The organism is Streptomyces araujoniae (assembly GCF_050871195.1).
Taxonomy (GTDB): domain Bacteria; phylum Actinomycetota; class Actinomycetes; order Streptomycetales; family Streptomycetaceae; genus Streptomyces; species Streptomyces bacillaris.
This window is the reverse complement of sequence record NZ_CP194070.1, coordinates 5,688,108-5,745,778: the sequence shown is the minus strand read 5'-3', so window position 1 is coordinate 5,745,778 and position 57,671 is coordinate 5,688,108. Positions and strand designations below refer to the sequence as shown.

At 72.2% G+C, this 57,671-nt stretch carries 42 protein-coding genes and 1 pseudogene (1 of these 43 only partly in view); 6 read left to right on the top strand and 37 right to left on the bottom strand.

The window, feature by feature from the left end:
* From ACQ9ZG_RS24855 to ACQ9ZG_RS24785, 15 genes and pseudogenes are all read right to left on the bottom strand, one after another.
* Positions 1 to 1,375 carry the 5' portion of a glycoside hydrolase family 3 N-terminal domain-containing protein gene (locus ACQ9ZG_RS24855; protein ID WP_109917001.1) on the bottom strand. It extends 1,727 nt beyond the left edge of the window, so only the first 1,375 of its 3,102 coding nucleotides appear in the window; it begins with the start codon at positions 1,373 to 1,375; its stop codon lies off the left edge, out of view.
* 149 nt (positions 1,376 to 1,524) lie between these two features.
* Positions 1,525 to 2,937, bottom strand: a complete 1,413-nt coding sequence (locus ACQ9ZG_RS24850) for a GH1 family beta-glucosidase (RefSeq protein WP_109917000.1) — start codon at positions 2,935 to 2,937, stop codon at positions 1,525 to 1,527.
* 33 nt (positions 2,938 to 2,970) lie between these two features.
* Positions 2,971 to 4,053 carry an ABC transporter ATP-binding protein gene (locus ACQ9ZG_RS24845; protein ID WP_032754925.1) on the bottom strand — a complete coding sequence of 361 codons (1,083 nt, stop codon included), beginning with the start codon at positions 4,051 to 4,053 and terminating at the stop codon, positions 2,971 to 2,973.
* Positions 4,050 to 5,057, bottom strand: a complete 1,008-nt coding sequence (locus ACQ9ZG_RS24840; protein WP_028416520.1) for an ABC transporter permease — start codon at positions 5,055 to 5,057, stop codon at positions 4,050 to 4,052. Before ACQ9ZG_RS24840 ends, ACQ9ZG_RS24845 begins: the two co-directional genes overlap by 4 nt.
* An 8-nt stretch (positions 5,058 to 5,065) precedes the next feature.
* Entirely contained in the window at positions 5,066 to 6,046 is a 981-nt protein-coding gene (locus tag ACQ9ZG_RS24835) for an ABC transporter permease (RefSeq protein WP_018492362.1), read from the bottom strand.
* Positions 6,043 to 7,158 (bottom strand): ABC transporter ATP-binding protein, encoded by a 1,116-nt coding sequence (locus ACQ9ZG_RS24830; protein WP_109914579.1) that lies wholly within the window; start codon positions 7,156 to 7,158, stop codon positions 6,043 to 6,045. The genes ACQ9ZG_RS24835 and ACQ9ZG_RS24830 overlap by 4 nt, the downstream gene beginning before the upstream one ends.
* Positions 7,159 to 7,176: 18 nt before the next feature.
* On the bottom strand, positions 7,177 to 8,856 hold the full coding sequence (locus ACQ9ZG_RS24825; RefSeq protein ID WP_109914578.1) for an ABC transporter substrate-binding protein: 1,680 nt from the start codon (positions 8,854 to 8,856) through the stop codon (positions 7,177 to 7,179).
* A gap of 86 nt (positions 8,857 to 8,942) precedes the next feature.
* Positions 8,943 to 9,917 (bottom strand): LacI family DNA-binding transcriptional regulator, encoded by a 975-nt coding sequence (locus tag ACQ9ZG_RS24820; protein ID WP_018492359.1) that lies wholly within the window; start codon positions 9,915 to 9,917, stop codon positions 8,943 to 8,945.
* Between the two features lie 253 nt (positions 9,918 to 10,170).
* Entirely contained in the window at positions 10,171 to 11,778 is a 1,608-nt protein-coding gene (gene cimA, locus ACQ9ZG_RS24815; RefSeq protein ID WP_018492358.1) for a citramalate synthase, read from the bottom strand.
* A 276-nt stretch (positions 11,779 to 12,054) separates the two neighbouring features.
* On the bottom strand, positions 12,055 to 12,702 hold the full coding sequence (locus tag ACQ9ZG_RS24810) for a TetR/AcrR family transcriptional regulator (protein WP_028416518.1): 648 nt from the start codon (positions 12,700 to 12,702) through the stop codon (positions 12,055 to 12,057).
* Positions 12,703 to 12,725: 23 nt separating this feature from the next.
* Positions 12,726 to 13,757 carry an agmatine deiminase family protein gene (locus tag ACQ9ZG_RS24805; RefSeq protein WP_499281245.1) on the bottom strand — a complete coding sequence of 344 codons (1,032 nt, stop codon included), beginning with the start codon at positions 13,755 to 13,757 and terminating at the stop codon, positions 12,726 to 12,728.
* Positions 13,758 to 13,954: 197 nt separating this feature from the next.
* Entirely contained in the window at positions 13,955 to 15,058 is a 1,104-nt protein-coding gene (locus ACQ9ZG_RS24800) for a branched-chain amino acid aminotransferase (protein WP_028416516.1), read from the bottom strand.
* A 257-nt stretch (positions 15,059 to 15,315) separates the two neighbouring features.
* Entirely contained in the window at positions 15,316 to 16,359 is a 1,044-nt protein-coding gene (locus ACQ9ZG_RS24795) for a 3-isopropylmalate dehydrogenase (RefSeq protein WP_084992000.1), read from the bottom strand.
* Between the two features lie 490 nt (positions 16,360 to 16,849).
* Positions 16,850 to 16,978, bottom strand: a complete 129-nt coding sequence (locus ACQ9ZG_RS24790; protein ID WP_018492353.1) for a hypothetical protein — start codon at positions 16,976 to 16,978, stop codon at positions 16,850 to 16,852.
* 241 nt (positions 16,979 to 17,219) lie between these two features.
* Positions 17,220 to 17,477 (bottom strand): annotated as a pseudogene (locus ACQ9ZG_RS24785) (LysR family transcriptional regulator); the annotation flags it as partial.
* 183 nt (positions 17,478 to 17,660) lie between these two features.
* On the opposite strand from ACQ9ZG_RS24785, the gene ACQ9ZG_RS24780 reads away from it, so the two are divergent.
* Positions 17,661 to 18,866 (top strand): MDR family NADP-dependent oxidoreductase, encoded by a 1,206-nt coding sequence (locus tag ACQ9ZG_RS24780; RefSeq protein WP_109917625.1) that lies wholly within the window; start codon positions 17,661 to 17,663, stop codon positions 18,864 to 18,866.
* Between the two features lie 113 nt (positions 18,867 to 18,979).
* Here ACQ9ZG_RS24780 and ACQ9ZG_RS24775 read toward each other — a convergent pair whose 3' ends face one another.
* The 4 genes from ACQ9ZG_RS24775 to ACQ9ZG_RS24760 all read right to left on the bottom strand — a co-directional run bounded on the left by ACQ9ZG_RS24775 (position 18,980) and on the right by ACQ9ZG_RS24760 (position 23,585).
* Entirely contained in the window at positions 18,980 to 19,531 is a 552-nt protein-coding gene (locus tag ACQ9ZG_RS24775) for a GNAT family N-acetyltransferase (RefSeq protein ID WP_028416513.1), read from the bottom strand.
* A 118-nt stretch (positions 19,532 to 19,649) separates the two neighbouring features.
* Entirely contained in the window at positions 19,650 to 20,723 is a 1,074-nt protein-coding gene (locus ACQ9ZG_RS24770) for a S1 family peptidase (RefSeq protein WP_028416512.1), read from the bottom strand.
* A 250-nt stretch (positions 20,724 to 20,973) separates the two neighbouring features.
* Complete coding sequence (pruA, locus tag ACQ9ZG_RS24765) at positions 20,974 to 22,605, bottom strand: L-glutamate gamma-semialdehyde dehydrogenase (protein WP_109916353.1); 1,632 nt, start codon at positions 22,603 to 22,605, stop codon at positions 20,974 to 20,976.
* Between the two features lie 53 nt (positions 22,606 to 22,658).
* Positions 22,659 to 23,585, bottom strand: coding sequence for a proline dehydrogenase family protein (locus tag ACQ9ZG_RS24760; RefSeq protein ID WP_109916352.1), 927 nt, complete (start codon positions 23,583 to 23,585; stop codon positions 22,659 to 22,661).
* A gap of 211 nt (positions 23,586 to 23,796) precedes the next feature.
* On the opposite strand from ACQ9ZG_RS24760, the gene ACQ9ZG_RS24755 reads away from it, so the two are divergent.
* Both ACQ9ZG_RS24755 and ACQ9ZG_RS24750 read left to right on the top strand, forming a co-directional pair.
* Positions 23,797 to 24,975: a PucR family transcriptional regulator gene (locus tag ACQ9ZG_RS24755; protein ID WP_499281244.1), complete on the top strand. Its 1,179-nt coding sequence runs from the start codon at positions 23,797 to 23,799 to the stop codon at positions 24,973 to 24,975.
* Positions 24,976 to 25,042: 67 nt separating this feature from the next.
* The gene (locus ACQ9ZG_RS24750) at positions 25,043 to 26,857 is read left to right on the top strand and encodes an ATP-binding SpoIIE family protein phosphatase (RefSeq protein WP_109917559.1); all 1,815 of its coding nucleotides are present in this window, start codon (positions 25,043 to 25,045) and stop codon (positions 26,855 to 26,857) included.
* 399 nt (positions 26,858 to 27,256) lie between these two features.
* Here the strand turns inward: ACQ9ZG_RS24750 and ACQ9ZG_RS24745 are convergent, their stop codons facing one another.
* The 7 genes from ACQ9ZG_RS24745 to ACQ9ZG_RS24715 all read right to left on the bottom strand — a co-directional run bounded on the left by ACQ9ZG_RS24745 (position 27,257) and on the right by ACQ9ZG_RS24715 (position 38,457).
* Complete coding sequence (locus ACQ9ZG_RS24745; RefSeq protein ID WP_109914834.1) at positions 27,257 to 27,955, bottom strand: serine/threonine-protein kinase; 699 nt, start codon at positions 27,953 to 27,955, stop codon at positions 27,257 to 27,259.
* Between the two features lie 463 nt (positions 27,956 to 28,418).
* Entirely contained in the window at positions 28,419 to 30,011 is a 1,593-nt protein-coding gene (gene serA, locus ACQ9ZG_RS24740) for a phosphoglycerate dehydrogenase (protein ID WP_018492342.1), read from the bottom strand.
* Positions 30,012 to 30,360: 349 nt separating this feature from the next.
* Positions 30,361 to 31,362, bottom strand: coding sequence for a ketol-acid reductoisomerase (ilvC, locus tag ACQ9ZG_RS24735; protein ID WP_028416506.1), 1,002 nt, complete (start codon positions 31,360 to 31,362; stop codon positions 30,361 to 30,363).
* A 114-nt stretch (positions 31,363 to 31,476) separates the two neighbouring features.
* The gene (gene ilvN, locus ACQ9ZG_RS24730; RefSeq protein WP_018492340.1) at positions 31,477 to 32,004 is read right to left on the bottom strand and encodes an acetolactate synthase small subunit; all 528 of its coding nucleotides are present in this window, start codon (positions 32,002 to 32,004) and stop codon (positions 31,477 to 31,479) included.
* 23 nt (positions 32,005 to 32,027) lie between these two features.
* Positions 32,028 to 33,884, bottom strand: a complete 1,857-nt coding sequence (locus ACQ9ZG_RS24725; protein WP_078562523.1) for an acetolactate synthase large subunit — start codon at positions 33,882 to 33,884, stop codon at positions 32,028 to 32,030.
* 231 nt (positions 33,885 to 34,115) lie between these two features.
* Entirely contained in the window at positions 34,116 to 36,932 is a 2,817-nt protein-coding gene (locus ACQ9ZG_RS24720; RefSeq protein WP_109914994.1) for a putative bifunctional diguanylate cyclase/phosphodiesterase, read from the bottom strand.
* A gap of 562 nt (positions 36,933 to 37,494) precedes the next feature.
* On the bottom strand, positions 37,495 to 38,457 hold the full coding sequence (locus ACQ9ZG_RS24715) for a 2-hydroxyacid dehydrogenase (RefSeq protein ID WP_028416503.1): 963 nt from the start codon (positions 38,455 to 38,457) through the stop codon (positions 37,495 to 37,497).
* Between the two features lie 164 nt (positions 38,458 to 38,621).
* Here ACQ9ZG_RS24715 and ACQ9ZG_RS24710 point away from each other — a divergent pair, with 164 nt between their 5' ends.
* From ACQ9ZG_RS24710 to ACQ9ZG_RS24700, 3 genes are all read left to right on the top strand, one after another.
* Complete coding sequence (locus ACQ9ZG_RS24710; RefSeq protein WP_018492336.1) at positions 38,622 to 39,578, top strand: aldo/keto reductase; 957 nt, start codon at positions 38,622 to 38,624, stop codon at positions 39,576 to 39,578.
* Between the two features lie 127 nt (positions 39,579 to 39,705).
* Positions 39,706 to 40,944: a PQQ-dependent sugar dehydrogenase gene (locus ACQ9ZG_RS24705; protein WP_109916715.1), complete on the top strand. Its 1,239-nt coding sequence runs from the start codon at positions 39,706 to 39,708 to the stop codon at positions 40,942 to 40,944.
* A gap of 62 nt (positions 40,945 to 41,006) precedes the next feature.
* Positions 41,007 to 41,333, top strand: coding sequence for a DUF6191 domain-containing protein (locus tag ACQ9ZG_RS24700; protein ID WP_084992021.1), 327 nt, complete (start codon positions 41,007 to 41,009; stop codon positions 41,331 to 41,333).
* A gap of 106 nt (positions 41,334 to 41,439) precedes the next feature.
* On the opposite strand, the gene ACQ9ZG_RS24695 is transcribed toward ACQ9ZG_RS24700, so the two are convergent.
* From ACQ9ZG_RS24695 to ACQ9ZG_RS24645, 11 genes are all read right to left on the bottom strand, one after another.
* Entirely contained in the window at positions 41,440 to 41,997 is a 558-nt protein-coding gene (locus tag ACQ9ZG_RS24695; RefSeq protein WP_028416499.1) for a GNAT family N-acetyltransferase, read from the bottom strand.
* Entirely contained in the window at positions 41,975 to 44,251 is a 2,277-nt protein-coding gene (locus ACQ9ZG_RS24690) for an MMPL family transporter (RefSeq protein ID WP_109914859.1), read from the bottom strand. Before ACQ9ZG_RS24690 ends, ACQ9ZG_RS24695 begins: the two co-directional genes overlap by 23 nt.
* A gap of 183 nt (positions 44,252 to 44,434) precedes the next feature.
* Positions 44,435 to 46,543, bottom strand: coding sequence for a phosphocholine-specific phospholipase C (locus ACQ9ZG_RS24685; RefSeq protein ID WP_109914858.1), 2,109 nt, complete (start codon positions 46,541 to 46,543; stop codon positions 44,435 to 44,437).
* A gap of 326 nt (positions 46,544 to 46,869) precedes the next feature.
* A complete protein-coding gene (gatB, locus tag ACQ9ZG_RS24680) occupies positions 46,870 to 48,378 on the bottom strand; it encodes an Asp-tRNA(Asn)/Glu-tRNA(Gln) amidotransferase subunit GatB (protein ID WP_109914857.1) in 1,509 nt (502 codons plus the stop codon).
* A gap of 16 nt (positions 48,379 to 48,394) precedes the next feature.
* Positions 48,395 to 48,628, bottom strand: coding sequence for a hypothetical protein (locus ACQ9ZG_RS24675; protein WP_018492329.1), 234 nt, complete (start codon positions 48,626 to 48,628; stop codon positions 48,395 to 48,397).
* A gap of 5 nt (positions 48,629 to 48,633) precedes the next feature.
* On the bottom strand, positions 48,634 to 50,127 hold the full coding sequence (gene gatA, locus ACQ9ZG_RS24670) for an Asp-tRNA(Asn)/Glu-tRNA(Gln) amidotransferase subunit GatA (RefSeq protein WP_099220369.1): 1,494 nt from the start codon (positions 50,125 to 50,127) through the stop codon (positions 48,634 to 48,636).
* A 5-nt stretch (positions 50,128 to 50,132) separates the two neighbouring features.
* Positions 50,133 to 50,429: an Asp-tRNA(Asn)/Glu-tRNA(Gln) amidotransferase subunit GatC gene (gene gatC / locus ACQ9ZG_RS24665; RefSeq protein WP_015036350.1), complete on the bottom strand. Its 297-nt coding sequence runs from the start codon at positions 50,427 to 50,429 to the stop codon at positions 50,133 to 50,135.
* Positions 50,430 to 50,709: 280 nt separating this feature from the next.
* Positions 50,710 to 52,875, bottom strand: a complete 2,166-nt coding sequence (locus ACQ9ZG_RS24660; RefSeq protein ID WP_018492327.1) for a putative bifunctional diguanylate cyclase/phosphodiesterase — start codon at positions 52,873 to 52,875, stop codon at positions 50,710 to 50,712.
* Between the two features lie 554 nt (positions 52,876 to 53,429).
* A complete protein-coding gene (gene ligA / locus ACQ9ZG_RS24655) occupies positions 53,430 to 55,691 on the bottom strand; it encodes an NAD-dependent DNA ligase LigA (RefSeq protein WP_499281243.1) in 2,262 nt (753 codons plus the stop codon).
* 32 nt (positions 55,692 to 55,723) lie between these two features.
* Positions 55,724 to 56,752: a methionine synthase gene (locus ACQ9ZG_RS24650; protein WP_018492325.1), complete on the bottom strand. Its 1,029-nt coding sequence runs from the start codon at positions 56,750 to 56,752 to the stop codon at positions 55,724 to 55,726.
* A gap of 221 nt (positions 56,753 to 56,973) precedes the next feature.
* The gene (locus ACQ9ZG_RS24645) at positions 56,974 to 57,663 is read right to left on the bottom strand and encodes an SDR family oxidoreductase (protein ID WP_109916233.1); all 690 of its coding nucleotides are present in this window, start codon (positions 57,661 to 57,663) and stop codon (positions 56,974 to 56,976) included.
* Between the last annotated feature and the right edge of the window lie 8 nt (positions 57,664 to 57,671).

The following is a 57,671-nucleotide window of genomic DNA, read 5'->3' as shown; positions in this document are numbered from 1 at the left end:
GCATGATCGTCGCGCCGACCACGTTGTTGTGGCCGTGCACCGCGTCCACGCCGTAGATGAGCGGGATCTGGAAGCGGGTGGCCTGGGCGCGCAGCTGGTAGGCGTCGACCATCTTGGCCCAGGCGGCGGCCGTGTTGGGGGTGGGGACCGAGCCGCCGCCGGAGAGCAGCGAGCCGAGGTCGTACGCGGCGATGTCGCCCGGGGTGCGCAGCGCGTTGCGTTCGGCCTGGGTCATCTGACCGGCCTTCTCCGCGAGGGACATCCGGCCCAGCAGGTCGGCCACCCGCTGTTTCACGGGCAGCTTGGCGTTCTGGTACGGGAGTCCGTGGGCGTCGATGACGACCTGCGGGTGCTCCGCCGGGGCCTTGGCGCCGGTGACGGTCAGCTGCAGCGGGATCGTCTTCGCCTCGGAGGGCTTGGACGCCTTCGCCGTGCGGACGGTCACCTTGTGGCTGGTCCCGGAGGCGGTGCCGGCGGGGAAGGTGTGGGTGCCGCTGACCGGGGTGTAGTCCTTGCCCGCGACCGCCGTGCCGCCCTGGGTGGCGTACGTGACGGTGATCGGCTCCTCGGTGGGGACGGAGCCGGTGGTGACGACGGAGAGGGTCAGGTCCGCGCCGGCGCCGTTCTTCACGGGGCGCACGGCCGCGTCCGTCACCACGCTCGCGGTCAGCGCCGGGTCGGCCTTGCCGTAGAGCTCGACGGCGTCCAGGGCGAAGGCCCCGGGGGCGCCGGGCGGCATGGTGAAGGCGTAGCCCCACATCTCGTCGAGGCCCAGGATCTGGTCGATCCCTCCGACGGGCTGGTAGTCGGCCCGGTAGACGAAGTCCGCGAACGGGATCTCGACGAGCTGCCAGCCCTCCCAGTCGTCGGTGAAGGAGGTGGTCCACAGCTCGGAGGCGCCGCCGTTGGCCCCGCCGTCCTTGATCTCGAAGTGGATGCGCTTGCCCGAACCGGGCGGCAGGGGCGCGGTGTTCTGGCCGTACCACCAGAAGCGGACGCCCTTGTGGGCGGTCCAGTCCTGGGGCGGGGTGTCCACGGCGAACTCGTGGCTGAACCCGCCGTACGCGCTGATGTCGTAGGAGCCTTCGAGGACCTGGGCGCCCTCGGGGGCGTCGGCGCGCTCGGCCAGCTTCAGCTGCGGGTGGTCGGTGGCGTTGCCGCCCCAGGTGAAGATGGCGTCGGCGGGCGGGGTGTTGCCGAGCGGCACCTCGCCCTCGAAGCGGTCGATGAGGACGGGGGCCGGTTCGTCGTCGGGGGCCGCCTGGCTGGGCGCGGCTCCGGCGAGCAGGGTGGCCAGGACCGCGGCGGCGGCCAGGACGGCGGTCGCGGGTCTGCTCCGGCCCTTGCGGGGGCGGAGGCGCGGGGTGCGATACATGATTTTTGGGAGCGCTCTCTTTTTGGGGTCGGATGGGTCGTCGGACGGAAGGTGTGTCGCGGGAAGGGGGCCGTGTCCCGGGCAGGTTCCCTCCCCCGGGCGGGTCCGTCTCCCGGGGGCGGGTCCGTTTCCGGGAAGGGGCCGCGGGGTTACCGCTGTTCGTCCCGGGTGAGCCGGATCGTGTCGCGGTACCACTTGGCGCTGTCCTTGAGCGTGCGGGCCTGCGTGGCGTAGTCGACCCGGACGATGCCGAACCGCTTGTCGTAGCCGTACGCCCACTCGAAGTTGTCCATCAGCGACCAGGCGAAGTACCCCCGGACGTCGGCCCCTTGGGCGCGGGCGGCGACGACGGCGTCGATGTGGTCCGCGAGATAGGCGGTGCGGTCGGCGTCGGGGACGGAGCCGTCCTCGGCGACGGTGTCGTCGAAGGCGGCGCCGTTCTCCGTGATGACGGTCGGGATTCCGTAGTCACGCTCCAACCGTACGAGCAGATCGGTGAGTTCGGTGGGGGTGATCTCCCAGTCCATGGCCGTACGGGGCAGCTCCCGCTCCACCACCCGGACGACGGGCAGTCCGTCGGCGTCGGCCGGTGAGCCGTCCTCGGTGACCCCGGAGAACTGCATGCCCCGGTAGAAGTTGACGCCGAGGACATCGAGCGGGGCGGCGATGGCGGCCAGGTCGCCGTCCCGCACCGGGAGTTCCACGCCCTGGGCGGCCAGGTCCGCGACGACGTCCGCCGGGTAGCGGCCGTGCGCGATCGGGTCAAGGTAGAGGCGGGTGCCCATGCCGTCGGCGCGGCGGCACGCCTCCCGGTCCGCCTCGCTCGGCGTCTCGGGGGTGGCGGTGCCCAGGTTGAGGGTGATGCCCAGCTCCAGCGGGTTGCTCCCCGCCGCCTCCCGCAGCGCCCGGGCCGCCAGTCCGTGGCCGAGCAGCAGATGGTGGACGGCGTGCATCGAGGCGCCGAAGTCCTGGCGGCCGGGGGCGTGGACGCCGTGCGCGTATCCGAGCATCGCCGAGCACCAGGGCTCGTTGAGCGTGGTCCAGTGCTCGACCCGGTCGCCGAGCGCCTCGTAGGCGAGGGAGGCGTACTCCGCGAAGCGCAGGGCCGTGTCCCGTGCGGGCCAGCCGCCCGCGTCCTCCAACTCCTGCGGCAGGTCCCAGTGGTAGAGGGTGATCCACGGGGTGACGCCCCGCCCGTGGAGCTCGTCGACCAGCCGCTTGTAGAAGTCCAGCCCCTTCGTGTTCGCCGGGCCCCGGCCGCCGGGCTGGATGCGGGGCCAGGCGAGCGAGAAGCGGTAGGTGTCGACGCCGAGGCCCGCGATCAGCTCCACGTCCTCGGGCATCCGGTGGTAGTGGTCGCAGGCCGTGTCCCCGTTCTCACCACCCTCGACGGCACCGGGCACCCGGCAGAAGGTGTCCCAGATGGAGGGCGTGCGGCCGTCCTCGGCGGCGGCCCCCTCGATCTGGTACGAGGAGGTGGCGACGCCCCAGCGGAAGCCGGCCGGGAGTCCGCGGACCGCGGTGGGACGGAGGAGTCGCTGCGGGGTGGTGGCGAGGTTCATCCGGTCTCCGTACGTAGGAGGGGAAGGGCCTGGTCAGGGTGCGTGCAGATGGCAGGCGACCGTACGACGGCCGGGGTCGCCGGGCGCTGCGGGCGCCGGGGCGGCGGCCGCGGCCGGGGTGGCGGCCGGGACCGTCGCGGGGGCCGGGGCGCCGGCCGGGACCGCGACCGCCGCCGGGGCCGCCAGCCGCGGGACCCGTACGGCGCACGGCTCGAAGGCCTTGGCACAGCGCGGGTGGAACGCGCAGCCGGTGGGCATCGCGGAGAGGTGCGGGGGCGATCCGGGGATGCCGGTCAGCTCGCGGCGCGGGCCGTGGAGCGCGGGGAAGGAGTGGAGCAGCCCGTCGCTGTAGGGGTGGCGGGGGTCGCGGTAGATCTCCGCCGCGCCCGCCTCCTCCACGATGCGGCCCCCGTACATGATCGCGATCCGGTCCGAGAATTCGATCAGGAGCGAGATGTCATGGGTGATGAACACGACCGAGAAGCTGAGCTGTTCCCTCAACTGGACCAGCCGGCGCAGGATCTGGCGCTGCATCACCACGTCGAGCGCGGTCGTCGGCTCGTCCATGATGACGATCTCGGGCTCCAGGGCGAGCGCCATCGCGATCATCACGCGCTGCCGCATCCCGCCGGAGAGCTGGTGCGGATAGGCGGCGAGCCGGTCGGCGGAGATCCCGACGAGACTCAGCAACTCCTTCGCGCGGTCGGTGCGTTGGGCCTTCCTCAGGTCGGGGCGGTGGGCCTTGAGCACGTCGGTGAGCTGGCTGTGGACCGTGTGCACGGGGTTGAGGGAGTTCATCGCCCCCTGGAAGACGAGGGACAGCTCCTGCCAGCGGAAGGCGCGCAGCTGCTCCGGGGAGAGCGCGAGGATGTCCAGCCGGTCGCCGCCGGGCCGGTGGTAGTGGACCTCTCCCCCGGTGATCACCCCGGGCGGGGCGAGCAGCCGGGTCACGGCGTACGCCAGGGTGGACTTGCCGGACCCCGACTCCCCTGCCAGGCCCAGGACTTCGCCCCGGTGGAGGGTGAGGTCGATGTCCCGCAGGGCGTGTACGGCCCGCTCGTCGGTGCCGTAGTCGACGTTCAGTCCGCTGATGGTGAGGACCGGCTCGGCGCTCATGTGCGGGGCTCCTTGCTGGTGCTGGGCTCGGGTGGGGCACTGCCCAGGGGCTTGCGGGCCACGGGGGTGAAGCCGACGCGCATCTTCACCTTCCGGGAGGAGCCGGTGGCGGTGCGCAGGCGCGGGTTGACGAACTCGTCGATGCCGAAGTTGATGAGGGCGAGCGCGGTGCCCAGCAGGGCGATGCAGAGTCCGGCCGGGACGAACCACCACCAGGCGCCCTGGGCGAGGGCCTGGTTGGACTGGGCCCAGAAGAGGACCGTGCCCCAGTTCCAGTGCGAGATGTCCGCGACCCCGATGAAGGCGAGGGTGATCTCGGTGAGGACGGCGAAGATGACCGTGCCGACGAAGCCGGAGGCGATCACGGCGGTGAGGTTCGGCATGATCTCGAAGAGGATGATCCGCCAGGTCGACTCCCCCGTGGCGCGGGCCGCTTCCACGTAGTCGCGGCGGCGCAGCGACAGGGTCTGGGCGCGCAGGATGCGCGAGCCCCAGGCCCAGGAGGTCAGGGCGATGGCGAAGGCGATGAGCAGATCGCCGGTGTCGGGGACGAAGCTCGCCACGATGATGATCAGCGGGAGGCCGGGCAGCACCAGGAAGATGTTGGCGAGCGCGGAGAGGATCTCGTCGATCGCCCCGCCGAGGAAGCCGGCGGTGACCCCGATCAGGACCGAGAGCACGGTGGCGATGAGGGCCGCGACGAACCCGACGATCAGGACGCCCCGGGTGCCGACGAGGATCTGGGAGAGGACGTCCTGCCCGGTGTGGGTGGTGCCGAACCAGTGCTCCCCGGACGGGGGCTGGAGGAGCTGGTCGCTCATGGCGTCGGGGTCGTACGGGGCGATCCACGGGCCGATGACGGCCAGCAGGACGAAGAACGCGAGCATGAGCAGCCCGGTCCGGGTCTTGCCGCCGCGCAGGAACCGGAGCCGGGCGCGGCGGGTGGGCGCCTCGGGCGCGGGGGTGCCGTCCAGGACGGCGGTGTCGGTGGCGGTGACGGACATGGGGGTGCCTACGCCTCCTTCCGGGTGCGGGGGTCGAGGGCCGCGTAGACGAGGTCGGCCAGCAGGTTGGCGGCGAGGACGGAGAGCGTGATGATCAGGAAGACGCCCTGCATCAGCGGGTAGTCCTTGGCGCCGACCGCCTGGAGCAGCTGGAAGCCGATGCCCGGGTAGGTGAAGACCATCTCCACGAGCAGTGTGCCGCCGACGATGAAGCCGAGGGAGAGGGCGAAGCCGGAGATGTTGGGGAGGACCGCGTTGCGGGCCGCGTAGCCGAACATCACGCGCCGCTCGGAGAGCCCCTTGGCCTGCGCCACCATCACGTAGTCCTCGGAGGAGACGGTGACCATCATGTTCCGCATGCCGAGGATCCAGCCGGCCACGGCGCTGAGCACGATCGTCACGCCGGGCAGGAAGGCGTGGTAGAGCGCGCTGGAGATGAAGGGCCAGTCGAAGGCCGGGACGAGGGCGCTGTCGTAGCCGCCGGAGTTCGGGAAGAGGGACCACTTCTCGGCGAAGAGGGCGATGGCGATGAGGCCGAGCCAGAAGTAGGGGATGGAGGAGATGAAGGTGGTGACGGGGAGCAGTCCGTCCAGCCAGGAGCCGCGCTTCCAGCCGCTGTAGACGCCGATGCCGGTGCCCAGGATGAAGCTGAGGAGCGTGGTGACGCCGACCAGGGCGAGCGTCCAGGGCAGGGACTGGGTGATGACCTCGCTGACCGGGGTCGGGAAGAAGGTGAAGGAGAGACCGAGGTCGCCGTCGAGGAGGTGGCCCCAGTAGTCGGTGTACTGCTGCCAGAGCGACCGCTGCTCGTCGAGGCCGAAGAGGGCCTTGAGGGAGTCGATGGCCTTGGTGTCCAGCTGGCCCTGGTAGCGGCTGAGCAGGGCCTGGACCGGGTCGCCGGGCATCAGGCGCGGGATGAGGAAGTTGATGGTGATGGCGGCCCAGGCGGTGACGGCGTAGAAGGCGAGCCGTTGGAGGAGGTATTTCACCGGGAGGCCTCCTTGGCCGCGGTGCCCTCGGTTCCGTCCGGCTTGGCGCCCGCGTCCCCGTTCCCGTACGACCGCGCGCCCTTGCCCTCGTACAGCCAGCACGCGGCCCACTGGCCGTCCGCCAGGTCGAAGCGGGGCGGGAGTTCGGTGCGGCAGCGCTCCATGGCCTGGGGGCAGCGGGGGTGGAAGCGGCAGCCGGCGGGCGGGGCGATGAGGGAGGGCGGTTCGCCGGTGCCGGTCTCCTCCTGCTCCTCCTCGGCGACGACCCGGTCGGGGTCGGGCGCGGAGGCGATGAGGAGCTGGGTGTAGGGGTGGGCGGGGTGCTGGGTGACCCGCTCGCTGTCGCCGCCCTCGACGATCCGCCCGGCGTACATGACGAGCGTGGTGTCCGCGAAGTAGCGGGCGGAGGCGATGTCGTGGGTGATGTAGAGGATCGCCAGGTGCAGGCGCTCCTTGAGGTCGCGGAGCAGGTTGAGGACACCGAGCCGGATCGACACGTCGAGCATGGAGACGGGCTCGTCGGCCAGGAGGACCTGCGGGTCGGCGCCGAGCGCGCGGGCGATGGCCACGCGCTGGCGCTGGCCGCCGGACAGCTCGTGCGGGAACTTGTCCAGGTACTGGTGGGCCGGGGTGAGCTGGACCCGGTTCAGCAGGTCGGTGAGCGCCTGCTCCAGCTCCTTGTCCCCGTTCCCCGCCCGGCCGTGGATCTTCAGGGCGCGGGTGAGGTGGTAGCGCACGGTGTGCACCGGGTTCAGCGAGGCGAACGGGTCCTGGAAGATCAGCTGGACCCGGCGTACGTAGCGGCGGAAGGACCGGCCGCGCCCGGCCACGGTCGGGGTGCCGCCGAGCCTGATCTCCCCCGAGGTGAGCGGGTAGAGCTGGGCGAGGAGGCGGGCGACGGTGGACTTGCCCGAGCCGGACTCCCCCACCAGGGCCGTGACGGTCCCGCGCCGGAGCCGGAGCGAGACGTCGTCGACGGCGTGGACGCTGCGGCGCTCGCGGGCCAGGAGGTCGCGGGCGGTGCGGCGCAGGGGAAAGTGTTTGGTGACCCCGCGCGCCTCCAGCACCACATCGGTGCCGGTGCGCGCGGTCTCGGACTGATCGGTGGTCATGGCCGGTTCTTCCCCGTGCTACTTGGCGGGCGTGAGGTTCAGCACGATCTCCAGCGCGCTGGGCTGGGTGTGCTGCGGCGGGGCGTACGGGTTGGCCTCGGTGGGCCAGCCGATCCAGTTCTTCGTCGAGTACTCGGCGCCGATCGGGGCGGCGGCCGTCGGGATCATGGGCGCCTGCTCGACGAAGATCTTCTGGAGGAGGTGCATCGCCTTGGTGCGGGTCGGCTCGTCCTTGGCGTTGGCGTACTCCTTCAGGGCGGCGGTGGCCTCGTCGTTCTTGAAGCGGCCGAAGTTGCCCGCCTGGGAGCTCTTGCCGACGGGCTGGAGGATCGCCCCGTCCATGACGTTCTGGTACATGTCGTAGGGCGTGGCGCCGCTGTTGGTCCAGTGCAGGGTGGCGTCGAAGTTGCCGTTGGCGACGTCCACGCCCCAGGCCTCGGCGGTCTGCGTCTTGACCTTGGCCTCGATGCCGAGCTGCTTGACGTTGTCCTTGATGATCGCGAGACCGGTGATGTAGTCGTTCCAGCCGGCCGGGTCGGTGAAGGTGAGCGTGACGGGCTTGCCGGACGGGTCCTTCAGCACCCCGCCCTCCAGCGTGAACCCGGCGTCGGCCAGCAGCTTCTTCGCCCCGGGGACGTCGGGCTTGGTGTTGGCGCCCTGGTACTCGGGGGCGAGGAAGGGCTCACCGGCGGGGAGCGGGATGCCGGTGGGGTTGGTGATCTCCGGGTAGAGCGTGGCCTGGGCCTGGATGTGGATGGCCTTGCGGTCGACGACCATCGCCATCGCCTTGCGCAGCGCCGGGTTGTCGAGCGGCTTGCGGGCGGTGTTGAACCAGAGGCCGTGGATGCCGAGGCCGGAGGGGAACCAGAGCTTGTGGTTCTTGGGGTCCTTGTCGATGAAGAGCTGCTTGTGGTTGGGCATGAAGACGAAGGACCACTCGACCTTGCCGGTGGCGAGCGCGGTGGTGGCGGCGCTGTTGTCGTTGTACGCGGTGTAGCGCAGCTCCTTGACCTTGGTTCTGCCGTTCCAGTAGGTCGGCGTGGCGACCAGGGTGGTGGTCTGCGGGGTGAACGTCTTGAGCTTGTACGGGCCGGAGCCGACGGGCGTGCGGTTGGGCCAGGTCTCGGGGTTGTCGACCTTCTCCCAGATGTGCTTGGGCACGACGAAGGTCTGGATGATCTTGTTCTGGTTGACGAACTGGGACTCCTTGAAGGTCAGCACGACCTTGCCGTCCTCGACCGCGATCCCGTCGAAGGGGATGCCGTTGCCGTTGAGGGCGGGGTGCTTCTTCAGGAGGTTGAAGGTGAACTCGACGTCGGCGGCGGTCAGATCCTTGCCGTCGGCCCACTTCGCCCGCTCGTCCAGGGTGAAGGTGACCTTGGTGAAGTTGTCCTCCCACTCCCAGTCGGTGGCCAGCCAGGGATCGGCCTTGTCGGCGGGCTTGATCATGTTCGTCATGGCCAGCGGCTCGTAGATCATGAACCGGTAGCCGAGGGTGGCGCCCGCCGAGGTGCTGAGGAACGGGTTGCTGTTGTTGGTCTGCGGCCCGTCCGGCTTGCCGATGGTCAGTACGCCGGTGGCTCCCCCGCCACCGCCCTTGTTGGCACCGGAGTTGGCGTTCGAGCAACCGGCGGCGAGGGCGATCGCGACGGTGGCTGCGGCGACCGCTCTGAGCGTGGTGCGACGGCGTACGGACATGGCGACTCCAGGGAGGGGCTGCCGGACCGGGCGGTCCGGCGGAGGGTGGAAGGGGGTGGGCGGGGTGCGGCCGGTCGGCCGGTCCGTCACGGCGCCGAGCGGCGCACGACCAGTTCGGTGGGCAGCACGGCCGGGCCGTCGGGTACGGGCGTGCCGCCGAGGTGGGAGAGCAGCATCCGGGCGGCCGTCTCACCCATGCGGCGGGTGGGCTGGCGCACGGTGGTGAGGGGTGGTTCGGTGTGTTCGGCCATCGGGATGTCGTCGAAGCCGACGACCGCGACATCGTCGGGGACCCGGCGCCCGGCGACCCGCAGGGCGCGCAGCACCCCGGTGGCGCTGATGTCGTTGTGCGCGAAGACCGAGTCGAACGTGACGCCCCGGGAGAGGAGTCGCTCCATGGCGAGGCGGCCGCCGAGTTCGGTGAAGTCCCCCTCGACGACGTGGACGTCGGGCAGGACCGAGCGGAACCCGCCCAGCCGGTCCCGTACGCAGCCGAAGTGCTGGGGGCCGGTGAGGACGACGGGGCGGGAGCGTCCGGCGGCGAGCAGGTGGCGGGCCGCCGACGCTCCTCCTTCGTGGTTGGTGGTCACGACGGAGGGGAACGCGGGGTGGTGGCCCCGGTCGTCGATGAGGACGATCGGGAGGCCGTCGCGGTGCAGGTCGGTCAGGTGGCCGAGGGTGTTCTCGGGCTCCACGACGACGAGCCCGTCGAAGGCGCGCGCCGACACCTGGCTGGTGAAGCGCTGGACGGACTCGGCGCCCCGGTTGCAGGTGAAGAGGAGCAGCCCGTAGTCGGCGGCCTCGACGGTGTCGACGACCCCCTGGAGCAGCTCGCCCATCCACGGCCAGGTCAGCGAGGGCACGAGCATCCCGACCGTACGGCTGGAGCCCCGGGCCAGACCCACGGCTCCGGAGCTGGGGACATAGCCGAGCTGTGCGATCACTTCACGAACGCGGGCGGCGGTCGCCCCGTCCACCTCGCCCTTGGTGTTGATGACCCGCGACACGGTCGTCTTGCTGACGCCGGCCTCGCGGGCGACATCGGCGATGGTGACGCGCATCGGGGCCTCCAGGGGGCCGGGAGACATGCTGGAGAGGTTTCCGGTACCGGTTCCGGAACCGGTACCGGCGTTGCGGCTGGAGTTAACCGCGCCGATACAGGGCCGTCAATACTTCACGTCGACATTGGTCGGGTCTCATCTGCCGGGCGGAGAGGGCGGGTTGAGCGTTCACCTCTTGAACGCAGGAGAGCCGCCACCCCGGGGCGGGGTGGCGGCTCTCCTGAACGGGCCGGTGGGACTTCTGCTCGGCGGGCTACTCCGTGGGCTCCACACCCGCGCGGAGCAGGCCGTAGGTGTACGCGTCCTCCAGCGCCTGCCAGGACGCGGCGATGACGTTCTCGGCGACCCCCACCGTCGCCCAGTCGGCGTCGCCGTCGCCCGTGGTGATCAGGACGCGGGTGGTGGACTCGGTGCCCGTACGGCCTTCCAGGATGCGGACCTTGTAGTCGACCAGCTCCAGCTTGGCGAGCTGGGGGTAGATCCGCTCCAGGGCGACGCGCAGCGCCCGGTCCAGGGCGTTGACCGGGCCGTTGCCCTCGGCGGTGGCGACGATCCGCTCGCCCTTGGCCCAGAGCTTCACCGTGGCCTCGTTGGCGTGGGTGCCGTCGGGGCGGTCCTCGACGATCGCGCGCCACGACTCCGTACGGAAGTAGCGGCGGGCGCGGCCCTCCACCTCGCCGCGCAGCAGGAGTTCGAAGGAGGCGTCGGCGGCCTCGTAGGTGTAGCCCTGGAGTTCGCGCTCCTTGACCCGCTCCACCACCCGGCCGACCAGGGCGCGGTCGTCGCCCAGGTCGATTCCCAGCTCCTTGCCCTTCAGCTCGATGGAGGCGCGGCCGGCCATGTCGGAGACCAGCATCCGCATGGTGTTGCCGACCAGTTCCGGGTCGATGTGCTGGTAGAGGTCCGGGTCGACCTTGATCGCGGAGGCGTGCAGCCCGGCCTTGTGGGCGAAGGCGGAGACACCGACGTACGGCTGGTGGGTGGAGGGGGTGAGGTTGACGACCTCGGCGATGGCGTGCGAGATCCGGGTCATCTCGGCGAGGGCGCCCTCGGGCAGCACCTTCATGCCGTACTTCAGCTCCAGGGCGGCGACCACGGGGAAGAGGTTGGCGTTGCCGACCCGCTCGCCGTACCCGTTGGCCGTGCACTGGACGTGGGTGGCCCCGGCGTCCACGGCGGCCAGGGTGTTGGCGACCGCACAGCCGGTGTCGTCCTGGGCGTGGATGCCGAGCCGGGCGCCGGTGTCCGCGATGACCGTGGAGACGACGGCCTGGACCTGGGCGGGGAGCATGCCGCCGTTGGTGTCGCAGAGGATGACGACCTCGGCGCCCGCCTCGTACGCCGTACGGACCACGGCCTTCGCGTACGCCGGGTTGGCCCGGTAGCCGTCGAAGAAGTGCTCGCAGTCCACGAAGACCCTGCGACCCTGTTCGCGCAGGTGGGAGACGGTGTCGCGGACCATCTCCAGGTTCTCGTCCAGGGTGGTGCGCAGGGCCAGCTCGACATGGCGGTCATGGGACTTGGCGACCAGCGTGATCACCGGGGCGCCCGAGTTGAGGAGCGCCTTCACCTGGGGGTCCTCGGCCGCGCTGCCACCGGCCCGGCGGGTCGCGCCGAACGCCACCAGCTGGGCGTTCTCGAACGTGATCTCCTGCTGTGCACGGGCGAAGAACTCGGTGTCACGGGGGTTGGCCCCCGGCCAGCCGCCCTCGATGTAGCCGACACCGAAGGTGTCCAGATGACGGGCGATGGTCAGCTTGTCGGCGACCGTCAGGTTGATGCCCTCACGCTGAGCACCGTCGCGCAGTGTGGTGTCGAAGACATGAAAACTGTCGTCGGTGGCGTTGGCCTTGGTGGTCATGCTGATCTGACTCCTGTCGGATGAGTGGATCCGGACGATCGGGCTCCACTTGCCCCCATCATCCCGCGCGCGCCGCCCCGGCCCGGGTGCGGGCCGGAAAACAAAAAACCCCTCGCGGGTGCGAGAGGTCTGCGCGCGGGTCTGGGGCACGATGGCCGTGCCGTACGGGGTGGTACGGGACGGTCACTGCGGACCGGCGCGCCTGCTGCCAATAATCATGACGAACGAGGACACGGCAGCAGTCTCGCACAGTGACGCGCCCGTGACGGCGGTGTCTCAGGATGCGGTCGTGACACTGGTCGCATCGCCCGGCCGCGGTCCCGGCGACAGCGTCTCGTCCAGGAACTCCCCCGCCTGTACGAGCACCTGTTCGCGGCCCGTCCCCGGGATGCCGACCGTCACATGGACGCTGAACCCGTCCAGCAGCGCCCGCAGCCGGGTCGCGAACCGGTCGGCGTCCACCGGCCGGAACTCCCCGCGCGAGACCCCTTCGGCCAGCAGCGCCACCAGGTCCCGGTGCCAGGCCCCCTCGATGGCGGCCTGCCGGGCCCTGGCCTCGTCGTCCGCGTTCCGCGAGCGGCCCCAGACCTCCAGCCAGAGCGTCCAGTGGGGGTCGCGGTGGCCGGCGGGGACGTAGAGGGAGATGTACGCGTCCAGCCGCTCCCGGACCGCCCCCGGCCGGGCCAGCAGGGCGCGCCGCTCGGCCCCGAGGCGCGCCTCGCTCCACTCCAGGGTCCGCAGCAGCAGTTCGTCCTTGGTGCGGAAGTAGTAGAGCAGGTGGCCGCTGCTCATCCCCACCTCGCGCCCGAGCCCGGCCATGGTCAGCCCGTCGAGCCCGCGCGCGGCGATGGTGGCCATGGCGGCGGCGAGGACGTCCTCCCGGGGCGGGGCGGGGTGGTGGGTGCGGCGGGGGGCGGGGGGCATGGGGTGACCGGGCTCCCGGTGGTTCAGATCTTCGGCTGCTGCTGGGTGATGCAGTGGATGCCTCCACCGCCGGCAAAGATCGTACGGGCGTCGACGAGCGTCACCGTACGGTCCGGGAACAGGTCCCGGAAGACCGCCGCGGCCTCCTCGTCGCGCGGGTCGTCGAAGGCGCAGAGGACCACGCCGTCGTTGCAGAGGTAGTGGTTGATGTAGGAGTAGTCGACCCACTCCCCGTCCTCGTCGCGCAGCACGGTGGGCGCGGGCACCTCGACGACCTCCAGCGGGCGGCCCCTGGCGTCGGTGGCGGCCCGCAGGACGGCCAGCAGCTCCCGGGTGACCTCGTGGTCGGGGTGGGCCGGGTCGGGCTGGACGTGGGCGACGACGGTGCCCGGGCGGACGAAGGCGGCGACGATGTCGACGTGGCCGAGCGTGCCGTACGTCCCGTAGTCGCCGGTCAGCCCGCGCGGCAGCCAGATCGCCTTCTCGGTGCCCAGGCGGGCGTGGATCTCCGCCTCCACCCGCTCGCGGCTCCAGCCGGGGTTGCGCTCCTCGCCGAGCTGGACGGTCTCGGTGAGCAGGACGGTCCCCTCGCCGTCCACGTGGATCGCGCCGCCCTCGTTGACGAGCGGGGAGCTGTGGGCGGGGGTGCCGGTCAGCTCCGCGACGGCCCGGGCGATGTGCTGGTCGTGCTCCCAGCGGGCCCAGCCCTGGGCGCCCCAGCCGTTGAACGTCCAGTCGACGGCGGCGAGGGTGCGGCCGTCGGTGACGAAGGTGGGGCCGATGTCCCGCATCCAGGCGTCGTCCAGGGGGCGGACGGCCAGCTCCACGTCGGGGCCGAGGAGGGCGGCGGCGCCTTCCTCCTGCCCCGGCCCGACCACCATGGTGACCGGCTCGAACCGGCGGACGGCGCGGGCGACGGCGGCCCAGGCGCGGCGGGCCCCGGCCAGCTCGGCGTCGGAGGCGAAGGTGGGGTTGGGGCCGGGCCAGGCCATCCAGGTGCGCTCGTGGGGCGCCCACTCGGGGGGCATGCGGAAGCGGGCGGGGGTGGCCGGCATGGGGGCTCCTGGGCTCCTCGGTGACGTAGTTAGAGTGCCACTCTAACGTGATCGATGGACCGTACGGAAGTTTCTCCGCCCCCATTTAGAGTGCCGCTCTATTCGCGTGGCAGGGAAAAGGCCGCACCGGCTGCGGAGCCGGTGCGGCCTTTCCAGGGACCGGAGGGCCGAGGGCCGAGGGCCGGGGCCGGTGGGGACTAGCCGAGCGGGTGCATCCAGCCGTGGGTGTCCTCGGCGATACCGCGCTGGACGTCGAGCAGGCGCTCACGCAGCTTCATCGTGACCTCACCGGGGGTGCCGTCGCCCTGGGTCCACTCGCCGCTCGCGGTCTTCACGGTGCCGACGGGGGTGATGACGGCGGCGGTGCCGCAGGCGAAGACCTCGGTGAGGGTGCCGCCTGCGGTGTCGTCGCGCCACTGGTCGATGGAGATCCGGCCCTCCTCGGAGCCGTAACCGAGGTCGCGGGCGACCGTGAGGAGGGAGTCGCGGGTGACCCCGGCGAGGAGGGAGCCGGTGAGGGCGGGCGTGACGATCTTCTTGGAGCCGTCCTCCTGCTCGTACACGAAGTAGAGGTTCATCCCGCCCAGCTCCTCGACCCACTTGTGCTCGACGGCGTCGAGGTAGGCGACCTGGGCGCAGCCGTGCTCGGCGGCCTCGGCCTGGGCGAGGAGGGAGGCAGCGTAGTTGCCGCCGGTCTTGGCGTCGCCCATGCCGCCGGGGACGGCGCGGACGCGGTTCTCGGAGAGCCAGATGGAGACGGGCTTCACGCCGCCGGGGAAGTAGGCGCCGGCGGGCGAGGCGATGACCAGGAAGAGGTACTCGTTGGCCGGCTTCACCCCGAGGCCGACCTCGGTCGCGATCATGAACGGGCGCAGGTAGAGCGACTCCTCGCCGCCGTGCGCCGGGACCCACGCCTTGTCCTGCTGGACCAGCGCGTCGCAGGCCGCGATGAAGGTCTCGACGGGCAGCTCGGGCATGGCGAGGCGGGCGGCGGAGCGCTGGAAGCGGCGGGCGTTGGCGTCGGGACGGAACGAGGCGACCGAGCCGTCGGGCTGGCGGTAGGCCTTGAGCCCCTCGAAGATCTCCTGCGCGTAGTGCAGGGTCATGTTGGCCGGGTCCAGCGACAGCGGGCCGTAGGGGACCAGCTCGGCGTCGTGCCAGCCGCGCCCCTCGGTCCAGCGGATCGTCACCATGTGGTCGGTGAAGTGGCGGCCGAATCCGGGGCTGGCCAGGATCGCTTCGCGCTCCGCGTCGGACAGCGGGTTCGAGGAGGGCTTGAGCTCGATCGTGGGCGTCGTCATGAGTGCGTGTCCTTCACCGGTCTTGTGTGTGATGGACCGCGCCCACGCCCGTCCTCCTCCCGACGCTTTCCGGTCAGGTCCTAGGACGTCCGAGCTTCACCTCGAGCCACGGCCCCGCGTTCGATTATCTCTTGCGGAGGGCCTGGGACGAAATGGTGGGATTGCGGTCCAGGGGTCGATGGTGGCACCCGGGGGCCGCACAGGTGAAGCCGCCGGGCGCTGATGCGACCCGGCGGCTTCGAAGTGGAGTCGTCGGGTCAGCTCGCTACGCGTACCGCGAGCGCGTCACCGATCTCGTCGGTCGTGCGCGTGGTGGCCCCGTCGCGCTCCGCCAGGTCGGCGGAGACGGCGTCCTCGATGCGCGCGGCCTCGGCCTCGTAGCCGAGGTGGCGCAGCAGGAGCGCGACGGAGAGGACCGTGGCGGTCGGGTCGGCCTTGCCCTGCCCCGCGATGTCGGGGGCGGAGCCGTGGACCGGCTCGAACATCGACGGGAACGCGCCCGTCGGGTTGATGTTGCCGGAGGCGGCCAGGCCGATACCACCGGTGACGGCGGCGGCGAGGTCCGTGAGGATGTCACCGAAGAGGTTGTCGGTGACGATGACGTCGAAGCGCTCCGGCTGGGTGACGAAGAAGATCGTCGCGGCGTCGACGTGCAGGTAGTCGGTGGAGACCTGCGGGTACTCGGCGGCGACCCGGTCGAAGGTGTTCTTCCAGAGGTGGCCGGCGTAGACGAGGACGTTGTTCTTGTGGACCAGCGTCAGCTTCTTGCGGGGCCGGGCGGCCGCGCGCTCGAAGGCGTCCCGGACCACGCGCTCGACGCCGTACGCCGTGTTGACGCTGACCTCGGTGGCGACCTCGGCGGGGGTGCCGGTGCGCAGCGAGCCGCCGTTGCCGGTGTACGGGCCCTCGGTGCCCTCGCGGACGACGACGAAGTCGATGTCGGGGCGGCCGGCGAGCGGGGTCGCGGTGTTCGGGAAGAGCTTGGAGGGGCGCAGGTTGATGAAGTGGTCGAAGGCGAAACGCAGCTTCAGCAGCAGCCCGCGCTCCAGGACGCCGGACGGCACGGACGGGTCACCGATCGCGCCGAGGAGGATGGCGTCGTGGCCCTTGAGCGCCTCCAGCTCCGCGTCCGGGAGGGTCTCACCGGTGCGGTGCCAGCGCTGGGCGCCAAGGTCGTACTCCTTGGTCTCCAGCTTCACATCCTGCGGGAGGACAGCGTTGAGGACCTTGAGGCCCTGGGCCACGACTTCCTGGCCGATTCCGTCACCGGGGATCACTGCGAGATCGATGCTGCGAGACATGCGGGAAGCCTAACGGTGCGTCCCACCCCATGACATCCGACGTCCACCATATGGACGGTGGATGGGGGTGCAAGGGTGTTCGGACGGTGGGGGGCGGGGTACGGTGCGCCGCGCGGTGACGGTGGGGCGGGCGGGGTGCTGGGCCACTCTTTCCGGGCCGGTGGGTGAGGGCCGCCGGCGAGCGGGCGGCGTGGGGCCGCTGGTGCACGGGCCGCCGCCGCACGGGAGCGCGGGGGCACGGTACGGGTGGGGCGGGCTCGGGCGCCGGTGGTGCGCGGGTCCGGAGAGCGCGGGCTCGGCGGACGGGCGGGGCGCCCGGCGGGCGCGGGCCGAGTCGGCACTCAGTCCGAGGACGCAGGCAGCGTCGGCACTCAGTCCGAGGACGCGGGCCATGTTGGCACTCGGACGGAGAACGTCGGCCGAGGCGGCACTCGGGCCGAGGCGGCACGCGGACAGCAGGGAGCGCGCGGGCTCCGGCGGCCGCGCGGACTCAGTGGCCGGTGGAGCCGCCGTTGTCGCGGCGGTCCAGGGCGCGCTGGAGGGCGGCGGCGGCGTTCTTGCGCTCGGCCTCGGCGGAGCGGGAGCTGTGGCGGACGCGGCGGGTGGTGGTGTTGGCCATGATGGATCGACTCCTTGAGATCGCATGGATGCCGGGTGGACGGCGGGCGGGCACCGAGAGGTACGCCGCCGGGGCCGGACCGGGCCGGGATCGGATTTCGAGGTGCCGGAAGGGGCGGGGAGCGTACGCCGCAGGGGTTACCTGCTTCGGGGCGCGCGCCCGCAACCGCCGCAGACGCTCGATCGAGCGATTCGTTCGGCTCCTACAACGCTAGGACAGCCGGGCCGCTCTGTCTCTACAGTTAGTCGGACTTCCTACTATCTGAGACGGCCGCGATTCCGCTCGCCGTTCGCACTTCCCGGTCCAGCACTCTCATGGCGAGGAATCGTGCCTGCTCAGGGGTGGTGAGACAGCCGATCGAACGGGCCGGGCGATCCGGTCCGAGAGCGGTGATCTCGATTCCGTCGGGTGCTCCGTACAGGGACAGACCGGGCATGATCGCCACGCCGGGACCACGGGACACCATCGAGAGCACCGCTCCGTCGCCCTCGGCCTCACCGGGCGCCCGGGAGATCAGGCCGCGCCGCGGAACGCGACGATCCGCAGACGCCCCGCCGACCGTGTCCGCCCCGCCGGGTACCGGCCGCGGGGTCCTCCCGCACATCGGCGCCCATCACATCGGGCAGCCGCAGGACGGACCGGGCGTGCGCGGCGACAGACTTCCCCGCCTACCGTCGTCGGCATGACGACCCAGCACCCCACCGGCTCCGCCGGAACCACCGGGGCTACCAGCGGCGCCGGAACCACCGTGCCTGCCCGCACCACCGCCCCTGCGAGCACCGGGGACACCATCAGCACCACGGGCACCACAGACACCAGGGGCACAGACACCACAGGCGCACGCACCACCGGCACCTCCCACACCACAGGCGCCACCCGCGCCGCCGGTGTCGTCGCCCGCACCTTCCACCTCGCCGCCCGCCCCCGCGGCTTCCCGACACCCGACCTCTTCAGCGTCCACGAGGCCCCCGTCCCCGACCCCTCCCCCGGCGCGGCCGTCGTGGAGAACCTCTACCTCTCCGTGGACCCGTACCACCGCGAGGAGATGGACAGCGGGTGGGACGTGGGCGCCCCGCGCGAGGGGCGCGCGCTGGGCCGGGTGATCGCCTCCCGCGCCCCGGAGTTCGCGGAGGGCGACCTCGTGCTGCACCGCGAGGGGTGGCGGACGCATGCCGTGGTGGCGCCGGGCGAAAGCGGGGTGCGGAAGGTGCCCTCGTACGACGGGGTCCCGCTGACCGCGTACATGTCGCTCCTCGGCGGTACCGGGCTCACCGCCTATGTGGCGCTCACCCGGACGCTGGAACTGCGGCCCGGCCAGGACCTGTTCATCTCGGCGGCGGCCGGCGGGGTCGGTACGGCGGCGGGGCGGATGGCCCGGCTGCTCGGCGCCGGGCGGATCGTCGGCAGCGCGGGTACGCCCGCGAAGGTGGCCCGGCTCACCGGCGGGCTGGGCTTCGACGCGGCGTTCGACTACCACGACGGCCCGGTCGGGGAGCTGCTGGCGCAGGCGGCCCCGGACGGCATCGACGCGTACGTGGACAACGTCGGCGGCGACCATCTGGCGGGCGCGATCTCGGCTCTCCGCGAGCACGGGCGGATCGCCTGGGTCGGCGCCGTCTCCCAGTACCACTCCGCCCACGAGCCGCCCGCCGCCCCGCGCAACCTGTTCGACATCGTGGAGAAGAGCCTGCGCCTGGAGGGCGTGATGGTCCGCAACTACCCGCACGTCCAGCAGGAGTTGGAGGACTTCCTGGTGCCGCTGCTGCGGACCGGGGCGGTGGTCCCCGAGGTCACGGTGGTGGAGGGCTTCGAGCGGACGGTGGACGGGTTCCTCGGCATGCTGCGGGGCGAGAACACCGGGAAGATGCTGATCCGGCTCGCCGACTGAGGCCGCGCGCAAGGAAGCCGTACGCGAGGAAGCCCGACGGCAGGGGGCCGTGGGCACCGGGAGGAAGCCGTACGGAAGGGAGTCGGCCCGCGCGGCCTCCCGCGGGTCCGCCGCTACAGCAGGTCGCCCTCGCGCCAGTCGAAGACGAGCGGGTGGCCGGCCCCGGGCAGGACGTGACCGGCGGCCGGGCGGACGTAGGTGCTGCCCTCCTCCTCCGGCAGCGCCACCGTCCCCTGCGGCCCCAGGGCGGCGAGGCCCCCCGGCCACACCTGCCAGCCGCGCGCCGCGTACAGGGCCGCGCCCGCGTCGGAGGCGGAGAGGGCGCCGAACGCGTAGGCCCCGTCGACGACCCGTTCCAGCGCGCCCATCACCCGGTGGCCGAGCCCCTGGCGGCGGCGGCCGGGGCGGACGGCGACGGCCTCGACGTACCCCACGCGCAGCGAACGGCCCTCGTGGAGCACCCGGCGCTGGACGACGGAACCGTGGGCGACGAGGAGCCCGCCCGTGTCCCGCACCAGGGCGTGCACGCCGCCGAGGGAGTGCTCCCAGTCGTGGTCGCCGAACTCGCCCTCGAAGGCGGTGTCCAGGAGGGCGCGGATCTCGTCCCGTACGGCCGCGGTCAGCTCATAGGTGTGGGCGGCGTGCACCGCGGGCAGTTCGGTCATGATCCCAGTTTCCCAGGCACCCCCTCCCACCAGGCACGCAGGGGCGATGCGGGGTACGGAACCGGTCGCGCCGGTTCCGTACCCCCGAACTCCCGGCTCCGTACCCGGACTCCCGGCTCTAGTACACCGAGACGCCGTACGCGGAGAGCGCCTCCACCACCGGCTGGTGGATGGCCGAGCCGCTGGTGCCGGAGCAGCCGGAGCTGCCGGAGTGGATGCCGAGGGCGACGGTCCCGGCGAAGTGGGCGCCGCCGCTGTCGCCGCCGGCCGAGCAGGCGGTGGTGCGGACCATGCCGTAGACGGGCCCGTCGCTGTAGTTGACGGTGACGTTGACGGCGGTGACCGTGCCGGAGGTCACCTTGGTGGTGGAGCCGCTCTTGCGGATCGCCTGGCCGACGACGGCGTTGGCGGCGGAGCTGATGTCCTGGGTGGAACCGTTGTAGAGGTCGACGCTTCCGGCGGGCGAGGAACCGTCGGTGTAGCGGACGATGCCGTAGTCGTTGGTCGGGAAGCTGGTGCCCTCCCGGACGCCGATGACCGGACCGCCCGAGGTGGCCGACCAGTTGGCGGAGATGTTGGTGCAGTGTCCGGCGGTCACGAAGTAACGGGCCCCGCCCTTGGTGACGTTGAAGGCGGCCGAGCAGCGGCTGCCGCCGCCGTAGATGGCCCCGCCGCCCAGCACCTCGCGGTCGAAGACGCCGGGTACGCGGCTGATGCCCACCGCGCCCCCGAGCCGCTTCGCGACGGCTTCGAGGCGGGCCATGTCCCGCGCGGAGACCGAGGAGTCGGCCTCAACGGCGACCTGGTTGGTGCGCGGGTCGATGCCCCAGGAGGTGCCGGTGATCTTCGCCTCGGCCTCCAGGGCCTTCATCGCGGCGTCGAGCTGGGCGGCGCTGCGGGCCACCCGGCGGACGGTGGCACCGGTGGCGCGGGCCTGCTCCTCGGCCCGGTCGGTGGTGACCGTGACGACCAGCTTCCCGGTCCGGGAGTCGAGGTAGGTGCCCGCGGTGTCGGCGCCGAGCGTGCGCTCGACGGCGGCGTCGAGGGCGTACGCGGAGGCGGAGGGGATCGCCGCGGTGGTGGGAGCGGCGGAGTGGACGTCGGCCGCGGCGGCGGGGGTCGCGCCGAGGCCGAGGGCGCCGGCGACGAGGAGGAGGGAAAGGCTCAGGCGGGCGCGGGAGTTTCGTCTCACGGGGGAACTCCTTCTGGGGTGACGTGTGGGGACGTACCGAGAAGGAATTTGACATGAACATTACCTTCATCACAAGACCGCCTGCCGCGGCGGCGGGTGACACCCCCCGCGTACGGACAGGAAAAAACCGCCCCCTGGCCGGTTGGGGGACCGGACAGGAGGCGGTGATCGGAGGTCTCCCCCGCGCGGTGGCGGCGAGACGGTGCCCCGGGACCCGGGGCGCCGTGCTGCGACGTCCCGGGGAGGAGGGTCAGCCCTGGTGCGGGTAGGTGTAGTCGGTCGGCGGGACCAGCGTCTCCTTGATGGCCCGGGTCAGGGTCCAGCGCTGGAGGTTCTGCGGGGCGCCCGCCTTGTCGTTGGTGCCGGAGGCTCGGCCGCCGCCGAAGGGCTGCTGGCCGACGACGGCACCGGTCGACTTGTCGTTGATGTAGAAGTTGCCCGCGGCGTAGCGGAGCTTTTCCATCGTGTACGCGGCGGCCGCGCGGTCACCCGCGATGACCGAGCCGGTCAGCGCGTAGTCGGAGACCGACTCCATCTGCTCCAGCATGGCGTCGTAGTTCTCGTCCTCGTAGACGTGGACCGCGAGGATCGGGCCGAAGTACTCGGTCGTGAAGACCTCGTTCTCCGGGTCGGTGCAGACGATGACGGTCGGGCGGACGAAGTAGCCCACCGAGTCGTCGTACGTGCCGCCCGCGACGATCTCGCACGCCGGGTCGGACTTCGCGCGGTCGATCGCGGCCTTGTTCTTGGCGAACGAGCGGTCGTCGATCACGGCGCCGATGAAGTTGCCCAGGTCGGTGACGTCACCCATCGTGATGGAGTCGACCTCGGCCGCGAACTCCTCCTTGAAGCCGGAGTTCCAGATGGAGGCGGGGACGTACGCACGCGAGGACGCGGAGCACTTCTGGCCCTGGTACTCGAAGGAGCCGCGGGTCAGCGCGGTCTTCAGCACGGCGCGGTCGGCGCTGGGGTGCGCGACGACGAAGTCCTTGCCGCCGGTCTCGCCGACGAGCCGCGGGTAGGTGCGGTAGGTGGCGATGTTGTTGCCGACCGTCTTCCACAGGTGCTGGAAGGTGGGGGTCGAGCCGGTGAAGTGGATACCGGCCAGGTCGCGGTGGTTCAGCGCCACCTCGGAGACGGCGATGCCGTCACCGGTGACGAGGTTGATGACGCCCTTGGGCAGACCGGCCTCCTCCAGGAGCTGCATCAGCAGCACGGCGGCGTGGGTCTGGGTCGGGGACGGCTTCCACACCACGACGTTGCCCATGAGGGCCGGGGCGGTGGGGAGGTTGCCCGCGATGGCCGTGAAGTTGAACGGCGTGATCGCGTAGACGAAGCCCTCCAGCGGGCGGTGGTCCATGCGGTTCCACACGCCCGGGGAGTTGGCCGGGGGCTGCTCGGCGAGGATCTGGCGCGCGTAGTGCACGTTGAAGCGCCAGAAGTCGATCAGCTCGCAGGGGGTGTCGATCTCGGCCTGCTGGGCGGTCTTGGACTGGCCGAGCATGGTGGAGGCGGCCAGCGTCTCGCGCCAGGGGCCCGCCAGCAGCTCGGCGGCGCGCAGGATGATCGCCGCGCGGTCGTCGAAGGACATCGCGCGCCAGGCCGGAGCGGCGGCGAGGGCCGCGTCGACGGCGTCCTTCGCGTCCTGCTCGGTGGCGCCCGCGAAGGTGCCGATGACGGCCTTGTGGTTGTGCGGCTGCACGACGTTCACCCGCTCGCCGCCGCCCATCCGCTTCTCGCCGCCGATGGTCATCGGCAGGTCGATCGGGTTCTCGCTCAGCTCCTTGAGCTTGACCTCCAGGCGGGCACGCTCCGGGGAGCCCGGGGCGTAGGAGTGAACCGGCTCGTTGACCGGCGCGGGGACCTGGGTGACGGCGTCCATGGTTGCCTTGTCTCCTTGGTGTCGGCGGGGATGTGGGTCGGCCCGGGGACCGCTCAGCCCTTGGTGAGGACCGAGCGGCCGAAGAACAGCAGGTTGGCCGGCTTCTCCGCGAGGCGGCGCATGAAGTAGCCGTACCAGTCGGTGCCGTACGCCGTGTAGACGCGCATCCGGTGGCCCTCGGCCGCGAGCCGGACGTGCTCGTCGCTGCGGATGCCGTACAGCATCTGGAACTCGTACTCGTCCAGTTTGCGCCCGGCCTGGCGGCCCAGCTCCTGCGCGATGGCGATCAGACGGGGATCGTGGGACCCGATCATCGGGTAGCCCTCGCCCTCCATCAGGATGCGGGTGATGCGGACGTACGCCTTGTCGATCTCGGCCTTGTCCTGGTACGCGACGGAGGCGGGCTCCTTGTAGGCGCCCTTCACGATCCGGACGCGGCTGCCGGCGGCGGCCAGGCGGCGGGCGTCGGCCTCGGTACGGAACAGGTAGGACTGGATGACGCAGCCGGTCTGCGGGAAGTCCTTCCGCAGCTCCTCGTGGATGGCGAACATCGAGTCGAGGGTGGTGTGGTCCTCGGCGTCCAGGGTGACCGTGGTGCCGATGGCGTCCGCCGCCTCGACGACCGGGCGGACGTTGGCGAGGGCCAGCTCGTGGCCGTTCTCCAGCGCCTGGCCGAACATCGACAGCTTGACGGACATCTCGGCGCGCGGGCCCAGTTCCAGGGCCTTCAGGCGCCCGATCAGCTCCAGGTAGGCGTCGCGGGCGGCCTCGGCCTGGGCGGGGGTGGTGATGTCCTCGCCGACGACGTCGAGCGTGACCTCCAGGCCCTTGCCGGCGGCATCCACGACGATCGGGACGACCTGGTCGACGGTCTCCCCGGCGATGAAGCGGTCCACGACCTGCTTGGTGCCGGGCGCGGCCGAGACGAACCGGCGCATCTTGTCGCTGCGCGATGCGGCGAGGATCACGGGACCCAGCACGGGGACCTCCACGAATATTCGGACGAAGGGCCGTAACGGCACGTACATGAACGTAGGTGTACGCACATGAACACACCGGTACGGCACGGATAACCACCGTGAAATCTAGGTACCGGTCCGATCCTGTGCCATCGACACCTGTCACGCATCCGTGGCCGCCATCTCAGACATCTGTCTGAAGAGGGGCGGGGCGGGGTGCGAGAATGGCCGGGTGACAGGCGATTACCAGGAACTGGTCGACGAGATCTCCGCCCTGCTCGGCGCCCCCGCCACCCTGGAGAACCGCGATTTCGGCCTGGTCGCCTTCGGGGCCCACGACAGCGACGACGACACCGCGATGGACCCGGTCCGCACCCGCTCGATCCTGACCCGCCGCTCCACCCCCGCCGTCCGCGCCTGGTTCGAGGCGTTCGGCATCACCCGGGCGACCGGCCCGGTCCGCATCCCCGCCGCCCCGGAGGCCGGGGTCTTCCGGGACCGCCTCTGCCTTCCGGTACGCCATCGGGGTGTGGTCCTCGGATACGTCTGGCTCCTCGACACCGACCCCGGCCCCGCCGACGAGCAGCTGACCGCGGCGATGGAGGTGACCGCCCGGATCGGGGCGCTCCTCGCCGACGAGGCGCGGGCGGGCGCGGACCTCTCCCGGGAGTTCGGCGCGGTGCTCACGGCCGGGCCCGGACGGCAGCACGACACGGCGGTCGCGGCGCTGCGGGAGGCGCTGGGCCAGGACGCGGAGGGGCTGCACACGGTGGTGTGCGTGACGCCGTGGGCGGCCGACGACACCCCGTCGGTACGGGGGGTGGCCTCGGCCGCCGCACTGGCCACGATCACCGGGGCGGCGGGTGCGGGAGCCGGGGGCGCGGGCGGCGGTCCCGGTGCCGTCTCGCTGGCGGCGCTGATCCGGCTGCGCTCGGCGGACCGGCTGGACCCGGCGACCGGTGCCGCGGACCGGCTGCGTACGTCGGCGGGTCCGGGCGCCACGGGCGGGGTCGCGGCTCCGCGCCGGGGCCTGGACGCGCTGCCGGCCTCCTGGCGCGAGGCCACTTCGGCGGCGCGGGCGGCCCGCGCGGAGGCCCGCCTCGGCCCGGTCGCCCGCTGGTCGGCCATCGGCCCGTACCGCCTGCTCACCGCCCTCCCCGGCACCGGCACGGACCCGGCCGACCCGGCGGTCGCCGCGCTGCTCACCCCGCTGCACAAGGAGCTGGCGCACACGGCGGAGGTCTTCCTGGACCGCGCGGGCCAGGCCAGCCGGACGGCGGCCGAGCTGGGCATCCACCGCCAGACGCTCTACTACCGCCTCTCCCGGATCGAGCAGATCACCGGCCTGGACCTGAACGACGGCGAGGACCGGCTGCTGCTGCACATGGCGCTGAAGGGGGCGCGGCTGTAAGCGGCCCGGCCGGGACTTCCGGAGGCCGGACCGGTGCGGTGCGGGCACAATCGAAGTGCCTCGCCGAATGCCCCCGCGGGAGAAGGGGTACTACGTGCACGACGATCCGGGCCGGCCCGGCACCGCACGCGGTGCTGCGCTCGGCCCCCTGCCTGTCCCACGGATCCTCCGGCGGGCCGTGGACGCGGCCACGGCGATGAGGGGCACCCGCCGCCTGGAATGGCTCAACGCGGCGGGCGACCACATCGGCACCACGCTGGACCTGGACCGGACCGCCCAGGAGCTGGCGGACTACGCCGTACCGGCGCTGGCCGACGCCGTCGCGGTCGACCTGCTGGAATCCCTGCTGCGCGGCGGCGAGGGGGAACGCACCGGATCGGCCGAGGCGCCCCGGACCCGGGCCATGGCGGTGGCGCACATCGACCGGCTGCGGAATCTCGAACCGGACCCGGTGGGGGAGCTGACCACCGCCCACCCCTCCAAAGTGGCCCATCAGTGCCTGATCACGCGCCGGCCGGCGCTGGTGAGGCGCATCGCACCGGACCAGTACGAGTACATCGCCCCCACCTCGCACGCCGCCCTGGTCCTGCGCCGCGCGGGAGTGCACAGCTATCTGGCGCTGCCCCTCGTCTCACGGGGTGTCCTCCTGGGCCTCGTCGATTTCCTCCGGTCCGGAGACCGGCCGCCGTTCTCGCACGCCGATGTGGCCCTGGCGTGCGAGCTGGCGGCGAAGGCCGCGGTCTTCGTGGACAACGCCCGCCTGTACGGGCGGGAGCGCACGGCCGTCGTCACGCTGCAACGTGCCCTGCTCCCTCGGGCGGCCCCCTCCACACCCGGGCTCCAGGTCAGGTCTGGCTACCGGCCCGCCGTCGACCCCGGCGGTGTGGGCGGCGACTGGTTCGACGTGGTGGCCCTGCCGAGCGGGCGCAGCGCCCTCGTCGTGGGGGACGTGATGGGCCACGGGCTGGCGGCCGCGGCGACCATGGGCCGGCTGCGCTCCGTCGCCCGCACGCTGCTGGGGCTGGACATCTCACCGGAACGCGTACTGGCCCGGCTCGACCTGGCGGCCCGCGACCTGGAGGAGGACCAGGTCGCCACCTGCCTCTGCGCCGTCTACGACCACGCCGAGCGGACGTACCGGATGGCCAGCGCGGGTCACCTGCCCCCCTTGATGATCGACGCCGCCGGCCGCGCCGCCTTCCTGGACGTGCCCCCGGGCGCACCCCTGGGCGCGGGGGTCATCCCCTACGACGAGGTGACGACGGAGGTGCAGGAGGGCAGCCGCCTCGTGATGTACACCGACGGGCTGATCAAGAACCGGTACGAGGACATCGACGTCCTGCTGGAACGCCTGCGTGCGGCGGTCGACGGCCCGCCGGTCCCGCTGTCCGACAGCTGCGAGGCGGCGTGGACCAGGACCGACAGCTGTGGTGAGGGGCGGTTCGACGACGCCGTCATGCTCATGGCGGAGGCCCTCCCGCGGCCCGACGCGGACGTGGTGGTCTGGTCGCTCCCGGCCAACGGGTCGGCCGCCGGAACGGCACGCCGTCTGGTCCGCGCCCAGCTGGAACGCTGGGCGCTCTCCGACCTGATGGACGTCACCGAACTGGTCGTGAGCGAACTCGTCGGCAACGCCCTCCGCTACGGCGGCGGACCGACCGGGCTGCGTCTGCTGCGCCACGACCGGCTGTGCGTCGAGGTCTCGGACATCGGGCCGGATCTGCCCCGGATCCAGCACGCCCCCCTCAGCGCCGAGGGCGGCCGCGGCCTCCAGCTGATCAACATGCTCTGCCGCCGGTGGGGCTCCTGCCGGACGCCCGGGGGAAAGGTCGTCTGGGCGGAGCAGGACCTGCCGGGCGGCGGTTCCCGGGGCGGCGGGTGAGCCGCGGGCGGCGGGCCGGCGGACAGCGGACCTGACCGGGCGTCCGTCCCCCTGACATGTCCGCTGTCCGTGCCGTGCGGGCCGTCCGCTATCCGCGCCGCCGGTGGTACAGCCGGTTCAGCTTGACGAAGGCGAGCGCGCCGAGGAAGCCGACGATGTTGAGGACGGCGATGGCCGCGACGATCGCCCAGACGAGGTCCATGAGTGCTCCCGTGGTCTTCGAGGATCCGGTTCCGAGACGCTCACGTGCTCCGAGGGCTCCCTGAGCCCGGGACGGTCTTCAGGACAGGGCACGGCCGAGGGGCGGCGCCCGCCGGGGCCGGGGGCGCGTCGCCGTGGCCGACGGTGGCGGCGAGCCGTCCGCCCCGGGCCGGGCCGCCGGCAGGGCGCGGGCCGCCGTCACAGGACCGGCCGGTCCATCGGGCGGGGCAGCGGGGCCAGGGCCCCCGCCGCGCGCAGCCGCTCGTACGCGCGCACCACCGCCGTGCTGTCTCCGAGGGCCGCGATGCTCAACAGCTCGCCGCCGCAGGGGAGTTCCTGGCGGACCGCCTCCAGGCTGTCGGGGACCAGGGCGGCACGGGCCGGGGAGAGGTAGCCGGTGCGGCCGACGACCGGGTCCCCCGCCGCGTAACCGGCCTCGCCCTCCAGCGCGTCCAGCACGTCGTCGTCGCTCACGTCGCCGAAGTCCGGCTCCCAGACCCGGGCGAGGAGCGCGAGGACGTCCTCCTCGGGGACCACGGCCGCGTCCGGGGCGTGCAGGACGATCGCCAGGGACTGCAGCAGGAACTCCGGTGCCCCGCCCGCCAGTCCGCTGACCTCCGCCTCCCAGCCGGGCGTGCCCGTGCCGACCAGCCGCAGCCCGGTGCCCGTCAGATCGGATCGGTCGGCCGCACTCCGGGCCGCCCGCAGGGCGTCGAGCAGGGCCTTCCCCTCGGGGGTGAAAGCGGTGGCGGGCCCGTTCCCGTGCACCTGGCTCCAGGCCTCGGCCGCCTGCGGGACCAGCTCGGCGAGGCCGTCCAGAGTCCGCTGCCACCGGTCGGCCAGAGCCTCGGCCGACTCCGGCCTCGGGCCCCAGAAACCCCGCACCACACGTCGCATGCCGCACTCTCCTCCGCGTCGCCGGACCGCGCCTGACCGCCCTCGCGTGCAGGCTAACGCGGCTGCTCGTCGAAGGCCCCGGCCTTCCCGGTGCTGTCGCCGGGTTTCGTCGGCGGGCGCACCACCCGGCCCGGCGGCCCCTCGTCCCGGAACGCCCGGCCGGCCGGCCGCAGGCACCCCGTACCGCCGGAGGAACCCCCGTCCGAGGCACCGCCGTTCGACGCTCCCCCGGCCGGGCCCCGCCTGCGCCGGGCGCCGCCCGGTGGCTCCCCGCCGAGCCGGGCGGCGGCCGGAACCACGTCCGGCTCAGCGGCACCAGGACCTGCACGGCCGGCACCAGCCGCGTGGACCCGCCCGGTGAACCGTCGCCAGGGTGCCCGGGCCCCCGGCGCCTCGAACGCGAACGGCTGCCGGGCATCCCCCGTGAGGGGACGCCCGGCAGCCGGATGCGGTGCGGGACGGATCAGTCCGTGAGGTTCACCGAGCGGGCCGAGGAGGCGCCGATCTCGTCCGCGATCTCACCGAGCACCGTCTGCGGGACGGTCTCGTCGACGGTGAGGACGACCAGCGCCTCGCCGCCCTCCGCGGCGCGGGAGACCTGCATGCCCGCGATGTTCAGTCCGGCCTCACCCAGGATCTTGCCGACCGCGCCGACGACACCGGGACGGTCCTGGTAGCGCAGGACGACCATGTGGTCCGCGAGGGCCAGGTCCACGTCGTGCTCACCGATCGCCACGATCTTCTGGAGGTGCTTCGGGCCCGCCAGCGTGCCGGAGACCGCGACCTCCTCGCCACTGCCGAGGGTGCCGCGCACGGTGACCACGTTGCGGTGGTCGGGCGACTCGGAGCTGGTGGTGAGGCGGACCTCGACCCCGCGCTCCTGGGCGAAGAGCGGGGCGTTGACGTACGACACGGTCTCGTCGACGACGTCCTCGAAGACGCCCTTCAGCGCCGACAGCTCCAGCACCTTGACGTCGTGCTGGGTGATCTCGCCGTACACCTCGACGTCGAGGCGGGCCGCGACCTCGCCCGCGAGCGCGGTGAAGATCCGGCCGAGCTTCTCGGCGAGCGGCAGGCCGGGGCGTACGTCCTCGGCGATGACACCGCCCTGGACGTTGACCGCGTCCGGGACCAGCTCACCGGCGAGGGCGAGGCGGACGGACTTGGCGACGGCGATGCCCGCCTTCTCCTGGGCCTCGTCGGTGGAGGCGCCGAGGTGCGGGGTGCAGACGACCTGGTCGAACTGGAAGAGCGGGGAGTCCGTGCAGGGCTCCTTGGCGTACACGTCGAGCCCGGCACCGGCGACGCGGCCCTCCTTGAGGGCGGAGTACAGCGCCTCCTCGTCGACGATCCCGCCGCGCGCGGCGTTGACGATGCGGACCGAGGGCTTCACCTTGTGCAGCGCCTCGTCCCCGATGAGGCCGAGGGTCTCGGGCGTCTTGGGCAGGTGCACGGTGATGAAGTCCGCGACCTCCAGCAGCTCGTCCAGGCTGAGGAGCTTGACGCCCATCTGCGCGGCACGGGCGGGCTGGACGTAGGGGTCGTACGCGACGATCTTCATGCCGAAGGCCGACATGCGCTGGGCGACCAGGACGCCGATGCGGCCGAGGCCGACGACACCGAGGACCTTCTCGCTCAGCTCGACGCCGGTGTACTTGGAGCGCTTCCACTCGCCGTTCTTGAGGGCGGTGTTGGCCTGCGGGATGTTGCGCGCGGTGGCGACCAGCAGACCGCAGGCCAGCTCGGCGGCGGTGACGATGTTGGAGGTCGGGGCGTTGACGACCATCACACCGGCCTTGGTGGCGGCGGAGACATCGACGTTGTCGAGACCGACACCCGCGCGGGCCACCACGCGGAGCTTCTTCGCGGCGGCGATCGCCTCGGCGTCGACCTTCGTGGCGGACCGCACCAGGATGGCGTCGACGTCGGCGATCGCGGGGAGGAGTTCGGCGCGGTCCGCGCCGTTGCAGTGCCGGATCTCGAAATCCGGACCCAGAGCGTCGACCGTGGCGGGCGACAGCTCTTCAGCGATGAGTACGACAGGCTTCGAGCTCACGTGAGTCCTCACAAGTCCAGTGCCGGACGGCCGTCCCGACGGCCGCAGGCGGTGGAGGGGCTAGCCGCGTGGTAGACGCACGACACTGTGGGCCCTGACGCGTATGTGTTGAGCAGTGTAGTCATGCGGAAGGCCGTCTACCGCGCCCCCGTGGAAGGATCACCCGCACGAGGGTGGACGTGGTGCACACCCGTACGGAACAACTCCCTCCGCTGACTTCCGGACACCCGGCTCCCGGCCGTTCGGCTGCCGGACACCTGGCCTCCGGCCGTTCGGCTTCCGGGCCCCGGGCCTCCGGACGCTGCGGAGCGGGGCGGGCCCCTACCGGACCCGCCCCGCCCCCCGGGGCCTAGGCCTCCTCGTCGTTCACCCAGCTCATGAGCTTGCGCAGCTCACGGCCGGTGGTCTCCAGCAGGTGGTCGCCGTCGGCCTTCTTGTACTCGTTGTACTTGGGCAGACCGTTGTGGTACTCGGCCATCCAGTTCTTGGCGAAGGTGCCGTCCTGGATCTCGGCGAGGACCTTCTTCATCTCGGCCTTGGTGGCGTCGGTGATGATCCGCGGGCCGGTGACGTAGTCGCCCCACTCGGCGGTCTCCGAGATGGACCAGCGCATCTTCTCCAGGCCGCCCTCGTACATGAGGTCGACGATGAGCTTCAGCTCGTGGAGGCACTCGAAGTAGGCGATCTCCGGCTGGTAGCCCGCCTCGGTCAGCGTCTCGAAACCGGCCTTCACCAGGGCGGCGGTGCCACCGCAGAGGACGGCCTGCTCACCGAAGAGGTCGGTCTCGGTCTCCTCGGTGAAGGTGGTCTTGATGACGCCGGCCCGGGTGCCGCCGATGCCCTTGGCGTACGACAGGGCCAGCTCCAGGCCCTTGCCCGTGGAGTCCTGCTCGACGGCCACGATGCAGGGGACGCCGCGCCCCTCCTCGTACTGGCGGCGGACCAGGTGGCCGGGGCCCTTGGGGGCGACCATGCAGACGTCGACGTCGGCCGGGGGCTTGATGAAGCCGAAGCGGATGTTCAGGCCGTGGCCGAAGAACAGCGCGTCGCCGGCCTTCAGGTTGTCCTTGACGGACTCCTCGTAGACCTGGGCCTGGATCGGGTCCGGGACGAGGATCATGATGACGTCGGCCTCGGCGGCCGCCTCGGAGGGGGTCACCACGCGCAGACCCTGCTCCTCGGCCTTGGCCTTGGACTTCGAGCCCTCGTGCAGACCGACGCGGACGTCGACGCCGGAGTCACGGAGCGACAGCGCGTGGGCGTGGCCCTGGCTGCCGTAACCGAGAACCGCGACCTTGCGGCCCTGGATGATGGACAGGTCGGCATCGTCGTCGTAGAACAGCTCGGCCACTGGGTCTTCTCCTTGGTGTGCAGGTGTTGCGTCCCACCGTACGGCGGGGGCGTCGGGTTCGTGTTCGGGTCTCGCCATGCGAGCGGCGCGCGGCGGCGCCGGTCCCGTCGCGGGTCAGGCGGAACGGTCGAGGGCGCGCAGGGAGCGGTCGGTGATCGAGCGCGCGCCACGCCCTATGGCGATGGTGCCGGACTGGACCAGCTCCTTGATGCCGTACTGCTCCAGCATCTTGAGCATCGCCTCCAGCTTGTCGGCCCCTCCGGTCGCCTCGATCGTGACGGCGTCCGGGGAGACGTCGACGGTCTTGGCGCGGAACAGCTGGACGATCTCGACGATCTGGGAGCGGGTCTCGCTGTCGGCGCGGACCTTCACCAGGACGAGCTCCCGCTGGATCGCGGCGGCGGGCTCGAGTTCGACGATCTTCAGGACGTTGACCAGCTTGTTGAGCTGTTTGGTCACCTGCTCCAGGGGCAGGTCCTCGACATTCACGACGATGGTGATGCGGGAGATGTCGGGGTGTTCGGTGGTACCGACGGCGAGCGAGTCGATGTTGAAGCCGCGTCGGGAGAACAGGGCGGTGATCCGGGCGAGGACACCGGGCTTGTTCTCGACCAGGACGGAGAGCGTGTGCTTTTCGGACATGGGAGTCGGTCTCTCTCTGTCTCTCAGTCGTCTTCGTTGTCGCCGAAGTCGGGGCGGACGCCGCGGGCGGCCTGGACCTCGTCGTTGGAGGTGCCGGCGGCGACCATCGGCCAGACCATGGCGTCCTCGTGGACGATGAAGTCGATCACGACGGGGCGGTCGTTGATGGAGTTGGCCTCTTCGATGACCTTGTCCAGGTCGGCCGGGTCCTCGCAGCGGATGGCGTGGCAGCCCATGGCCTCGGAGAGCTTGACGAAGTCCGGGACGCGGGTGCCCTTGTTGGGGACGCCATCGGAGTCGGGGCCGGCGTGCAGGACGGTGTTGGAGTAGCGCTGGTTGTAGAAGAGGGTCTGCCACTGGCGGACCATCCCGAGGGCGCCGTTGTTGATGATGGCGACCTTGATCGGGATGTTGTTGAGCGCGCAGGTGGTCAGTTCCTGGTTGGTCATCTGGAAGCAGCCGTCGCCGTCGATGGCCCAGACCGTGCGGTCGGGCATGCCGGCCTTGGCGCCCATGGCGGCCGGGACCGCGTACCCCATCGTTCCGGCGCCGCCGCTGTTGAGCCAGGTGGCGGGCTGCTCGTAGTCGATGAAGTGGGAGGCCCACATCTGGTGCTGGCCGACGCCCGCCGCGAAGATCGTGCCTTCGGGGGCGAGCTTGCCGATGCGCTGGATGACCTGCTGCGGGGAGAGGCTGCCGTCCTCGGGGAGGTCGTAGCCCAGAGGATAGGTGTCGCGCCAGCGGTTGAGGTCCTTCCACCACGCGGTGTAGTCGCCGGTGTGGCCCTCGGTGTGCTCGGCCTGGACGGCCTGGACCAGATCGGCCAGGACCTCGCGGGCGTCACCCACGATGGGGACGTCCGCGGTGCGGTTCTTGCCGATCTCGGCGGGGTCGATGTCGGCGTGGACGACCTTGGCGTACGGGGCGAAGCTGTCCAGCTTGCCGGTGACGCGGTCGTCGAAGCGGGCGCCGAGGGCGACGATCAGGTCGGCCTTCTGCAGCGCGGTGACGGCGGTGACCGCGCCGTGCATGCCGGGCATTCCCACGTGCAGCGGGTGGCTGTCGGGGAAGGCGCCGAGCGCCATCAGGGTGGTGGTGACGGGCGCTCCGGTCAGCTCCGCGAGGACCTTCAGCTCGGCGGTGGCCCCGGCCTTGATGACGCCGCCGCCGACGTAGAGCACGGGGCGCCTGGACTGGGTGATCAGCTTGGCGGCTTCGCGGATCTGCTTGGCGTGCGGCTTGGTGACCGGGCGGTAGCCGGGCAGGTCCTGGGTGGGCGGCCAGCTGAAGGTGGTCTGCGCCTGGAGGGCGTCCTTGGCGATGTCGACGAGGACGGGGCCCGGGCGGCCGGTCGAGGCGATGTGGAAGGCCTCGGCGATGGTGTGCGGGATGTCCTCGGCCTTGGTGACCAGGAAGTTGTGCTTGGTGATCGGCATCGTGATGCCGCAGATGTCGGCTTCCTGGAAGGCGTCGGTGCCGATCGCCTTGGAGGCGACCTGGCCGGTGATCGCGACGAGGGGCACGGAGTCCATGTGCGCGTCGGCGATCGGGGTGACCAGGTTGGTGGCGCCGGGGCCCGAGGTGGCCATGCAGACGCCGACCTTGCCGGTGGCCTGCGCGTACCCGGTGGCGGCGTGGCCGGCGCCCTGCTCGTGGCGGACCAGGACGTGGCGGACCCGGGTGGAGTCCATCATCGGGTCGTAGGCGGGGAGGATCGCGCCGCCGGGAATGCCGAATACCGTGTCGGCGCCGACTTCCTCGAGAGAGCGGATGAGGGACTGCGCGCCCGTGACGTGTTCGACGGTGACGGACGGCTGTCCGCCGGTACGGGCGCGCGGCTGCGGGTGGTGGGCCCCGGTGGCCTGCTCGGTCATCGGCATTCTCTTCTCGAAGCTGAGGGTTTTCGCGGGTGGTGTGTCGGGGGTGGTTTGCAGCGTTTTGAGAGGTTCAGTGCAACAAAAAACCCCTCGTGCCGTGAGGCAAGCGAGGGGAGCGCGCCGGGTGCGGTCCGCAGAGTGTCGTGGAGTGACTCTGCTTCAGCCGACGCGCTTTCCAAGTACGAGAATTCGGGTGCGCATGGCATTGACCCTCTCTCCGGCACGCATGACGTGTCAAGTGGGTGGGACGGGCGTCTCAGCATGTGATCCGGTGAGCAGGGGGATCGAGCCGCCCGCCATCACCGTACGGGGGCCGGGGACGCCCGGCACGGGGAACTGTCCGCGCACCAGGGCGCGGCGCAGCCGGTACTCGTCGAGCGGGCCGGAGAAGGCCATCCCCTGGCCGTGGGTGCAGCCCATGGCGCGGAGGGCGAGGACCTGCTCGGGGACGTCGACGCCGTCGGCGACGGACTGGAGGCCGAGGTCGCAGGCGATCCGCAGCAGCCCGCTGGTGATCTTGTGCAGCCTGGCCGATTCCACCACCCCCTCGACCAGGGTGCGGTCGAGCTTCAGCACGTCGATGGGGAGGCGGCGCAGGGCGTTGATCGCGGCGAACCCGCTGCCGAAGCCGTCGAGGGCGATCCGGACACCGAGGCGGCGCAGGGCCACGAGGCGCTGCTCCAGCTCGTCGAAGGAGACCCGGGGGTCGCTGTCGGCCACTTCGATCATCAGGGCGCCCGAGGGCAGCCCGTGCCGGGTCAGCAGCGCCTCGATGGAGCCGAAGGGCGGGGCCTTGTCGAGCAGCCGGGTGGCGGAGAGCCGCACGGAGACGGCGGCGGGGTGACCGGCCCTGGCCCGGTCGGCGGCCTGTTTGACGGCCTCCTCCAGGAGCCAGCGGCCCAGTTCGGCGGTGCGGTCGTCGTCGCCGGTGACCCGGAGGAACTCGGCGGGGGTGAACAGGATGCCCTGGGCGGAGCGCCAGCGGGCCTGGGCGGCGACGGCGGCGACGGAGCCGCTGGCGAGGTGGACGACCGGCTGGTGCAGCAGGGCGAACTCGCCCTCGCGCAGGGCGGTGCGCAGCCGGGTGGCCAGCTCGGAGCGGCGTACGACGTCGGCCTGCATCTGGGGGGCGTACAGCTCGACCCGGTCCTTGCCGCCGGCCTTGGCGCGGTACATCGCGAGGTCCGCGTTGCGCATGAGGTCGGTGGGGGTGATCGCGGGCTCGGCGAAGGCGACGCCGATGGAGGCGGCCACCCGGACCTCGCTGGGGCCGATCCGGTAGGGCTGGGAGAGGGTGAGGCGGAGCCGGTCGGCGATCTCGTGGACCTGGTACTCGCGGGCGGCCTGGTCGCGGGTGCCGTCGCCCATGATGAGGGCGGCGAACTCGTCGCCGCCGAGGCGGGCGGCGGTGTCCCCGGCCCGGACGGACTCCTGGAGGCGGCGGGCGGCCTGGACGAGCAGCTCGTCGCCGGCCTGGTGGCCGATGGTGTCGTTGACGGCCTTGAAGCCGTCGAGGTCGATGAAGAGCACGGCGGTGCCGGAGTCGCTCGCGCGGCGGCCGGTGAGGGCCTTGCGGACCCGGGCGGTGAACAGGGCCCGGTTGGGCAGGTCGGTGAGCGGGTCGTGCTCGGCGTTGTGCTGCAACTGGGCCTGGAGCCTGACCCGTTCGGTGACGTCGCGGCTGTTGAGGAGCAGGCCGCCCTGGTGGCGGTTGACGGTGGACTCGACGTTGAGCCAGTCGCCGGTGCCGGAGCGGAAGCGGCACTCGATGCGGGTGGTGGGCTCCTCGTGGGGCGGTGCGGCGAGGAAGCGGCGCACCTCGTGGACGACCCGGCCGAGGTCGTCGGGGTGGATGATCGAGGACAGCTCGGCGCCGACGAGGTCCTCCGCGTCGCGCCCGTAGACCCCGGCGGCGGCGGGGCTGACGTAGCGGAGGGTGCCGCTGGGGGCGGCGATCATGATGACGTCGCTGGAGCCCTGGACCAGGGAGCGGAAGTGGTTCTCCTTCTGGGCCAGTTCCTGGGTGAGGGAGATGTTGTCCAGCAGCATGATGCCCTGGCGGACGACGAGGGCGAGGACGACCGTGCAGCCGGTGAAGATGACGACCCGGTCGACCCGGCGGCCGTCGACCACGTTGTACAGGATGCCCAAGGTGCAGACGGCGGCGGCGAGATACGGGGTCAGCGCGGCCAGCGACCCGGCGATGGGGCGGCTGACGGTGCGCGGGGGTCCCGGGCGGTCGCTGCCGGGCCGGCGGCGTACGCCCCAGGGCGCGTAGGCCAGGAGGAGCGAGCCGGCGAACCACCCGGCGTCCAGCAACTGGCCCGAGTGGTACGTGGAGCGCAGCAGCGGCGAGGTGAAGACGGCGTCGCACAGGACGGTCAGCGCCAGGGCGGCGATCGCGGTGTTGACGGCGGAGCGGTTGGCGCCGGAGCGGCGGAAGTGCAGCGCGAGCACCATGGAGACGAGGACGATGTCCAGCAGCGGATAGGCGAGCGAGAGCGCCGCCGGGCCCACGCTGGCCTCCTCGGCGCCCGCCATGTGCGCGGCGTGCGCGAGGGCCAGGCTCCAGGCGAGGGTGAGCAGGGAGCCGCCGATCAGCCAGGCGTCCAGGGCGAGACAGACCCAGCCGGCCCGGGTGACCGGGCGTTTGGCGAGGACGAGCAGGCCGACGATGGCGGGCGGCGCGAAGCAGAGGAAGAAGGCGTCGGCCAGGGACGGGGTGGGCACGGGGACGCCGAGCACCACCTCGTACCACCCCCAGACCGCGTTCCCGCACGCCGCCATGAGGGAGGAGAGCGAGAAGAGCAGCCAGGCGGGGCGGTACCGGCCGGCGCTCACCCGGGCGTAGAGGAAGCAGGAGACGGCGGCCACCAGCGCGGCGGCGGCGAGGCCGAAGTCGCCCATGAAGCGGGCCAGTTCCGGCGATCCCCAGCCGACGGCGGCACCGACGGAGTATCCGGCGCAGACCAGGGCGAGCAGGATCCGGGCGCGGAGCCCGGTGGAGCCGGCGGCGGTCCGCGGCGAGAGCCAGGTCCCCAGGACGCTCACCGGAGCGCTCCCCGTCCCGGCCCGGGCAGTGCGGGGCGCGCGGGGGTCTGCCGTGCGGACCGCCCCGGACGCGCCGGGGCCTCCCGCACGGGCGGCACCGCCCGCACGGTCACCGGCCTCGGGGCCCGTACGGCTTTCGGAGGCCGCGCCACGGCGCTCCGGGCCCGTGCGACGGACTTCGGAGCCCGGACAACCGGCCTCACCCACGCCGCGGTTGGCGCGGTCGGCCGTGCGGACGACCGGGCGGGCACCCGCCCCGGACGCCGCCGCCCCAGGTCCGTTTCCAGCCATCCGCGGGTGGCGCCGCCGGGCAGCGCCGATGTCCGCCGCACGCCGTTCGGCGGCCTCGGATCGTCTCTCCATGACCAGCACATCGCCCGTCGCCCCCTCGCGTTCCGCTGCTCCCCCCGCGCCGCCCCTGCCCCGGCGCAGCCCTCCGGTGCGGACGATACACCAGGTTCGTCACTCAGGGCCATAGCTTCTCTACGCTCCGTGACGAAATGCGAGGTGGGCGGCCCCCTCCGCCTGCGAATCACACGTCGGCGGGGCCGCCCGGGGCGCCTCAGCCCGTGGTGCTGACGACGTTCACCACCGGCTCGCCGGCCGCGAAGCGGGTGAGCTGCTCGGCCAGCAGCCGCTTGGCGCGTGGTTCGAACGCCGAGGTGCTGCCGCCCACATGAGGCGTGATCAAGACATTCGGAGCATGCCAGAGAGGATGGCCGGACGGCAGGGGTTCCGGGTCGGTGACATCGAGCGCCGCCCTAAGCCGTCCGGATTCCAGTTCGGCCAACAGCGCCCCGGTGTCCACGACTCCGCCCCGGGCGACGTTGACGAGGAGGGCGCCGTCCCGCATCGCGGCGAGGAACCCGGCGCCCACCAGGCCCTGTGTGGAGGGGTTCAGAGGGGTGGAGAGGACGACGACGTCCGCCTCGGGCAGCAGGGCCGGGAGGTCGTCGAGCGTGTGTACGGGACCGCGCTCGGTGGTCCGGGCGGAGCGCGCGACGCGTGCGACCCGCGCGCACTCGAAGGGCGTGAGCCGGTCCTCGATGGCCGAACCGATGGAGCCGTACCCGACGATGAGGACGGACTTGTCGGCGAGCGCCGGATAGAAGCCGGACCGCCACTCCTCGTTCTCCTGGCCGTGGACGAAGCCGGGGATGCCCCGCAGGGAGGCCAGGATCAGGGCGAGCGTCAGCTCGGCGGTGGAGGCCTCGTGGACGCCCTTGGCGTTGCAGAGGCGTACGCCGGGGCGCAGCAGGCCGAGGCCGGGCTCCACGTGGTCGATGCCCGCCGAGAGCGTCTGCACGACCTGGACGGCACTCATCGCGCCCATGGGCCGTACGGCGATCTCGGAACCCTTCATGTACGGGACGACGTAATACACGCAGTGCGCGGGATCGCCCGGGTACTGCGGACCGCCGTCCCAGAAGAGGTAGTCGAACCCGTCGGGCAGCCCGTCGATCTCGTCGGGCGGAAAGGGCAGCCACACAGCGGCACGCGTCGCGCCGGAAGTCGTCGCAGTCATGGTCAGGAGGCTATGCGACAGGTGTGCGCGTGCTCCAGGACGGCGGATGGGGGAGGTGGTCCGGCCAGAGGTTAGTTTGGGTGCGGTACGGGCCCCGTGACTGCGGGAACGAAGAAAGGCCAGGGGAGTTGGAGCGCAGGACTATCGGGGCGGCGGGGCTCGCCGTGGGCGCGGTCGGTCTGGGCTGTATGCCGATGAGCTGGGGGTACAGCGCCTCGCAGCGGCACGGCGACCGTTCGGTGCGTACGGTGCACGCGGCGCTCGACGCGGGTGTCCGGCTGCTCGACACCGCCGACATGTACGGCCCGTTCACCAACGAGCTGCTGGTGGGCCGGGCGCTCAAGGGGCGGCGGTCCGAGGCGTTCCTCTCCACCAAGTGCGGCCTCCTGGTGGGTGATCAGCACATCGTCGCCAACGGCCGCCCCGGCTACGTGCGGCGGGCCTGCGATGCCTCGCTGCGGCGGCTCCAGACCGATGTGATCGACCTCTACCAGCTCCACCGGGCCGACCCCGAGGTGCCGGTGGAGGAGACCTGGGGGGCGATGGCGGAGCTGGTGACGGCGGGCAAGGTCCGTTCGCTGGGGCTCTGCGCCGTGGGGGCGCACGCCCCGCGCAGGTCGGGGGCCGGTCCGTTTGCGGGAACGATCCGGCAGTTGGAGCGGATCCAGCAGGTCTTTCCGGTCAGCGCCGTGCAGGCGGAGCTGTCGGTCTGGGCGCCCGAGGCACTGGCGGAGCTGCTGCCCTGGTGCACGGCGCGCGGGGTCGGGGTGCTCGCCGCGATGCCGCTGGGCAACGGCTATCTGACCGGGACGCTGAAGCCGGGGCAGGGGTTCGAGCCGGACGATCCGCGGGCCCGGCACCCCCGGTTCACGGCCGAGATGATGGCGGCGAACCAGCCGGTGGTGGCCGGTCTGCGGCGGATCGCGGAGCGGCGCGGGGCGAGCGTGGCCCAGGTGGCGCTGGCGTGGGTGCTGCGGCAGGGCCCGCACGTGGTGCCGGTGCCGGGGGCGAAGCGGGAGCGGTGGGCGGTGGAGAACGCGGGGGCGGCCGATGTGGTCCTGGACGACCGGGACCTGGCGGAGATCGCCGCGCTGCCGCCCGCCCGGGGTTCCTGGGACTGAGGCCGCGCGCCCGGCGGGAGCGGGCGGGAGAATGGCCGGACCGGGAACTCCGGGCGCCGCCGCGAGGTAGGAACGGGTAGCAGGTGGTACGGGCAGAGTTCAGGCAGCCGTCGAAAGGATCGGTCCAGTGCGCGGTGCTGTGTTCGGAGCTGTTCAGTCTCCCGGGGGGCGCGGAGCCGTCCGGTCCGCCGCGGTGCGCAGGGGGGTGGTGGCCGCGCTGGCGTCGGCCTCCCTGCTGCTGTCGGCCGCGTGCTCCTCGGGCGGGGCGGAGGGCGCCCCCTCCGGTACGGGCACCGCATCGCCGACCGCCCCGCAGGGCTCCGGCTCCCCCTCCCCGGGCACATCGGCCGAGCTGCCGCCCGCCAAGGGCTCGGCGAAGGTCGTCTCGACGCTGACCGAGGGGCTGAAGTCGCCCTGGGGGCTGGCCGCGCTGCCCGGCGGTGATCTGCTGGTCGGCTCCCGCGACGAGGGCACGGTCCACCGCATCGACGGCGAGAGCGGGAAGCAGACGCTGCTGGGTTCGGTGCCCGGGGTCTCCCCCGCCGGTGAGGGCGGGCTCCTGGGGCTGGCGGTCCCCTCGACGTTCGCGGCGGACGGGCGGGTGTACGCCTATCTGACCACCACGTCGGACAACCGGATCGTCCGGATGAACTACGACGAGAAGCGCCCCGAGGGGCAGCAGCTGGGCGCCCCGGACACCATCCTGCGCGGCATCCCCAAGGGGAACATCCACAACGGCGGCCGGATCGCGTTCGGCCCGGACAAGATGCTGTACGCGGGCACCGGCGAGGCCGGGGAGACGGAGCTGTCCCAGGACAAGGAGTCGCTGGCGGGCAAGATCCTGCGGATGACCCCGGACGGGGAGCCGGTGCACGGCAACCCCGAGGCGGACTCGGTGGTGTATTCGTACGGGCACCGCAATGTGCAGGGGCTCGCCTGGGACGCGCAGAAGCGGCTGTGGGCGGCCGAGTTCGGCCAGAACACCTGGGACGAGCTGAACCTGATCGAGCCCGGCGGCAACTACGGCTGGCCCGGTGCTGAGGGCAAGGAGGGCAAGGACGGGTTCATCGACCCGGTGGCCCAGTGGAAGACCTCCGAGGCCTCCCCCAGCGGCATCGCGTACGCGGAGGGCTCGATCTGGATGGCGGGGCTGCGCGGCGAGCGGCTCTGGCGGATCCCGCTCTCCGGTGACCGGGCGAAGGAACCTTTGGCGGACCCCCAGGCGTTCCTGGAGGAGAAGCACGGCCGGCTGCGCACTGTGGTGAGCGCGGGCGGCGACCGGCTCTGGCTGGTCACCAGCAACACGGACGGCCGCGGAGAGCCGAAGCCGGGAGACGACAGGATCCTGCTGGTCGAAGTGGGGTAGGCGGAACCCCTGGCCCCGTCCGCCGGGCACCACCCGCGCACCATGCCGGAGGGAGCACGACCGTGTTCAATTTCTTCGAGGAACTCTTCGCCCCGGGCCGCAAGCATGTGGCCGAGGAGCAGAAGCGGCTGGAGCTGAGCCGGGTGGACGTGGCGTCCGGGGACCCGGCCCGCGGCCCGATAGACCTCACCTCCGGCAGGGTGACGGTCCGCGCACCGGAGGACGGGGACGGCCCGGCGCCCGGCCGCATGCGCGAGGCGCCCCTGGAGCAGGACGCCGTGCTCACCCCCCGCCCCCGCCTGGTCACGGAGCCGGCGGAAGGCCGAGTGACGGGCGGCGAGGGTGGCGGGGACGGCGGAGACGGCGACGGGCCGCCACCCGGACCCTGAGCACGCCGGACGGACCGGCCCCGGCTCGCCCGGTCGGGGCCGGGAGCCGGCGGCCGGTCGGGCCACCACGCGGCAGCCGGTCCCGGGCTGCCGCTCCGCACCTGGTTCAGCGCCCCGCCCGCGCCCGCCACTCCGGGGCCAGCACCGACCAGATCTCCGAGTCGTGGCGCACGCCCCGGTAGAGGTAGTTCTGCCGGATCACCCCGTCCCGGGTCATCCCGAGCCGCTCGGCCACCGCGATCGAGCGGGTGTTGGCGGCGGAGGCGTCCCACTCCACGCGGTGCATCCCGCGTTCGTACACCGCCCAGTCGATCAGCCGCTCCGCGGCCCGGGTGATCAGGCCGCGGCCCTGTGCGGCGGGCTCCAGCCAGACGCCTATCTCGCAGTTGCCGGACGCGGTGTCGAAGATCCGGAAGAGGACCCCGCCGACGAGGGTGTCCTCCAGCCAGATCCCGTACAGCCGTCCGGTGTCCGCAGCCTGCTTCTCCGCGTACCGCCGGAGCAGGTCCCGTGCCGAGTCCAGGTCGGTGGCGAAGGAGGCGAAGGGGATCCAGGGGTCGACCAGCTCCCGGGCCCGGTCCATGTGGGCGAGGAACTCCTCCGCCTGCCAGATCTCCAGCGGGCGCAGCTCCGCGCTGTCGTCACCCAGGGATACCGCGAACATCGTGCTCCTTCTCCGTCGACATCTCCGCCGACGTCTCCTTCGGCTTCTCCGTCGGCGCGACGTCCTCCTCCGCGACGCGCGCCCCCGGGATCGTCGCACGCTCCACCGCGCAGTCCGGCGGCTCGATGCTGATCCGGGGCAGCCGGCGGTCCAGCCAGCCGGGCAGCCACCAGTTGGCACCGCCGAGCATGTGCATCAGGGCGGGGACCAGGAGGGTCCGCAGGACGAAGGCGTCCAGGGCGACGGCCGTGGCCAGCGCGATGCCGAACATGGCGATCACCCGGTCCCCGCTGAGCACGAAGGCGAGGAAGACGGAGATCATGATCACGGCGGCGGAGTTGATCACCCGGCTGGTCTCGGCGAGGCCGACCCGGACCGCCCGCCGGTTGTCGCCGGTCTCCAGCCACTCCTCGTACATCCGGCCGACCAGGAAGACCTGGTAGTCCATGGAGAGGCCGAAGAGGACCGAGACCATGATCACGGGGAGGAAGGGTTCGATGGGCCCGGCGCTGCCGAGGCCGAGCAGCTCGCTCCCCCAGCCCCACTGGAAGACGGCCACGACGACGCCGAAGGAGGAGGCGACGGCGGCCACGTTCATCAGGGCGGCCTTGACGGGGATGCCGATGGAGCGGAAGGCCAGCAGCAGGAGCAGGCAGCCGAGGCCGATGACGACCCCGACGAAGAGGGGCAGCTTGCCGACGATGATCTCGGCGAAGTCGTCGTAGCTCGCCGTCACCCCGCCGACGTACGCCTCCAGCGAGGTCGTCTCCTGGGCCTGCGGGAGCACGTCCGCGCGGATGCGGTCGACCAGCTCGCTTGTCTCCTGCGACTGGGGCGCGGAGTCGGGGACGACGGTGAGGAACGCGGTGTCGCCGCCGCCGTTGTACGTGACGGGGCTGACCGAGGCGACGCCCTCGGTCGTACGGAGCTTCTCGGGCAGCGCGTCCAGGGCGAGCCGGTCGTCCGCGCCGTCGAGCTGGGCGGCGATGGTCAGGGGGCCGTTGACGCCGGGGCCGAAGCCGTCCGCGATCAGGTCGTACGCCTGCCGGGTGGTGGCGGTGGCCGGGTTGTTGCCCTGGTCGGAGGTGCCGAGGTGGAGGCCGAGGGCGGGCAGGGCGAGGACGACCATGACGACGGTCGCGATCCCGCCGAGCAGCTTGGGGTGGCGTTCGACGAAGGCCGACCAGCGGGCGGCGAAGCCGGTGGGCAGGTCGGGGCGGGGCCCGTGTTCCGCGAGCTGCCGGCGTTCACGGCGGCTGAGGGCCCGCATCCCGATGAGGGAGAGGAGGGCGGGCAGCAGGGTGACGGAGGCGGCCACGGTCAGCACGACAGTGAGCGAGGCGGCGATGGCGACACCGTTGAGGAAGCTCAGCCGCAGGATCAGCATGCCGAGCAGGGCGATGCAGACGGTGGCCCCGGCGAAGACGACCGCGCGCCCGGTGGTGGTGACGGCGTTGCGGGCCGCGTCGGCGACCGACAGGCCCTGCCGGAGCCCTCTGCGGTGCCGGGTGACGATGAAGAGGGCGTAGTCGATGCCGACGCCGAGCCCGATGAGCATGCCGAGCATGGGGGCGAAGTCGGCCACGGTCATCACATGGCCGAGCAGGACGATGCCCGCGTAGGCGGTGCCGACGGAGACCAGGGCGGTGGCGATGGGGAGCAGGCTGGCGGCGAGCGACCCGAAGGCCAGGAAGAGGACCACGGCCGCGACGGCGACGCCGACCGCTTCGGCGATGTGGGCGGAGGGGGCCTCGGTGAGGGCGATGGCGGTGCCGCCCAGCTCGACCTGGAGCCCGTCGCTCTCGGCCGCCTTCGCGGTGTCCACGAGGGCCTGCGCCTGGGAGACGGGGATCTCGTCGGCGGGCCGGTCGAAGGTGACCGTGGCGTAGGCGGTGCGCCCGTCCTCGCTGATCTGCGCGGCTCCTTCGGCGCCGTACGGGCCGGTGACCGCGCCGACCCCGGGGAGGTCGTCGATCGCGTGGAGGGTGCGGGTCATCGTCTGTTCGACGTCGGCGGCCCGGACCGTGGAGCCGGTGGTGTGCCAGACCACGGTGTCCGTGTCGCCGCCGAGGTCGGTGAAGCCGCGCGAGAGCAGCTCGGTGGCCCGGCCGGACTCGGTGCCGGGCACCTCGTAGTCGTTGGAGTACGCGGAGCCCGCGAACCCCGCCGCGGTGGCTGTGCCGCCGAGGGCGGCGAGCCAGATGAGGATGGCGAGAAGGCGGTGCTTGATGCACCAGCGGGCGATGGCAGCCAACGGGTGAGCTCCCTGCGGGTTCGTGGACCTTTACCCGCAGATAACGTGATCTGCTCGCAAACGTCGCATGACCTGAGACCGCCACTCTCTCAGCAGAAAGTGATCCTTTGTCCGTTTCGTGGTCATGCTCACAGGGCCTGATCTGCTCCCTACATGGTGCAGATCAGGCCATCCTCGGTGGGGTCAGCCGGAGACGCTCGCCCGGCCGTTCTCGATGTGCCCCATGAGCCGCCGCCGGAAGCCGTCCTCCCCGTCGGCCGTCACGGCGAGGTCGTACCAGCCGTGGGCGTCGGCCGCGGAGTGCACGACCGTACGGTGGCGGCCCGGCTTGACGGTGACGCGGCGGACCCAGTCGTGCAGGTCGTCCTCGTCGACATAGCCGAGGGGCCGGACCAGGAAGGTCAGGTTCCGGCGGCCGGTGTTGCGCAGCGTGAGGTGGAGGTCGCGCTCGCGGGGGTCGATGCGGGTGGTGACCTCGGCGCCGCCCTCGGCCGGCCCGGCGAACTCGCGCCGGAAGCCGTTCGGCCCGGTGACCGTGAAACGGTACGCGTCTGCGGTCAGCGGTACGGTCCAGCGCCCGGCACCCCGGACGTCCTTGTGGAGCGGGGCCGCGGACTCACCGGCGTACGGGTAGAGCGTGAAGTGCGCCGAGGACCGTCCGCCGTTCCCCAGCTCCACGCGCAGCGCACCACCGCTCCCCCGCCTGACCTGAGCGTCCGGCTGGTAAGGCAGCGGGCGCGCCGGGCGTACGCCGGGCTCCTGGACGGGGTGGCGCTGGTCGGCGGGCGGCTTGGGCTGCCAGCGGCCGCTGAGCGGCGGGATCGGGCCGGGCACCTGGACGGCGGGCTGCCGCCGGGCCCGGGTGAAGTCGAAGGCGGAGGTCAGATCGCCGGTGACACGGCGCCGCCAGTCGCTGATGTTGGGCTCCTTCACCCCCGTCCACCGCTCCAGGAAGCGGATCACGGAGGTGTGGTCGAAGACCTCGGAGCAGACGAACCCGCCGACGGTCCACGGCGAGACGACGAGCAGCGGCACCCGGATGCCGAGGCCGGTCGGGCGGCCCTCCCACTGCTCCTCGGTCACCTCGGGCGGGGCGACGGGCGGCGGGACGTGGTCGAAGAAGCCGTCGTTCTCGTCGTAGTTGATCAGTACGGCGGTGTGGCGCCAGACGTCCGGATGCTTCCCCAGCGCGTCCAGGATCTTGTAGACGATGGTGGCGCTGTGCACGGGCGAGGAGGTGCTCGGGTGCTCGGAGTCGATGGCCGAGGGCACCAGGTAGGAGACCTCCGGCAGCGTCCCGGCCACCACGTCCCTGGCGAACTCCTCCGCCAGCGTGCCCGTCGGCACCCGGCGCAGCCCCCGCTCGAAGAGGCTGCGCTCCCGCGCGGTGAGGGTGGCGACGCCCTCCTCCAGCAGCCCGAGCAGCCGGGTCCGCTCGGCCTCGGACGCGCCGCGCACCTTGGCGTAGAACGCCTCCATGTAGGTGTGGCCGCCGGTGCGGGCCAGGGCCTTGCGGGCGATGGCCTTGAAGGTGGCGTAGAACTCGATCTGGTTGTCGGTGAAGTTCTCCCACTCCGTGTACGTCCGCCAGCTGCGGCCCGCCTCCTCCAGCCGCTCGGCGTAGGTGGACCAGTCGTAGCCGGGGTGGCTGCCCTCGTTGTACGCGTCGTTGCCGACCGCCCGTTTCCCGTTCGCCTCGAAGCCGGTCTTCCCGCTCCAGAGGTGGTTGCGGTTGGGGCTGGTGGAGGTGTGGATCGAGGAGTGGTAGGCGTCGCAGACGGTGAAGGTGTCGGCCAGCTCGTAGTGGAGCGGGATGTCACGGCGGTCGTAGTACGCCATGGTGGCCGCGGTCTTGGCACTGATCCAGCCGTTCATCCAGCCGCCGCCCCAGGCCTTCGCGCCGCCGTTCCAGGAGTGGTCGAGGGCGCCGATGTACTGGAGGTCCTTCTGCTGCTCCTCGGCCGCGCCGCGCACCGGGAAGGGCAGCACGGTGGTGCCGGACGCGCCGGGCTGCTCGAAGACCGTGCCCCCGGTGGGCAGTTCGACGGCGTTGCGGTCGCCGAAGCCGCGTACGCCGCGCAGGGTGCCGAAGTAGTGGTCGAAGGATCGGTTCTCCTGCATGAGGATCACCACGTGCTTGATGGCCCCGAGCCCTCCGGACCCCGCCGCGTGGGCGGGCTGCGCGGCGATGGCTGCCTGGAGCGACGGCGGCATAAACGATCCGGCCGCAGCGGCGCCGAGCGCGCCCCCGCCGAGGGCGAAGAGCCGCCGCCGTGACATGTCCGTGGTCAAAAGAGCCTCCCGTATCGCGGTGGTCGCGGTGGTTACAGCCGGGAAGCTAGTGAGGTCAGGTGGCGTCGGGAAGGACTGCGTACGGACCGGTGGTGAACGTCCAAGAGGTCGGACGGGAAGTCCAACCGGCCGGGTCCGGGCGCCTGCCACCCCGATGAGGTGCGGCGACGACCACAGCGCGAGGGGGGGACGAGGAGCAAGGGAGGACGAGGAGCAAGGGGGACGAGGAGCGAGAGTGGGGACGAGGAGCGTCGCCGGTACGGTCGAAGGGGCGGTGCGCCCCCGCGTACGGGTGGTGCACCGCCCCTTCGGGGACGATCAGGCCGTCAGCCCTCGACGCCCAGCTTCTCCAGGATCAGCTCGCGCACGCGCGCCGCGTCCGCCTGGCCGCGGGTGGCCTTCATGACCGCGCCGACGAGCGCGCCCGCCGCCGCGACCTTGCCGCCGCGGATCTTGTCCGCGATGGCCGCGTTGCCCGCGATGGCCTCGTCCACGGCCGTGGAGAGCGCGCCCTCGTCCGAGACGACCTTCAGGCCGCGCTTCTCGACGACGGTGTCCGGGTCGCCCTCGCCCGCGAGGACGCCCTCGATGACCTGGCGGGCCAGCTTGTCGTTGAGGTCGCCCGCCGCGACGAGCGCGGCCACCCGGGCGACCTGCGCCGGGGTGATCGGCAGCTCGTCCAGACCGCGGCCGGTCTCGTTGGCGTTGCGGGCCAGCTCGCCCATCCACCACTTGCGGGCCTGGTCCGAGGGGGCGCCCGCCTCGGTCGTGGCGACGATCAGGTCGACCGCGCCCGCGTTGAGGATGGACTGCATGTCGTGCTCGGAGACGCCCCACTCCTCCTTGAGCCGCGCCCGGCGGACCCGGGGCAGCTCGGGGAGGCCCTTGCGCAGCTCCTCGACCCACTCGCGCGCGGGCGCGACGGGGACCAGGTCGGGCTCGGGGAAGTAGCGGTAGTCCTCGGCGTTGTCCTTGATGCGGCCGGCCGTGGTGGAGCCGTCCTCCTCGTGGAAGTGCCGGGTCTCCTGGACAATCGTGCCGCCGGAGGAGAGCACCGCCGCGTGGCGCTGGATCTCGAAACGGGCGGCCCGCTCGACGGAACGCAGCGAGTTCACGTTCTTCGTCTCGGAGCGGGTGCCGAACGTCTCGGTGCCGTGCGGGCGCAGCGACAGGTTGACGTCGCAGCGCATCTGGCCCATCTCCATGCGCGCCTCGGAGACCCCGAGGGCCTTGATCAGCTCGCGCAGCTCCGCGACGTACGCCTTGGCGACCTCGGGGGCACGCGCGCCCGCTCCCTCGATCGGCTTGGTGACGATCTCGATGAGCGGGATACCGGCCCGGTTGTAGTCGAGCAGGGAGTGGGACGCGCCGTGGATACGGCCCGTGGCACCGCCGACGTGGGTCGACTTGCCGGTGTCCTCCTCCATGTGGGCGCGTTCGATCTGCACCCGGAAGATCTCGCCGTCCTCCAGCTGGACGTCCAGATAGCCGTCGAAGGCGATCGGCTCGTCGTACTGGGAGGTCTGGAAGTTCTTCGGCATGTCCGGATAGAAGTAGTTCTTCCGGGCGAAGCGGCACCACTCGGCGATCTCGCAGTTCAGCGCGAGGCCGATCTTGATGGCGGACTCGACGCCGATCTCGTTGACGACCGGCAGCGCGCCGGGCAGTCCGAGACAGACCGGGCAGGTCTGGGAGTTGGCGTCCTGCTTCAGCTCCGTGGAGCAGCCGCAGAACATCTTGGTCTTGGTGCCGAGCTCGACATGGACCTCCAGGCCCATGACGGGGTCGTAGGACGCGAGGGCGTCCTCGTACGACACCAGGTCAGTGACAGTCACGGTGAAACTTTCCCTCTCAGCCCAGCAGGACGTCGTCGTCGCCGAGACGCTTCAGTTCGCGATAGAGGATCGCGAGTCCGGTGACGATGGCGGCCGCGGAGACCGCCGCGTCGACGAGGCGCAGCACGTCGTTGTCCTGGCGGGCGAGCTTCGCCTGCTTGGCGATGCTGATCGCGCCGAACGCGGTACTGCCGAGCGAGACGTACAGCCCGGTCTTGGACTTCTTGAAGTTACTGGCCTTCTTTGCCATGGCACTCACAGCGACGGAGCCTCCTCGAGAAGCGGGTGCCCCCACTTTTCCACGAAGGCGGCCTCGACGGCGGCGCCGACCTTGTAGAGCCGGTCGTCCTTCATGGCGGGGGCGATGATCTGCAGCCCGACCGGCAGACCGTCCTCCGGGGCCAGGCCGCAGGGGAGCGACATGGCGGAGTTGCCGGCCAGGTTGGTCGGGATGGTGCACAGGTCGGCGAGGTACATCGCCATCGGGTCGTCGGCGCGCTCACCGATCGGGAAGGCGGTGGTCGGGGTCGTCGGGGAGACGATCACGTCGACCCGCTCGAAGGCCTTCTCGAAGTCCTGGGTGATGAGGGTGCGGACCTTCTGGGCCGAGCCGTAGTACGCGTCGTAGTAGCCGGAGCTGAGCGCGTACGTCCCCAGGATGATGCGGCGCTTGACCTCGTCGCCGAAGCCCGCCTCGCGGGTCAGGGCGGTGACCTCCTCGGCCGACTTCGTGCCGTCGTCGCCGACCCGCAGGCCGTAGCGCATGGCGTCGAAGCGGGCCAGGTTGGAGGAGCACTCGGAGGGCGCGATCAGGTAGTACGCGGAGAGCGCCAGGTCGAAGGAGGGGCAGTCCAGCTCGACGACGTCGGCGCCGAGCGACTTCAGCAGCTCGACCGACTCGTCGAAGCGCTGGAGGACGCCCGCCTGGTAGCCCTCGCCGCGGAACTGCTTGACGACGCCGACGCGCATGCCCTGCACGGAGCCGTTGCGGGCGGCCTCGACGACCGGCGGGACCGGGGCGTCGATGGAGGTGGAGTCCAGCGGGTCGTGCCCGGCGATCGCCTCGTGGAGCAGCGCCGCGTCCAGGACGGTACGGGCGCAGGGCCCGCCCTGGTCCAGGGAGGAGGAGAAGGCGACCATGCCGTAGCGGGAGACGCCGCCGTAGGTGGGCTTGACGCCGACCGTGCCGGTGACGGCGGCGGGCTGGCGGATCGAGCCGCCGGTGTCCGTGCCGATGGCGAGCGGGGCCTCGTAGGAGGCGAGGGCGGCGGAGGAGCCGCCGCCGGAGCCGCCGGGGATGCGGGTGAGGTCCCACGGGTTGCCCGTGGGGCCGTAGGCGCTGTTCTCGGTGGAGGACCCCATGGCGAACTCGTCCATGTTGGTCTTGCCGAGGATGACGACGTCGGCGGCGCGCAGCTTCTGCGTCAGCGTGGCGTCGTACGGCGGGACCCAGCCTTCGAGGATCTTGGAACCGACGGTGGTCGGCATGTCCTTGGTGGTGAAGATGTCCTTCAGCGCGAGCGGGACACCGGCCAGCGGGCCGAGCTTCTCGCCCGCCTCGCGCTTGGCGTCCACGGCACGGGCCTGGGCGAGCGCGCCCTCGCGGTCGACGTGCAGGAAGGCGTGGACCTTCTCGTCGACGGCCTCGATCCGGGCGAGGTGCGCCTCGGTGACCTCGACGGCGGTGAGTTCGCCGGAGGCGATCTTCGCGGCGATCTCGGCCGCGGTGAGCTTGATGATGTCCGTCATGGCGGTTAGTCCTCCCCCAGGATCTGCGGCACCTTGAAACGCTGCTGCTCCTGGGCCGGGGCGCCGGAGAGCGCCTGCTCGGGGGTGAGCGACGGACGGACCTCGTCCGCGCGCATGACGTTGGTCAGCGGCAGCGGGTGGGAGGTCGGCGGTACGTCTTGGTCGGCGACCTCGGAGACGCGGGCGACCGCGCCGATGATGTCGTCGAGCTGACCGGCGAAGTGATCGAGCTCTTCGCCCTTCAGCTCCAGACGCGCCAGCCGGGCGAGGTGGGCGACCTCCTCGCGCGTGATGCCAGGCATGCAGCGATCCTCAGGGGTTGGTGTGTGGTTTTGGCCCCAATCCTATGGGGTCCGCCCGTGCCGGGTACCCCACCCCGATGGGCCCACCCGTTTCGGTGGTTACGGAGGCGTTTCGCAGGGGGACGGGGGCGCCCATTCCGTACGGGAGGGGGTGCCGACTCCGTACGGGGACGGAGCCCCCCTCCCGTACGGGAGGGGGCGGGCGCCGCTCCCGTACGGGGACGGGGGCGTCATCCGTACGGGCGCGCCGCCTTCCGTACGGGAGCGGACGGCCCCGGGCTCAGGTCGTCGCCGGGCCCGAGACCGCACGGCCCTGGGTCGGGTGCGGGTGCTGGCGCTGCTCGGGGTCCGCCGTGCCGTTCGCCGCCGCGGCGGCCGCCTGGGCCTCCAGCTCGGCGGGGCGCCGCCAGCCGTGCTCGTCGCGCGCCCGCAGCCAGGCCGTCGTCTCCTGGGGCGGCATCGCGGCCGCCACCAGCCACCCCTGGACCGCGTCGCACCGCAGGTCCCGCAGCCGCTCCCAGGTCTCGTCGTCCTCGACGCCCTCCGCGACGACGACCAGGCCCAGGGAGTGGGCCAGGTCGATCGTGCAGCGGACGATCTCGCCGTCCTCGTGGTCCAGGGCGAGGCGGGCCACGAAGGAGCGGTCGATCTTCAGCTCGCTCACGGGGAGCCGGCGCAGATGGACGAGGGAGGAGTACCCCGTGCCGAAGTCGTCCAGGGACATCTTCACGCCGTGCGCGGTCAGCCCGGCGAGGGTGTCGGCGGCGCGCTGCGGGTCCTCCAGGAGGACGTGCTCCGTGATCTCCAACTGGAGCGCCGAGGCCGGGACGCCGTGCCGGGCGAGCCGGGCGGCGACCCCGCCCGCGAAGCCGGGGGTGTGGACGTCGCGCGGCGAGACGTTGACCGCGACCGGGACGAACAGGCCCTGCGCACGCCACCGGGCGACCTGGGCGAGCGCCGTCTCCAGGACGTACTCCGTGAGGTGCGGCATCAGGCCGGACGACTCCGCGATGGCGATGAACTCGTCCGGAGGGACCCTCCCGCGCTCCGGGTGCACCCAGCGCACCAGCGCCTCCAGGCCCGCGACCTGCCCGTCGAAGCGGACCTTGGGCTGGTAGTGCAGCTCGACGTCGCCCGCGTCCAGCGCCCGGCGCAGATCGCCGAGCAGCCCCAGCCGGTCGGGGGTGTTGCTGTCCCGCTTGGACTCGTAGACCTCCACGCCCGTGCGGTCGCGCTTGGCCTGGTACATCGCCACGTCGGCGCGGCGCAGCAGTCCTTCGGCGTCCAGCGCGTGGTCCGGGTAGACGGCGACCCCGGCGCTGGCCTCCAGCACCAGGACCAGCCCGTCCAGGTCGAGCGGTGAGGACAGCTCCGCCACCAGGTGGCGGGCGACCCGCTGGGCGCTGGTGGTGGAGTCGGCCTGCGGCAGCAGGACGGCGAACTCGTCGCCGCCGAGCCGGGCCGCCTCCGCCCCGTACGGCAGGGCGAGGCGCAGCCGTTCCGCTATCTGGAGCAGCAGCCGGTCCCCGGCGAGATGGCCGAGGGTGTCGTTGACGGCCCGGAAGCGGTCCAGGTCTATCAGGACCAGCGCCGACCGGGTGCCGACGCTCTCGGCGTCCTCCAGCGCCGACCAGGTCCGCTCCAGCAGCCACTGGCGGTTGGGCAGCCCGGTCAGCGGGTCGCGGAGCTGCTCCTCGGCCCGGGCGCGGGCGATCCAGAGCGTGGAGTCCAGCGCGATCAGCGGGACCGCGAAGAGCGGCAGCACGACGGGCATGGACATCGCGACGACGCAGATCAGCGGGGCGAGGCCGAGCAGCGCGACGGCGACGAGCCCCTGGCGGAGCAGGGCGGTGCGGGCGATGGTGGGCAGCCCGCCGTTGTACGGGGCGCCCGCGTACCACAGCAGGACCCGGGTGACGAGCAGATACGTGGACGCCGCCAGGAGCAGTTCCGGCACGGCGGCGATGCCCCAGTCGAGTGGCACCCAGGGTCGCTCGACGCTCGGCACCACCCCGAACGCGGCCAGCACGAGCGCGGCGGCGGCGATCCCGAGGATGTCCACCGCGCCGTGCAGGAGCCCCTGCCACCAGCGGTGTCTGCGGGCGCTCCCGACGAGCACCACGACGACCATGCTGACCAGACCGGCGGGCAGCCAGCCGTAGAGGAGCAGCACGGCGAGGGTGAGCGCGGCCCCGGAGCCGGTCCCGCCCCACCAGCGGTCCCGGCCGAGCGCGACGAGGTGGCCGACGATGATCCCGGTGAGCACGGCGAGCGACCAGCCCACGGCCCCGTCCGGGAAGAGGGCGTGGCCGTCGCGCACCGCGTGGTAGAAACCGGCTGCCAGCAGGAGCGTCGCGATCCCGATGGCGGCGGCACCCACGGGGGACGTGAGGCCGACGAAACCTTGCAGCCGCGACACCGGGGCGGCGCTCTCGGTCGGTTTCATTCCGTCCCTCTCACAGCCGGCGGTGCCGTACTCCCTCGGTGGCCCCCGCTCTCCGGTGCGCACAGCCCCGGGCGGGTGACCGTGCACGGCAGGCGCTACTCCTCAACAGTAGGCCGCGAAAGGCTTCCAGGGGCAGCGCTCTACAGCTCTTACCGAAGGCGAACCGACGACCCGTCACCATCTGCTATGCGCCGAACGAGTGAACCGGGCGGGCTGTACGGAACCGGGCCGACCTTTCTTCGCCCCTCTGCCCCGTTTCTTCCCCACCGGTGGCACGCCACGCCGGGGCCGCGTCTCGAAGTCGTCTCGATACGGCGAACAGTGGATGCCCGGGAGTGGCGCGCACCGTGGGGCGGCACGGGGCACCGGTGGGAGGGCGGGACGCCTGGGCGGAGCCCGGAAGCGGGCGCGGGACACCGGGGCGGGACGCCCGTACGGGCAGGGCTCCGGGGGGGGGCGGGACGCCGGGGGGGGGGACGCCGGGGGCGGGCGGGACGCCGGGTCGGAGCCCGAAGCGGGCGCAGGGCGCCGGGGCCGGGCCGGGCCGCCCCGGCTTACTCCGCAGCGGCCTCCGGCCCGGCCTCCGCTCCGGGTGCCGCCCCCGGCCCCGCTTCCGCCACCGGCTCCGGCAGCGGCAGGGCCGCCTCCCGGGCGGCGTCCGGGCCCTGTTCCAGCAGGACGGCGAAGCCGTCCTCGTCGAGGACGGGGACCTTCAGCTGCATGGCCTTGTCGTACTTGGAGCCGGGGTTGTCCCCGACGACCACGAACGCGGTCTTCTTCGACACCGAGCCGGTGACCTTCGCGCCCAGAGCCTGGAGCGCCTCCTTGGCGCCGTCCCTGGTGTAGCCGGTGAGGGTGCCGGTGACGACGACGGTGAGCCCTTCGAGGGGGCGGGGGCCCTGTTCCTCGTCGGCGCCCTCGTCGGCCATCCTGACCCCGGCCTCGCGCCACTTCCGCACGATCTCGCGGTGCCACTCCTCGGCGAACCACTGCTTGACGGAGGCGGCGATGGTGGGGCCGACGCCGTCGGCGTCGGCCAGCTCCTCCTCGGTGGCCTCCTCGATCCGGTCGATGGAGCGGAACTGGCGGGCCAGCTCCTGGGCGGCGACGGGTCCGACGTGGCGGATGGAGAGGCCGGTGAGGACCCGGGCCAGCGGGGCCTCCTTCGCGGCGGCGATGCCCTCCAGCATGGCGACCGCGTTCTTCTTCGGCTCGCCCTGCTTGTTGGCGAAGACCGTCGCGATCTTCTCCTCCCCGGTCTTCGGGTCCCGCTTGGGCAGCCCGCTGTCCTGGTCCAGGACGTACGCCCGGATCGGCAGCAGCTGCTCGATGGTGAGGTCGAACAGGCCGCTCTCGTCCTTCAGGACCGGCTCGGCGGGCTCCAGGGGGCAGGTCAGGGCGGCGGCGGCCACATAGCCGAAGTGGTCGATGTCCAGGCTCTTGCGCCCGGCGAGGTAGAAGATGCGCTCGCGCAACTGTGCGGGACACGTACGGGCGTTGGGGCAGCGGAGGTCGATGTCGGCCTCCTTCATCGGGCGCAGCTCCGTGCCGCACTCGGGGCAGTGCGTCGGCATCTCGAACGGCTTCTCGGTGCCGTCGCGCAGATCGACGACGGGGCCGAGGATCTCCGGGATGACGTCGCCCGCCTTGCGCAGCACCACGGTGTCACCGATCAGGACGCCCTTGGCCCTGACCACCTCCTGGTTGTGGAGGGTGGCGAACTCGACCTCGGAACCGGCCACTTCGACCGGCTCGACCTGGGCGTACGGGGTGACGCGACCGGTGCGGCCGACACCGACGCGGATGTTGACCAGCTTGGTGTTGACCTCCTCGGGGGCGTACTTCCAGGCGATGGCCCAGCGCGGGGCGCGCGAGGTGGAGCCCAGCCGCCCCTGGAGCGGGATCTCGTCGAGCTTGACGACGACCCCGTCGATCTCGTGCTCCACGGAGTGCCGGTGGTCGCCGTAGTACGCGATGAACTCCCGTACGCCGTCGAGGGAGTCGACGACCTTGTTGTACCGGGCGGTGGGCAGGCCCCAGGAGTGCAGGAGGTCGTACGCCTGGGAGAGGCGGTCGAGGGTGAGGCCCTCGTGGGCGCCGATGCCGTGGACCACCATGTGGAGCGGGCGGGAGGCGGTGACCTTCGGGTCCTTCTGGCGCAGCGAACCGGCCGCCGCGTTGCGCGGGTTGGCGAAGGGCTTGTCGTCGGCGGCCACCAGCCGGGCGTTCAGCTCCTCGAAGGCCTCCATCGGGAAGAAGACCTCGCCCCGGATCTCGACCAGTGCGGGGATGTCCTCCCCCTGCAGGCGGTGCGGGATCTCCGCGATCGTCCGGACGTTGGGCGTGATGTCCTCGCCGGTGCGGCCGTCACCGCGGGTCGCCGCCCGGGTCAGCCGGCCGTGCTCGTAGGTGAGGTTGACGGCGAGCCCGTCCACCTTCAGCTCGCACAGGAAGTGGTGGTCGGGCGTGCCGACCTCCTTGGCGACGCGCTCGGCCCAGGAGGCCAGGTCGTCGGCGTCGAACGCGTTGTCCAGGGAGAGCATGCGCTCGCGGTGCTCGACGGAGGTGAACTCCGTGACATAGGGCCCCGCGACCTTCTGGGTCGGGGAGTCCGGGGTGCGGAGCTGGGGGTACTCCTCCTCCAGGGCCTCCAGGGAGCGCATCAGCCGGTCGAACTCGGCGTCGCTGACGACCGGCTGGTCCTTCACGTAATACCGGAAGCGGTGCTCCTCGACCTGCTCGGCCAGGAGCGCGTGGGTCTCCCGCACGTCCGCCGGAACCGTGCTCTCCTGCTCCACCCGCTCTTCGCCCGCCATCGTCCTGTCCTCCTGTGTACCCGTCGTCCCCGTCACTCAGGGTTGTCCGCGAGCGACCTCGCCGCCCGGGCGCTGTGGGCGAGCGCGGTGCGGGCGTAGGCGGGCGACGCACCCGCGAGACCGCACGACGGGGTGATGGTGACGGACTCGGCGAGAGTCCCCGGATTCAGCCCCAGCCTGCTCCACAGCGTCCTGACCCCCATGACGCTACCGCCCGGGTCCGACAATGCCGTCGTTGCCGCGTCGGTGGACGGCACCACGCCCAGGAACAGCTGGGTTCCGCCTTCGACGGCTTCCCCGATCGCCTCCTCCTCACGCTCCGTGAGCAAGGAGAAGTCGAACGAGATTCCGGCGGCCCCGGCCCGGCGCAGCAGCGCGAACGGCACCTCGGGGGCGCAGGAGTGGACGATCGCCGTCCCTTCCCCGCCCACGACGGCGAGGGTGTCGCGCAGGGCCGACTCGACGACCTGGCGGTCGACGGCCCGGTAGGTGCGGTAGCCGCTGGCGGAGCGGATCCGGCCGCGCAGGACGGCCGTCAGGGAGGGCTCGTCCAACTGGAGGACCACCTCGGCCCCGGGCATCCGGCGGCGTACCTCCGCGAGGTGGGCGCGGAGCCCCTCGGCCAGCGAACCGGCCAGGTCGCGGCAGGCCCCGGCGTCGGCCAGCATGGCTTCGCCGCCGCGCAGTTCGAGGGCGGCGGCCAGGGTCCAGGGCCCGACGGCCTGGACCTTGAGCAGTCCCTCGTACCCCTGGGTGAACTCCTCCAGGGCGTCCAGGTCCTCGCCCAGCCAGGAGCGGGCGCGCCGGGTGTCGCGGCCGGGCCGGTCGCTGACCCGCCAGCCGCTCGGCTCGACGTGCCCGTACAGCTCGACGAGCATGCCGATCGTCCGGCCGATCATGTCCGCGCCCGGGCCGCGCGCCGGCAGCTCCGCCAGGTGCGGCATGCCCTGGCCGTCGGCGAAGGAGCCGGTGACGGTCTTCGCCGCCTCCCTCGCGTCTCCCCCGGGCATGGACCCGATGCCGGTCGCCGGACACCCGCTGAACTTGTTCTTCTCGCTCACGCGGGAAGCCTACGGTCCCCCGCGTGCGCTCGGCGTACGCGGGGCGCCGGGGCCGGCGGCCCCGGCTGGACTCGGAGGACCGGACGGTCCCGGGGGACCGGACGGTCTCGGGGGACCGGACGGTCTCGGGGGACCGGACGGTCTCGGGGGACCGGACGGTCTCGGGGGACCGGACGGTCTCGGGGTCCGGGCTCCGGGCTCCGCCGACCGGGCCGAGGGTCTCAGCGGCCCGGGCGGACCGTGAGGTCGTTGACCTCGGCGTCGCGCGGCAGGTCGATCGCCATCAGGATCGTGGTGGCGACCGACTCGGGGTCGATCCAGCGCTCCGCGTCGTACTCCCTGCCCTCCTGCTGGTGCACCTTGGCCTGCATGGGGCTGGCGGTGCGCCCGGGGTAGACGGAGGTGACCCGCACCCCGTTGCCGTGCTCCTCCTGGCGCAGCGAGTCCGCGAGCGCCTTGAGGCCGTGCTTGCTGGCGGCGTACGCGCTCCAGCCCGCGTGGGCGTTGAGCCCGGCGCCGGAGTTCACGAAGAGGACGTGGCCCTGGGCGGCGCGGAGCTGCGGGACCAGGAGGCGGGTGATCTCGGCGGGGGCGATCAGGTTGGCGTTGAGCTGGAAGTGCCAGGCCTTCGGGGTCAGCTCACCGACCGTGCCCAGTTCGACGACGCCCGCGATGTGCAGCAGGGTGTCGATCCGTTCGGGCACGGCCTGCTGGCCGAACGCCCAGGAGAGCCGGTCGGGGTTCCCGAGGTCACCGACGAGCGTCCGCGCGCCCGGGTAGCGGTCGGCGAACTCCTTGGCGCGTCCGGCGTCCCGGGCGAGCAGGACGAGGTCGTCGCCGCGCTCCAGGAGACGGCGGGCGACGGCGGCCCCGATGCCGGAACCGGCGCCGGTGATGAGGTGAGTAGGCATGGGCCGAT

Coding starts and splice junctions, on each gene's coding strand:
- ACQ9ZG_RS24750 (WP_109917559.1), top strand. CDS start 25,043: ATGCCCCCGCGGGAGAAGGGGTACTACGTGCACGACGATCCGGGCCGG.
- gatA (WP_099220369.1), bottom strand. CDS start 50,127: ATGACGGACATCATCAAGCTCACCGCGGCCGAGATCGCCGCGAAGATC.
- cimA (WP_018492358.1), bottom strand. CDS start 11,778: ATGACCACCAAGGCCAACGCCACCGACGACAGTTTTCATGTCTTCGAC.
- ACQ9ZG_RS24825 (WP_109914578.1), bottom strand. CDS start 8,856: ATGTCCGTACGCCGTCGCACCACGCTCAGAGCGGTCGCCGCAGCCACC.
- ACQ9ZG_RS24850 (WP_109917000.1), bottom strand. CDS start 2,937: ATGAACCTCGCCACCACCCCGCAGCGACTCCTCCGTCCCACCGCGGTC.
- ACQ9ZG_RS24645 (WP_109916233.1), bottom strand. CDS start 57,663: ATGCCTACTCACCTCATCACCGGCGCCGGTTCCGGCATCGGGGCCGCC.
- ACQ9ZG_RS24725 (WP_078562523.1), bottom strand. CDS start 33,884: ATGCCGATGACCGAGCAGGCCACCGGGGCCCACCACCCGCAGCCGCGC.
- ACQ9ZG_RS24715 (WP_028416503.1), bottom strand. CDS start 38,457: ATGACTGCGACGACTTCCGGCGCGACGCGTGCCGCTGTGTGGCTGCCC.
- ACQ9ZG_RS24775 (WP_028416513.1), bottom strand. CDS start 19,531: ATGACCGAACTGCCCGCGGTGCACGCCGCCCACACCTATGAGCTGACC.
- ACQ9ZG_RS24840 (WP_028416520.1), bottom strand. CDS start 5,057: ATGTCCGTCACCGCCACCGACACCGCCGTCCTGGACGGCACCCCCGCG.
- ACQ9ZG_RS24830 (WP_109914579.1), bottom strand. CDS start 7,158: ATGACCACCGATCAGTCCGAGACCGCGCGCACCGGCACCGATGTGGTG.
- pruA (WP_109916353.1), bottom strand. CDS start 22,605: ATGGACGCCGTCACCCAGGTCCCCGCGCCGGTCAACGAGCCGGTTCAC.
- ACQ9ZG_RS24790 (WP_018492353.1), bottom strand. CDS start 16,978: ATGGCCAACACCACCACCCGCCGCGTCCGCCACAGCTCCCGCTCCGCC.
- ACQ9ZG_RS24800 (WP_028416516.1), bottom strand. CDS start 15,058: ATGACGACGCCCACGATCGAGCTCAAGCCCTCCTCGAACCCGCTGTCC.
- ACQ9ZG_RS24675 (WP_018492329.1), bottom strand. CDS start 48,628: ATGGCAAAGAAGGCCAGTAACTTCAAGAAGTCCAAGACCGGGCTGTAC.
- ACQ9ZG_RS24660 (WP_018492327.1), bottom strand. CDS start 52,875: ATGAAACCGACCGAGAGCGCCGCCCCGGTGTCGCGGCTGCAAGGTTTC.
- ACQ9ZG_RS24810 (WP_028416518.1), bottom strand. CDS start 12,702: ATGCCCCCCGCCCCCCGCCGCACCCACCACCCCGCCCCGCCCCGGGAG.
- ligA (WP_499281243.1), bottom strand. CDS start 55,691: ATGGCGGGCGAAGAGCGGGTGGAGCAGGAGAGCACGGTTCCGGCGGAC.
- ACQ9ZG_RS24795 (WP_084992000.1), bottom strand. CDS start 16,359: ATGTCTCGCAGCATCGATCTCGCAGTGATCCCCGGTGACGGAATCGGC.
- ACQ9ZG_RS24745 (WP_109914834.1), bottom strand. CDS start 27,955: ATGCGACGTGTGGTGCGGGGTTTCTGGGGCCCGAGGCCGGAGTCGGCC.
- ACQ9ZG_RS24695 (WP_028416499.1), bottom strand. CDS start 41,997: ATGTTCGCGGTATCCCTGGGTGACGACAGCGCGGAGCTGCGCCCGCTG.
- ilvN (WP_018492340.1), bottom strand. CDS start 32,004: ATGTCCGAAAAGCACACGCTCTCCGTCCTGGTCGAGAACAAGCCCGGT.
- ACQ9ZG_RS24820 (WP_018492359.1), bottom strand. CDS start 9,917: ATGCGCGTCACCATCGCCGATGTCGCCCGCGAGGCCGGCGTCAGCAAG.
- gatC (WP_015036350.1), bottom strand. CDS start 50,429: ATGCCTGGCATCACGCGCGAGGAGGTCGCCCACCTCGCCCGGCTGGCG.
- ACQ9ZG_RS24805 (WP_499281245.1), bottom strand. CDS start 13,757: ATGCCGGCCACCCCCGCCCGCTTCCGCATGCCCCCCGAGTGGGCGCCC.
- ACQ9ZG_RS24780 (WP_109917625.1), top strand. CDS start 17,661: ATGACGACCCAGCACCCCACCGGCTCCGCCGGAACCACCGGGGCTACC.
- ACQ9ZG_RS24845 (WP_032754925.1), bottom strand. CDS start 4,053: ATGAGCGCCGAGCCGGTCCTCACCATCAGCGGACTGAACGTCGACTAC.